59 protein-coding genes and 1 pseudogene (2 of these 60 running past the window's edge) are annotated in these 55,793 nt (G+C 61.9%); 37 read left to right on the forward strand and 23 right to left on the reverse strand.

The window, feature by feature from the left end; translation table 11 throughout:
- Positions 1-747 carry the 3' portion of a quinone oxidoreductase family protein gene (locus BM222_RS14250; protein ID WP_092228868.1) on the forward strand. 228 nt of this gene lie to the left of the window's left edge, so only the last 747 of its 975 coding nucleotides appear in the window; its start codon lies off the left edge, out of view; its stop codon occupies positions 745-747.
- 36 nt (positions 748-783) lie between these two features.
- Here the strand turns inward: BM222_RS14250 and BM222_RS14255 are convergent, their stop codons facing one another.
- Both BM222_RS14255 and BM222_RS14260 read right to left on the reverse strand, forming a co-directional pair.
- Positions 784-1,059, reverse strand: a complete 276-nt coding sequence (locus BM222_RS14255) for a hypothetical protein (protein ID WP_092228869.1) — start codon at positions 1,057-1,059, stop codon at positions 784-786.
- 99 nt (positions 1,060-1,158) lie between these two features.
- Positions 1,159-1,767: a S24 family peptidase gene (locus tag BM222_RS14260; protein WP_092228967.1), complete on the reverse strand. Its 609-nt coding sequence runs from the start codon at positions 1,765-1,767 to the stop codon at positions 1,159-1,161.
- A gap of 164 nt (positions 1,768-1,931) precedes the next feature.
- Here BM222_RS14260 and BM222_RS14265 point away from each other — a divergent pair, with 164 nt between their 5' ends.
- From BM222_RS14265 to BM222_RS14285, 5 genes are all read left to right on the forward strand, one after another.
- A complete protein-coding gene (locus tag BM222_RS14265; RefSeq protein WP_092228968.1) occupies positions 1,932-2,471 on the forward strand; it encodes a GcrA family cell cycle regulator in 540 nt (179 codons plus the stop codon).
- 46 nt (positions 2,472-2,517) lie between these two features.
- Positions 2,518-3,081, forward strand: a complete 564-nt coding sequence (locus tag BM222_RS14270; protein WP_092228870.1) for a hypothetical protein — start codon at positions 2,518-2,520, stop codon at positions 3,079-3,081.
- A gap of 307 nt (positions 3,082-3,388) precedes the next feature.
- Positions 3,389-3,550 carry a hypothetical protein gene (locus BM222_RS41055; protein WP_177243214.1) on the forward strand — a complete coding sequence of 54 codons (162 nt, stop codon included), beginning with the start codon at positions 3,389-3,391 and terminating at the stop codon, positions 3,548-3,550.
- A gap of 329 nt (positions 3,551-3,879) precedes the next feature.
- Complete coding sequence (locus BM222_RS14280; RefSeq protein ID WP_092228871.1) at positions 3,880-4,065, forward strand: hypothetical protein; 186 nt, start codon at positions 3,880-3,882, stop codon at positions 4,063-4,065.
- Between the two features lie 147 nt (positions 4,066-4,212).
- Positions 4,213-4,554, forward strand: a complete 342-nt coding sequence (locus tag BM222_RS14285) for a phasin (protein WP_092228872.1) — start codon at positions 4,213-4,215, stop codon at positions 4,552-4,554.
- Between the two features lie 179 nt (positions 4,555-4,733).
- Here the strand turns inward: BM222_RS14285 and BM222_RS14290 are convergent, their stop codons facing one another.
- Together BM222_RS14290 and BM222_RS14295 are read right to left on the reverse strand one after the other, a co-directional pair.
- The gene (locus BM222_RS14290; RefSeq protein ID WP_092228873.1) at positions 4,734-5,564 is read right to left on the reverse strand and encodes an alpha/beta fold hydrolase; all 831 of its coding nucleotides are present in this window, start codon (positions 5,562-5,564) and stop codon (positions 4,734-4,736) included.
- Between the two features lie 138 nt (positions 5,565-5,702).
- The gene (locus BM222_RS14295) at positions 5,703-7,493 is read right to left on the reverse strand and encodes a ShlB/FhaC/HecB family hemolysin secretion/activation protein (RefSeq protein WP_092228874.1); all 1,791 of its coding nucleotides are present in this window, start codon (positions 7,491-7,493) and stop codon (positions 5,703-5,705) included.
- Positions 7,494-7,623: 130 nt separating this feature from the next.
- Between BM222_RS14295 and BM222_RS14300 the strand changes: the two genes are divergently transcribed.
- Together BM222_RS14300 and BM222_RS14305 are read left to right on the forward strand one after the other, a co-directional pair.
- Positions 7,624-8,880 (forward strand): FecR family protein, encoded by a 1,257-nt coding sequence (locus BM222_RS14300; RefSeq protein ID WP_177243215.1) that lies wholly within the window; start codon positions 7,624-7,626, stop codon positions 8,878-8,880.
- A gap of 60 nt (positions 8,881-8,940) precedes the next feature.
- Positions 8,941-11,685 (forward strand): EAL domain-containing protein, encoded by a 2,745-nt coding sequence (locus BM222_RS14305; RefSeq protein ID WP_177243216.1) that lies wholly within the window; start codon positions 8,941-8,943, stop codon positions 11,683-11,685.
- Positions 11,686-11,698: 13 nt separating this feature from the next.
- Here BM222_RS14305 and BM222_RS14310 read toward each other — a convergent pair whose 3' ends face one another.
- Positions 11,699-11,953 carry a hypothetical protein gene (locus tag BM222_RS14310; RefSeq protein WP_177243217.1) on the reverse strand — a complete coding sequence of 85 codons (255 nt, stop codon included), beginning with the start codon at positions 11,951-11,953 and terminating at the stop codon, positions 11,699-11,701.
- Between the two features lie 252 nt (positions 11,954-12,205).
- Here BM222_RS14310 and rocF point away from each other — a divergent pair, with 252 nt between their 5' ends.
- Positions 12,206-13,183, forward strand: coding sequence for an arginase (gene rocF / locus BM222_RS14315; RefSeq protein ID WP_092228875.1), 978 nt, complete (start codon positions 12,206-12,208; stop codon positions 13,181-13,183).
- A gap of 189 nt (positions 13,184-13,372) precedes the next feature.
- Positions 13,373-13,657, forward strand: a complete 285-nt coding sequence (locus BM222_RS42060) for a hypothetical protein (RefSeq protein WP_092228876.1) — start codon at positions 13,373-13,375, stop codon at positions 13,655-13,657.
- A gap of 96 nt (positions 13,658-13,753) precedes the next feature.
- Here the strand turns inward: BM222_RS42060 and BM222_RS14325 are convergent, their stop codons facing one another.
- The 3 genes from BM222_RS14325 to BM222_RS42070 form a co-directional block, all read right to left on the reverse strand.
- Positions 13,754-15,001, reverse strand: a complete 1,248-nt coding sequence (locus BM222_RS14325) for an NRAMP family divalent metal transporter (protein WP_092228877.1) — start codon at positions 14,999-15,001, stop codon at positions 13,754-13,756.
- Positions 15,002-15,250: 249 nt separating this feature from the next.
- Complete coding sequence (locus BM222_RS42065) at positions 15,251-15,553, reverse strand: Crp/Fnr family transcriptional regulator (RefSeq protein ID WP_349509856.1); 303 nt, start codon at positions 15,551-15,553, stop codon at positions 15,251-15,253.
- Positions 15,554-15,982 carry a Crp/Fnr family transcriptional regulator gene (locus tag BM222_RS42070; RefSeq protein WP_244547128.1) on the reverse strand — a complete coding sequence of 143 codons (429 nt, stop codon included), beginning with the start codon at positions 15,980-15,982 and terminating at the stop codon, positions 15,554-15,556.
- Positions 15,983-16,215: 233 nt separating this feature from the next.
- On the opposite strand from BM222_RS42070, the gene BM222_RS14335 reads away from it, so the two are divergent.
- The gene (locus BM222_RS14335; protein WP_092228972.1) at positions 16,216-16,389 is read left to right on the forward strand and encodes a DUF3606 domain-containing protein; all 174 of its coding nucleotides are present in this window, start codon (positions 16,216-16,218) and stop codon (positions 16,387-16,389) included.
- A 15-nt stretch (positions 16,390-16,404) separates the two neighbouring features.
- Here BM222_RS14335 and BM222_RS14340 read toward each other — a convergent pair whose 3' ends face one another.
- Positions 16,405-16,590, reverse strand: coding sequence for a hypothetical protein (locus BM222_RS14340; protein ID WP_092228973.1), 186 nt, complete (start codon positions 16,588-16,590; stop codon positions 16,405-16,407).
- A gap of 366 nt (positions 16,591-16,956) precedes the next feature.
- On the opposite strand from BM222_RS14340, the gene BM222_RS14345 reads away from it, so the two are divergent.
- A complete protein-coding gene (locus BM222_RS14345; RefSeq protein WP_244547129.1) occupies positions 16,957-17,169 on the forward strand; it encodes a hypothetical protein in 213 nt (70 codons plus the stop codon).
- A 279-nt stretch (positions 17,170-17,448) separates the two neighbouring features.
- On the opposite strand, the gene BM222_RS14355 is transcribed toward BM222_RS14345, so the two are convergent.
- From BM222_RS14355 to BM222_RS14365, 3 genes are all read right to left on the reverse strand, one after another.
- The gene (locus BM222_RS14355) at positions 17,449-17,781 is read right to left on the reverse strand and encodes a hypothetical protein (protein WP_092228879.1); all 333 of its coding nucleotides are present in this window, start codon (positions 17,779-17,781) and stop codon (positions 17,449-17,451) included.
- Positions 17,778-17,978, reverse strand: a complete 201-nt coding sequence (locus BM222_RS14360; protein WP_092228880.1) for a hypothetical protein — start codon at positions 17,976-17,978, stop codon at positions 17,778-17,780. The genes BM222_RS14355 and BM222_RS14360 overlap by 4 nt, the downstream gene beginning before the upstream one ends.
- 693 nt (positions 17,979-18,671) lie before the next feature.
- Entirely contained in the window at positions 18,672-18,872 is a 201-nt protein-coding gene (locus BM222_RS14365; RefSeq protein WP_092228881.1) for a hypothetical protein, read from the reverse strand.
- Positions 18,873-19,232: 360 nt separating this feature from the next.
- On the opposite strand from BM222_RS14365, the gene BM222_RS14370 reads away from it, so the two are divergent.
- From BM222_RS14370 to BM222_RS14400, 6 genes are all read left to right on the forward strand, one after another.
- A complete protein-coding gene (locus tag BM222_RS14370) occupies positions 19,233-20,012 on the forward strand; it encodes a DUF4261 domain-containing protein (protein WP_092228882.1) in 780 nt (259 codons plus the stop codon).
- A 36-nt stretch (positions 20,013-20,048) separates the two neighbouring features.
- The gene (locus BM222_RS14375) at positions 20,049-20,669 is read left to right on the forward strand and encodes an imm11 family protein (RefSeq protein ID WP_092228883.1); all 621 of its coding nucleotides are present in this window, start codon (positions 20,049-20,051) and stop codon (positions 20,667-20,669) included.
- 84 nt (positions 20,670-20,753) lie between these two features.
- Entirely contained in the window at positions 20,754-20,987 is a 234-nt protein-coding gene (locus BM222_RS43310; RefSeq protein ID WP_502690892.1) for an imm11 family protein, read from the forward strand.
- Between the two features lie 358 nt (positions 20,988-21,345).
- Positions 21,346-22,974 carry a hypothetical protein gene (locus BM222_RS14385; RefSeq protein WP_143105958.1) on the forward strand — a complete coding sequence of 543 codons (1,629 nt, stop codon included), beginning with the start codon at positions 21,346-21,348 and terminating at the stop codon, positions 22,972-22,974.
- A gap of 156 nt (positions 22,975-23,130) precedes the next feature.
- Positions 23,131-23,526: a VOC family protein gene (locus BM222_RS14390; RefSeq protein WP_092228886.1), complete on the forward strand. Its 396-nt coding sequence runs from the start codon at positions 23,131-23,133 to the stop codon at positions 23,524-23,526.
- 649 nt (positions 23,527-24,175) lie between these two features.
- Positions 24,176-24,484, forward strand: coding sequence for a hypothetical protein (locus tag BM222_RS14400; protein ID WP_092228974.1), 309 nt, complete (start codon positions 24,176-24,178; stop codon positions 24,482-24,484).
- Between the two features lie 152 nt (positions 24,485-24,636).
- Here the strand turns inward: BM222_RS14400 and BM222_RS14405 are convergent, their stop codons facing one another.
- On the reverse strand, positions 24,637-25,608 hold the full coding sequence (locus BM222_RS14405) for a hypothetical protein (RefSeq protein WP_143105959.1): 972 nt from the start codon (positions 25,606-25,608) through the stop codon (positions 24,637-24,639).
- 159 nt (positions 25,609-25,767) lie between these two features.
- On the opposite strand from BM222_RS14405, the gene BM222_RS14410 reads away from it, so the two are divergent.
- The 6 genes and pseudogenes from BM222_RS14410 to BM222_RS14435 all read left to right on the forward strand — a co-directional run bounded on the left by BM222_RS14410 (position 25,768) and on the right by BM222_RS14435 (position 31,415).
- Complete coding sequence (locus BM222_RS14410; protein WP_177243218.1) at positions 25,768-26,475, forward strand: M23 family metallopeptidase; 708 nt, start codon at positions 25,768-25,770, stop codon at positions 26,473-26,475.
- A 121-nt stretch (positions 26,476-26,596) separates the two neighbouring features.
- Positions 26,597-27,211 (forward strand): annotated as a pseudogene (locus BM222_RS43025) (PBSX family phage terminase large subunit); the annotation flags it as partial.
- A 413-nt stretch (positions 27,212-27,624) separates the two neighbouring features.
- Positions 27,625-28,053 carry a GNAT family N-acetyltransferase gene (locus tag BM222_RS14420; protein ID WP_092228891.1) on the forward strand — a complete coding sequence of 143 codons (429 nt, stop codon included), beginning with the start codon at positions 27,625-27,627 and terminating at the stop codon, positions 28,051-28,053.
- 232 nt (positions 28,054-28,285) lie between these two features.
- On the forward strand, positions 28,286-29,554 hold the full coding sequence (locus BM222_RS14425; RefSeq protein WP_177243219.1) for a CaiB/BaiF CoA transferase family protein: 1,269 nt from the start codon (positions 28,286-28,288) through the stop codon (positions 29,552-29,554).
- A gap of 64 nt (positions 29,555-29,618) precedes the next feature.
- Positions 29,619-30,842 (forward strand): acyl-CoA dehydrogenase family protein, encoded by a 1,224-nt coding sequence (locus tag BM222_RS14430; RefSeq protein WP_092228893.1) that lies wholly within the window; start codon positions 29,619-29,621, stop codon positions 30,840-30,842.
- A gap of 9 nt (positions 30,843-30,851) precedes the next feature.
- Positions 30,852-31,415 carry a flavin reductase family protein gene (locus tag BM222_RS14435; protein ID WP_092228894.1) on the forward strand — a complete coding sequence of 188 codons (564 nt, stop codon included), beginning with the start codon at positions 30,852-30,854 and terminating at the stop codon, positions 31,413-31,415.
- A gap of 7 nt (positions 31,416-31,422) precedes the next feature.
- Here BM222_RS14435 and BM222_RS14440 read toward each other — a convergent pair whose 3' ends face one another.
- Positions 31,423-32,331 carry an NAD(P)-dependent oxidoreductase gene (locus BM222_RS14440; RefSeq protein ID WP_177243220.1) on the reverse strand — a complete coding sequence of 303 codons (909 nt, stop codon included), beginning with the start codon at positions 32,329-32,331 and terminating at the stop codon, positions 31,423-31,425.
- A 180-nt stretch (positions 32,332-32,511) separates the two neighbouring features.
- Here BM222_RS14440 and BM222_RS14445 point away from each other — a divergent pair, with 180 nt between their 5' ends.
- From BM222_RS14445 to BM222_RS14470, 6 genes are all read left to right on the forward strand, one after another.
- Complete coding sequence (locus tag BM222_RS14445; protein WP_092228975.1) at positions 32,512-33,495, forward strand: ABC transporter substrate-binding protein; 984 nt, start codon at positions 32,512-32,514, stop codon at positions 33,493-33,495.
- 72 nt (positions 33,496-33,567) lie between these two features.
- On the forward strand, positions 33,568-35,262 hold the full coding sequence (ilvD, locus tag BM222_RS14450; protein ID WP_092228976.1) for a dihydroxy-acid dehydratase: 1,695 nt from the start codon (positions 33,568-33,570) through the stop codon (positions 35,260-35,262).
- A 32-nt stretch (positions 35,263-35,294) separates the two neighbouring features.
- A complete protein-coding gene (locus tag BM222_RS14455; protein WP_092228896.1) occupies positions 35,295-36,134 on the forward strand; it encodes an ABC transporter ATP-binding protein in 840 nt (279 codons plus the stop codon).
- A complete protein-coding gene (locus BM222_RS14460; RefSeq protein ID WP_092228897.1) occupies positions 36,131-36,916 on the forward strand; it encodes an ABC transporter permease in 786 nt (261 codons plus the stop codon). Before BM222_RS14455 ends, BM222_RS14460 begins: the two co-directional genes overlap by 4 nt.
- Entirely contained in the window at positions 36,913-37,680 is a 768-nt protein-coding gene (locus BM222_RS14465; RefSeq protein ID WP_092228898.1) for an ABC transporter permease, read from the forward strand. Before BM222_RS14460 ends, BM222_RS14465 begins: the two co-directional genes overlap by 4 nt.
- Positions 37,681-37,714: 34 nt before the next feature.
- Positions 37,715-38,761, forward strand: a complete 1,047-nt coding sequence (locus BM222_RS14470) for a 2,5-dihydroxypyridine 5,6-dioxygenase NicX family protein (protein WP_092228899.1) — start codon at positions 37,715-37,717, stop codon at positions 38,759-38,761.
- Here the strand turns inward: BM222_RS14470 and BM222_RS14475 are convergent, their stop codons facing one another.
- From BM222_RS14475 to BM222_RS14495, 5 genes are read right to left on the reverse strand one after another with little or no spacing between them, the layout of a single operon-like run.
- Complete coding sequence (locus BM222_RS14475) at positions 38,762-39,754, reverse strand: 3-hydroxybutyryl-CoA dehydrogenase (protein WP_092228900.1); 993 nt, start codon at positions 39,752-39,754, stop codon at positions 38,762-38,764.
- A gap of 3 nt (positions 39,755-39,757) precedes the next feature.
- Positions 39,758-40,846, reverse strand: coding sequence for an NAD/NADP-dependent octopine/nopaline dehydrogenase family protein (locus BM222_RS14480; protein ID WP_092228901.1), 1,089 nt, complete (start codon positions 40,844-40,846; stop codon positions 39,758-39,760).
- Entirely contained in the window at positions 40,843-42,369 is a 1,527-nt protein-coding gene (locus BM222_RS14485) for a class I adenylate-forming enzyme family protein (RefSeq protein ID WP_092228902.1), read from the reverse strand. The genes BM222_RS14480 and BM222_RS14485 overlap by 4 nt, the downstream gene beginning before the upstream one ends.
- A gap of 2 nt (positions 42,370-42,371) precedes the next feature.
- Positions 42,372-43,661 carry an acyl-CoA dehydrogenase family protein gene (locus BM222_RS14490; RefSeq protein ID WP_092228903.1) on the reverse strand — a complete coding sequence of 430 codons (1,290 nt, stop codon included), beginning with the start codon at positions 43,659-43,661 and terminating at the stop codon, positions 42,372-42,374.
- 7 nt (positions 43,662-43,668) lie between these two features.
- Positions 43,669-44,487 carry an alpha/beta fold hydrolase gene (locus tag BM222_RS14495; RefSeq protein ID WP_092228904.1) on the reverse strand — a complete coding sequence of 273 codons (819 nt, stop codon included), beginning with the start codon at positions 44,485-44,487 and terminating at the stop codon, positions 43,669-43,671.
- 196 nt (positions 44,488-44,683) lie between these two features.
- On the opposite strand from BM222_RS14495, the gene BM222_RS14500 reads away from it, so the two are divergent.
- From BM222_RS14500 to BM222_RS14515, 4 genes are all read left to right on the forward strand, one after another.
- A complete protein-coding gene (locus tag BM222_RS14500; protein ID WP_092228977.1) occupies positions 44,684-45,445 on the forward strand; it encodes an SDR family NAD(P)-dependent oxidoreductase in 762 nt (253 codons plus the stop codon).
- Positions 45,446-45,486: 41 nt separating this feature from the next.
- Positions 45,487-46,323, forward strand: coding sequence for an enoyl-CoA hydratase family protein (locus BM222_RS14505; protein WP_092228905.1), 837 nt, complete (start codon positions 45,487-45,489; stop codon positions 46,321-46,323).
- Between the two features lie 94 nt (positions 46,324-46,417).
- Entirely contained in the window at positions 46,418-48,769 is a 2,352-nt protein-coding gene (locus tag BM222_RS14510; protein WP_092228906.1) for a bifunctional salicylyl-CoA 5-hydroxylase/oxidoreductase, read from the forward strand.
- Positions 48,770-48,822: 53 nt separating this feature from the next.
- Positions 48,823-50,073 carry a flavin-dependent oxidoreductase gene (locus tag BM222_RS14515; protein ID WP_092228907.1) on the forward strand — a complete coding sequence of 417 codons (1,251 nt, stop codon included), beginning with the start codon at positions 48,823-48,825 and terminating at the stop codon, positions 50,071-50,073.
- Positions 50,074-50,081: 8 nt separating this feature from the next.
- Here the strand turns inward: BM222_RS14515 and BM222_RS14520 are convergent, their stop codons facing one another.
- Positions 50,082-50,540: a cupin domain-containing protein gene (locus tag BM222_RS14520; RefSeq protein ID WP_092228908.1), complete on the reverse strand. Its 459-nt coding sequence runs from the start codon at positions 50,538-50,540 to the stop codon at positions 50,082-50,084.
- Between the two features lie 30 nt (positions 50,541-50,570).
- Entirely contained in the window at positions 50,571-51,743 is a 1,173-nt protein-coding gene (locus BM222_RS14525) for an ABC transporter substrate-binding protein (RefSeq protein WP_092228909.1), read from the reverse strand.
- 250 nt (positions 51,744-51,993) lie between these two features.
- On the opposite strand from BM222_RS14525, the gene BM222_RS14530 reads away from it, so the two are divergent.
- The 3 genes from BM222_RS14530 (at position 51,994) to BM222_RS14540 (ending at position 54,827) form a co-directional block, all read left to right on the forward strand.
- Positions 51,994-52,512, forward strand: coding sequence for a MarR family winged helix-turn-helix transcriptional regulator (locus tag BM222_RS14530; protein ID WP_177243221.1), 519 nt, complete (start codon positions 51,994-51,996; stop codon positions 52,510-52,512).
- A 143-nt stretch (positions 52,513-52,655) separates the two neighbouring features.
- Entirely contained in the window at positions 52,656-54,347 is a 1,692-nt protein-coding gene (locus BM222_RS14535; protein ID WP_092228911.1) for a benzoate-CoA ligase family protein, read from the forward strand.
- 21 nt (positions 54,348-54,368) lie between these two features.
- Positions 54,369-54,827 carry a RidA family protein gene (locus BM222_RS14540; protein WP_092228912.1) on the forward strand — a complete coding sequence of 153 codons (459 nt, stop codon included), beginning with the start codon at positions 54,369-54,371 and terminating at the stop codon, positions 54,825-54,827.
- A gap of 9 nt (positions 54,828-54,836) precedes the next feature.
- Here the strand turns inward: BM222_RS14540 and BM222_RS14545 are convergent, their stop codons facing one another.
- Positions 54,837-55,565: a CBS domain-containing protein gene (locus tag BM222_RS14545; protein WP_092228913.1), complete on the reverse strand. Its 729-nt coding sequence runs from the start codon at positions 55,563-55,565 to the stop codon at positions 54,837-54,839.
- Between the two features lie 97 nt (positions 55,566-55,662).
- Positions 55,663-55,793, reverse strand: the final stretch of a protein-coding gene (locus BM222_RS14550; protein WP_092228914.1) for a CHAD domain-containing protein. It continues 844 nt past the right edge of the window; only the last 131 of its 975 coding nucleotides appear in the window; its start codon lies beyond the right edge, outside the window; the stop codon is at positions 55,663-55,665.

Below are 55,793 nucleotides of genomic sequence, written 5' to 3' on the forward strand. Positions count from 1 at the left end.
GATCTGAAGCCGGGTGATCGTGTCGCTTACGGTGCTTCGCCGCTTGGCGCCTATTCCGAGGCGCGGCTGATCCCTGCCGATCGGCTTCTGAAGCTGCCTGACGGGGTCGACGACAAGACCGCGGCAGCAATGATGCTGAAGGGGCTGACGACGCAGTACCTGATCCGGCAGACCTATCGTGTGAAGGCTGGCGATACCATTCTGCTGCATGCTGCGGCGGGTGGCGTGGGCCTGATCCTGAGCCAATGGGCCAAGCATCTCGGCGCAACCGTGATCGGCACCGTCAGCAGCGATGCGAAGGCCAAGCTCGCCAAGGCGCATGGTTGCGATCACGTCATCATTTACTCGCGCGAAGATTTCGTGAAGCGCGTCGACGAGATCACTGGCGGCAAGAAGGTGCCGGTGGTGTATGATTCCGTCGGCAAGGACACGTTCCTGAGGTCGTTGGACTGTCTCGCGCCGCTGGGGGTCGCCGCGCTGTTCGGAGCGTCTTCCGGTGCAGTCGAGCCCCTCAATCTCGGACTGCTCGCGCAGAAGGGCTCGCTCTATGTCACCCGGCCGACGCTGTTCACCTACGCCGCCAAGCGCGAGAACCTGGTCGCGATGGCGAACGAACTATTCGATGTCGTGAAATCCGGCGCGGTCAAGATCGAGGTGCATCAGACCTATCCGCTGAAGGATGCGGCCAAGGCGCATGCCGATCTCGCCGCGCGCAAGACCACGGGATCGACCGTTCTCACGGTGTGATCTCGGATTGAGCAGTGGCTGTGGCCTCGGCCTGCGTCATACTTTGTCGCGCTTGTGCAAGTCGCGGACGTGATCGAGACGGTTCGCCTGGAGATCGATATCCTCGGACGGGATTTCGGGGAGGGCGGCCTCAGCCAGAATGGCTTCGGTCACGTCCTCGACGGAATCCCCCGCGATTTCGTGGACGAACGAGATGTTCTGGTATTCGCCGGAGCTGACTCGGGAGATGACTTCGCGCCTGGTGATTTCAGGGTCGACAATCGCCTCTCGACCGCGGCGCCCGTAATCGATCATCACGACGAAATACTGCATCAAACGATCCTGCCGCGCCCCGATGATCGGCGCGCGGCAGAGTATTTCTGAAAAGGAGAATTAAGTCAAGGCTGACTTCCAAAAATCGGAAATCACGCCTTACCGGCTCTTCTTGCGCGGGCGGGCGGACTTGGCGCGCAGCCGCTCGAGCTGGCCCTTGGGCATCGAGAGGCAGATCTCTCCGACCCAGTCGAGCTTGACGCCGACGATCGGCTTGGCGTTGAAGCTGGTGAGGTTGACGACGGAGGGTGATTTGCCCCGCTCGATGGTCTTCAGATAGCGCTCGCCGGTCTTGAGCCGGACCACGGCCTCTTCGCCGTAGAAGCTGGACAGCGGATGACGCTGGTCCTTGTAGACCACGATCACGTCTCCGCTCTCGTATTTGGGCAACATCGAATCGCCGACGATCTCGAACGCGACGGTTTCTTCCATGATCGGGAAGGGCAGCGTGACGTCGCCGAGCCCCTCCGGCGGAACCTGCTCGACGTCAGGCTCGATGACGGCGCCGGCGCCGACGCGGCCCATGATCGGCGCGAGGTTGAGCTCGAGATATTCCATGATCGGAATGATTTCCGAGGCCTTCACCAGGCGCTCGCCACCAAGGATTTCGGACACCGCTCCCGGACGCACGCCCATCGCCGCGGCCAGCCCGCCCTTGCTCTTGCCCGTCTTTTCCAGGCCCCGCTCGATCATTGCAGCGTCCAACATGATGTTTCCCTCGAATTGCCATGGCACATGGCTCTTGTAATCCGAAATTCGGAATTGATGCAATTATGAATATCAGAATTCCGGCTTGACTTCCTATTCGGAATAACGGAATGTATGTGTCCGCCGCCGGATCGAACGGTCGGGGCGCATCACAGGACAGCAGCATGGAACCGGGCCATTGGCCGTCGGAGCATTCCGACGCGCTTCGAGACTATTTTTTCAAGGGGTTGTCATACGCGCAGATCGGAAGAGAGATTAACGCAAGGTTTGGAACGGCTTACACGCGCAACGCGGTGGTCGGTCGGGCCAAGCGGCTGGGGCTCGGGCTTGCCGCGCCCGAACGGGTGATGAGTCCGTCGATCGTGCCGTCCTTGTCGGGCGAGCCCTCCCAGCTCGCGCCGAATCGTGCCGCGTCAGCCAGCCTGAACCTGCCGCCACCGTCGGCATTGAAGCCGGTCAGTCCGGTCAAATTGCGCTGCGTTGGTGTCCGGCCGCGCCTGATCGCGCTGGTCGAACTCGAGCAAGGCGACTGCCGCTACCCCTATGGAGGTGACAGGGAAGAAGAGGAGATCCGTTTCTGCGGCCATCCGCGTCAGCCTGGTTCGGGCTACTGCGCGCCGCATGCTCACCTGACTCGCGGTCCTGGAGCAGCGTCCGGCTGTGCGGCCGGTGCCGTCGTGCTGAGGCTGGTTTCCGCCGCCTGACCGGCGTCGCCGTCCCGTCTCATGTCAATTCGCAAGGAGCTTCCGAGTGGCACGTGCCAGACGCAATATGTCCTACAGGTTGACCGGACTTCACGACCGGCGGTCGCGCGATCTGTCGTTCAACGCCGAGGTGGTGGAGGTCGAGATCGATAATCCACTGGCGCTGGATAGGGACGAGAAGATCGTGGCGATGCGGTCGATCAGGAACGATCCGCTCGGCCGGCTGCACTCGCACCACCAGATCGACGAGGCGCAGTATCGAGGTGGTCGAGCCTATCAGAACGACTGGGAGAGGGCGGAGCGAGGCCCACAGGCCATGGATCCGACCCGCGAATATGTCGACGGCGCAGCCTTCCGCGAGCCCATGACCGACAGCCAGCGCCAGGCTGTGCTGCGGCTGAACCGGGTCGAGCACGAGCTCGGCACCGACGGTGCAGCTCTGGTCCACGACGTGCTGGTGCACGGCCTGACGATGGACCAGATCGGGCAGCGGCGCGCCGTCCGCACCCAGCGCTGGAACGACTATTTCGCCCGGCGATTTCGCGAATGCCTCGACCGGCTGGCCCTCGTCTACGGCTTTGCGACCGACACAACAGCCCGGCGCCGTTGAACGACAATGCCGGAGCCTTTCGCCGCCGGCACGTCGTCCGTTGTCACGGATGCGGCATGATCTGGTAGGGCGTCGTGTAGGGCTCGACCCGGAGCGAAGCGTTCGCCAGCAGGCCGGTCTTGGCGGTTGGCGCCTGCTGCATTTCACCGTTCTGTGGTCGCATCATCGTGAACGACCATGGCAGCATAGGGCGATGGTGGACTGTGACGCGCAGCGGCGAGTCCAAACCGGGAGATCAGGACTCAAGCGACAAAATCAAGGCGCGCCGTTTCGCTTGTTCGTCTGTCTCGGTCTCACCAGTCCCGCCATGGCCACCGATCCGTTTATCGTCGAAAGCTGGACATTGACGGCTGCCGTCCTGGCTCATGGGCTGATCCGCAGCGCGAAGCTGACGATGCGCAGCGCGCGGCCCCTGTGTTTGCCAGTTTCCGAGCATGCCGGAAGCAACCCGAAACGTTGGTCGAATTGACAGCGATCGGGGCCATGTGGTGACTGATGCTGCTTCTTGACGCAGGCGGGTGACGACGGCGCCTATTCCTGTTATTCGGAATTGCCGTGGCGCGATGTTGGCGAAGCATCGCTAAGTAGTACGGTTTGGCTTGCGCGATGGGTTGTTTCTTGTCATGATTGCAACTTCTCGGCTCGATCCGAATCTGTTGAATCTGCGGCTCAGCGTGATGGTCTGCTGGGATGCTCCGACCGAGAGTCGGTCGTCGCCATGGCGTTCGGTGACGGCATTTGGTCCTCTATGGGCTGCTGATGTACAACCCGAAGGGCCGATCCTGTCATAGGTGCGAGATGAAAAACTTCAATTTCGCGGCTGAACTGCATCTCAAGCTCGGTGCCCCCGCGAACGGTACGGTCGAGAGTCTCCGCCTGCTGCGCGCCTTTCTCAAGCTCGCTCCCCGCCAGCGTTTCGAGGTCATCAGGCTTGTCGAAGACCTCGTCACTGACGAAACACTCCCCGAACATCCCCTATCCTAGCAGGACCGGCCCCGCCCCGACGTTCCGCTTTGTCCATCTTCCCGCCCGGGCAGACCGCCAAGCTGCTGCCGTGGCGCGCGACTGACCGCTGGAATGCGGTGCCACTAATGTGATAATCAGTCAGGAAAAAGAGGGAGGAGTGCGACCATGATCGAACCGAAGCTCGAAGTTCCCGCTGAACTACGCGACTTGGCCGAGAAAACGATCGACCAGGCTGAGAAGGCATTCGGCATGTTTTTCGATGCCGCCACCAAGTCGATGACCTCCGTTCCGGGAGCGGGGGCGGACGTCTCCAAGCAGGCGCTTGCCTTTACTGAGCAGAACATGAAGGCAGCGTTCGAGCATGCTCGCAAGCTGGTTCACGCAACCGACCTCCAGGAGGCGATGCGGATCCAGTCCGAGTTCCTGCGCAGCCAGTTTACCAATGCCGGCGATCACATGCGCCAGATGACCGGCAACTTCATGCAGCCGGGCAAGGGCAAGTCCTGATCTGGCGCGTCGCTCGTTGATCTCGCGCAGCGGCGAATGCCAATTCCGCTGCGGGTCCATGACGGGCCACCCGATGCGCGTCGTCCGCCGTCCATCCTCACTTCTGCTGATCCCCGTCGGTTCAACCGGCAGGGATTTGCATTTTCAGGGCTCGTTCGCCCGGCCGCAAAGAGCCTTGGTCAGTAGTCGCCGGGATTCATGATCATCGGCGCGGTCGTATCGGCTGGAGCGAGTGCGCTGCTGGCGCTGTCGCGCAGGAAACGGTCAAGTGTCGCCTGAATCTTCTCCTTGACCGAGTCGGGTCCACGATCGCTCATCTCGGTATGTTGCGCGCCAGTGTGGATGATGTCGATACCACGCGCCTTGGCCTGTTCCGGCGTCGGCAGCACACCGGGATCGGTCACGAAGTGCGGATCCTTGGAGCGAAACGACAGAATCTTCATGTGGTCGTTGAGGACGAACGGCACCCTGAGATTGTCGAGCGTGATGACCTTCGACACGAGTTCGGGATGCTGCCGGGCGACATACATGGAGACGTCGCCGCCGTTGGAGTGACCGACCAGCGTGATGTGGTCGTAATCGGCATTTTGCTGCCGCCCCTTCAGCGTGTTCAGCACGAACAGGATGTTGGCCTCGCAACGCATATAGACCTCGCGCCGGCCGACATATGGCTGGCCGACACGGGTCATTAGGGGAGGGTCGCTCGGCAAATCCTGCTGGATGCTGGCGACGAGATAGCCACGCGCTGCCAGAACATTGGCGAGGAATGAATATTCGGTGGCCTTGACCGTGTTGCCATTGCTGATGATGGCGACTGGAAGCTTCCACAGGCCGAGATTGGCCTTCGTCTCGTAGTCGCGGCGCACCGCGATATCCACCGAGATCGGCCGCTGACGCGAGGCGTCGAACAAGGACAACGTCTCGTGCCGGATCGCGAGCTTGCTGACGACGACATACTCGCCGGCTGCAAGGACGCAGAGAAAAGCCAGAATTCCAAAAACCCTCTTCATGGTTCCGTCTCAATCACTTTTGACTGAACATGGCTATTGAAAACGGCTCGATCGAGCGACCGTGAGCACCTCACAGGATTAAATTTAGGCAAGTCTGCGAGTCTGGCCCCAAAAGAGCCGCGTCGCGGTCCCGCGGGGCTAGAGACAGCCGTTTCGTTCAGGGCGCAGGCGGAACGCGCTCGACAGCGTGAACAGGAAGCGCGGGCTGCGGCGCTCATTGCCCGGCGCCCGATAGCTCAAGGGCACGGCCACGCCAAAATCTGCCTGGAGATCGTGCGGCAGGAAGAACCGCACGCCGACCCCGGCCGATGTCAGCGAGAGGCCGTCGCTCAGCCGGTAACCGTCGTTCCAGACCGCACCGGCATCGCCGAACGCGTAGAGCTGGTAGCCGCTCCAGTAACGGAAATCGAGCTTCTGGTCGAAGCGCAGTTCGACGGAACCGGCAAGGCCGTTGTCGCCACTGATCTCGGCCGCACCATAACCGCGGCCGAATGCTGCGCCGCCGAGATAGAATTGCTGCGAGGTGAACAGCGGCCGTGACGCGGTCTGGCTCGCTGCAGACAGCTTGAGCGACCAGGCGTCGGTCAGTGACTGGTAGCGAGTGAACCAGAAGTTCAGCACCGAGAAATTCGAGGACGCACCGTCGCGCGACAACAGATCATCCTCGAAATGCGAGGCACCGAAGACATCGAGGCCCTGGCGAAAGGTCATCGTCGCAAAGTTGGTGCCGCCGAGGCCGTCTTGGAGCCGATAGTCGGCCGTGAGGCTCGCGGCCCTGATATGGTCATTGTACCAGGGGCCGTAGAGATCGTGCTCCGATACATTGCTGAAGGTCATGGCCGCAGTCAGGGTCAACGTGGAAGATCGCGATTGTAGCGCGACGACGCTGGCGCGCAGTTCGAACGCTTCGGTCGTGGTGATGTCGCTGGCGAGCCGACGCGCATCGCCCGGCCTGACCGCGCTGTACAGCACTGATCCGCCGAGCCGTACGCCGTCGACGCCGACTGGAGCATCATAGGACAGCCGCGAGAAGCCGAGCTCGCGCGGGTCGTTGGCGGCCGTCGACAGGTTGACCGCGAGGGTGTCCCCTGGCGTGAGGTAGGAGTTGAACGCCCCGGTCGCATAGGTCTGCCACGGGCCAACCGACGATGAGCCGAGATTGTCGAGCCCGAACGAGGTGAAGACGTGCCAAGTCTTCAAATAAACGGTGAGGCGGAAACGGCCGGTCGCGCCGCCGATCTCCTCCAGCGCGGTATCGGTGATCCGGACTCCCGGCCTGCCGTTGATGAGGTAGAGCTGACGTTCGAGTGTTGCCAGGCGCGACGGCCTCTCTGCCAGGATCGGCCCGAGCATCGGCCTGATCCCGAATTGCTCAGCGCCATCGCCTTTCAGCTCGGTTTCTACAATCGCGCCTTCGATCATTTGGATCTGGACACGGCCGTCGGCGATATCCTGCGCCGGCACGATTGCGCGGCTCAGATGGAAGCCCTGGGCACGGTAGAGATCGCTGATCGCGCCGGCGATCGCGACGAGGTCGGCTTGCGAGACGCTTTTGCCGAGATAAGGCTGGTAGGCCGCGGCGATGCGATCGGGGGAGATGGCCTGGGCGCCGCTGATATCGATTCCGCGCAGCACAAATTGCGCCTTGCTATCCCCCTCGGCATTGGATTGGCCAGCCGAAGGGAGCTTCAGCGCGGGCCGGCTCAGGGATTCCCGCTCGTTTTGGTTTTCAAAATATTTCTCCGGCTGCCTCGGGTCGAAGCCGGGGGTATGCGCCTGCTGCGCGAAGACCTGCGGAACTCCCGCGATCGTCGATGCCGCCAGCACCAACGCAGTGAGGAGATGGCGCTTCTCAATGCGCGCAACGAACAGTTCTCCGTAGTTTGACGGAGAAGTGCCCCTGAGCCGGTAAAATTTCGTTAGCTGCATGATTTTTCATAGTTTTTTATGGTCAATGAATCGTTAATGCGACCGCTCTGCTGACCTCGTCCCGCTAAGTCTATGTTGAATGATTTCGGATACGCCTCGCGGTTGGCTGTCATGCGGACCGAGGATCATCATGCTGGGTAGAGTTGGAATGCGGTGTGCCCTAATCGCCGCGTTGATGATGGGAGCCGCTTCCGGTGCATCCGCTGCGGATGACGGCGTCTGGTCGGTCAGCAAGTCAACGGGTGAGGTCTGGCTCTCCTCCAGTGGCGCCCAACAGGTCTCGTTAAACCAGGAAGAAACGCTGAAGCCGGGCGACACCATCCGAACCGGGCGGAACGGGCGCGTGCTGCTGGTTCGCGGCGAGGAGACGATTTTGATCTCGCCGAACTCGGTGGTCGGGGTCCCGGCCGAGAAGAAGGAGGGTCTTTCGACCACGATCATCCAGCAGGCGGGGTCGATCCTGCTCGAGGTCGAGAAGCGTAACGTCAAGCATTTCGAGGTCGAGACGCCCTATCTCGCCGCCGTGGTCAAGGGAACGCATTTCAGCGTTACAGTAGGCGCAGGCAGCACCAAGGTGGGCGTGCTCCGTGGCCAGGTCGAGGTCTCCGATTTCAAGACCGGGCAGATTGCCCAGGTCATGCCGGGACAGGTCGCCACCGCCTTCGAGCACGGCAAGCCCGGCCTCAGCCTGAGAGGCTCCGGTCCGCTCAATCCGATCGAGCAAGGCAAGCCGCGTGCCTCGACGATCGAACGCGTCCCAGTGCCGAAGTCAGGCCTCTCGGCGCCGCGCAACACCGGGAATGGTGGTGCGATCCACGCTCTTGGCACGTTCGACAAGAGCGCCAAGATGGCTGGCGGGCCGATGCACTCGCATCAGACAGCCAGCGCGCGCGCGCCCAAGATCGGCGCCGTGCACATCTCGGGCTCGCTGGGTGAGGTCAAGCTGAACTTCCACAAGGTCACGCACGGGCTCGCCCACAACACCATCGCACCAGGACAGGTGCGAAACGCAAACGCCAGCACCGACACGGTGTGGAGCGATGGCAAGTCGAGCACGACGACCACTGCGACCAACAGCTCCGCGATCACGGCGGTCACTGTCAGCGGCAGTGGGTCGAGTGCGTCGACATCGTCAAGTACAGGAGCAACCAATGTTGCGACCAGCGCCGGCTCGAGCAGCGACGCGGCCGCCGGACCGTCGGATGGCCACGGCAATATCGGCACCAGGAATGACGACCGCAAAACCGCCGGTAATGACAAAGGCGATCAAGGTTACGGTAGCGGCGGCGCCACCGGTAACGGCAAAGGCAACAACGGCAACGGCAACGGCAATGGTGGTGGTCACGGCAGTAACGGCAACGGGAATGGGAACGGCCATCACCACTAAGGCGATTTTCTAGAGGACGAGGGGGCGCGCCCGTTGCTGCAGGTGCGTGGGGAGGATCGGGTGAAACGCTATCGGCCGCATATCCTTGTCATGATCGCTCTGGGGGTCGTGCTGTCCACCGGATGGCATGGCCCGCTTCGCAACGTGCTCACGGATCTCCGTTTCGCCTGGCAATCGCGTTCCGCTACCGGCAACGTCGTCGTGGTCGCAATCGACGCCGCTTCGATCGATCAGATCGGCGTATGGCCCTGGCCACGCAGCCTGCACGCCGATCTCCTGCACCGGCTTGAGGCCGCCGGAGTGCAGGACGTGGCCTTCGACATCGATTTCAGCACACCGTCTGATCCGGCTGCCGACGAAGCCTTCCTCACCGCGCTTCGGGATGTGGGCGGCTCGACGATCCTGCCGTCGTTCAAGCAGCCGACGCCAAATGGGGGCGCAGCTCACATCAATCGCCCCCTGAAGCCGTTCGGCAACCAGTCGTGGCCGGCCGTCGTCAATGTCGCGGTTGAATCCGACGGGCTCGTTCGCCGCTATCCCGTCGCAGAGAAACTCGGCGATGCGCAGATTCCGTCGATGGCGGTGGTTTTGGCCGGACAGGACGTCAATCGACGGCCGCCTTTTCTGATCGACTTCAGCATTCGGGCGGCTTCCATTCCCGTCGTTTCCTATGTCGACGTGTTACGCGGCGATGCCACTGCGCTCGACAAACTGCGGGACAAGAAAGTCATTGTTGGTGCCACGGCACTCGAACTGGGCGACCGCTTCAGCGTTCCAAACGGCCGTATCCTCGCCGGACCCGTTCTGCAGGCGATGGCAGCGGAGTCGGTCCTTCAGAACCGGATGCTGCGCTGGACGTCCGGTGCCGGCACGATTCTGAGTCTCGGCCTGATCTGCCTGATGATGTTGTATTCCTGGCGCCGTGTCGCACCGGGGGTCCGCGTTGCGATCCTGGTCGCAGCGGGAGCAGGCATCGAACTCGCAGCCGTACTTGTCCAGGAACGCTGGCCGGTTGTCGTTGATACCTCGCTGTTCCACATCGCGATCGTCGCCTATCTCGCGGCGATCGCGCTGGACGAGATCGACTTCCGCAGCCTGCTGGGACGCATCTCGGAAAGCCGTTTTCACCGCATCGCGATGTCGCTCGGCGACGGTCTGGTCTGCACCGACGAAGATCATCGGATCACGGTCTGGAATCCTGGCGCGAGCGCGATCTTCGGCTATATGCCGACCGAGATGATCGGGCGCCCGTTTGAAACGCTTTGCGCTATCGCGGCCGATGGCGGCAGCGAGACTTTCGCCATGCGCGATGCAGCGCGCCAGGCACTGCTGGCTCCCGGCGGGGCCGTCGTCGTCGAGTTCGAGGGCCGACGCAAGAATGGCGAAACGTTCACCGTCGAGGCGAGCCTCTCGGGCTGGCAGGGAACGGACGGCTTCCAATATGGCGCGATCATGCGGGACATTTCCGTGCGCAAGCGCGCGGCTGAACGCGTCAGATATCTGGCCGAATATGATGCGCTGACGGGGCTCGCCAACCGCAACACGTTGCACGCGGGACTCATCGGCCTGATTGCTGCTGCGGACGGGCGGTCTTCGGAGGTCGCGTTGCTCGTGCTCGGGCTCGATGGCTTTCAGCAGATCAACGACATGCTCGGACACGCCGCCGGCGACCTCGTGCTGCGCGCGGTGGCTGAGCACCTGCGGACCCAAGTCGATAGCAAGGCACTCGTCGCCCGGCTCGGCGGCGACGAGTTTGCAATTGCGCTGGATTGCGCCGGCCTCGGCGAACCGATTGCTGCGTTCGCTGAGCGGATTGCGTGCTCGTTCGAGGCTCCGCTCGCAGCGGGTACGCGCCAGCATTGGGTTAGGATCAGCATGGGTGTCGCCGTCTATCCGGACGGTGGACAAAGCGCGGACGATCTCCTCAGCAATGGCCATCTTGCGCTGAGCAAGGCAAAGCTGACGCGACGCGGCAGCCATGTGATCTTCGAGAGTGCGATCAGGCAGGAGTTGGAAAACCGGCTGACGCTGGAGAGCGAACTGGCGCTTGCCGCAGACCGGGGCGAGTTCGAGCTTTTCTATCAGCCCCAGGTTCGCCTGGTCGATGGCAGCCTGGTCGGAGCCGAAGCGCTGATCCGCTGGCGGCATCCGGCGCGTGGCTACGTGTCGCCGGGCGAATTCATGCCGGTCGTCAATACCTCGGCACTGTCGGAGCGGATCGCGAACTGGGTCATGGAGACCGCGGTCCGGCAGGCGCGTGCCTGGGAATTGTCGGGCAATGCTGTCCGCCTCGCCATCAATCTCTCGCCCTCGCAGCTCCAATCCGGCGACCTCGCGCATTCGGTTGCGGAGTTGCTCAAAACTACGGGACTGAGCCCGTCGCTGCTCGAGATCGAAGTCACCGAGGACATCCTGCTGCACGACGAGGATCGGGTCCTCGACATGTTCAAGCGTATCCAGCAGCTCGGCGTCCGCATTTTGTTCGACGATTTCGGAACGGGCTATGCAAGCCTGAGCTATCTGAAGAAGTTTCCGCTCGACGGCCTCAAGATCGACCGCTCGTTCGTGCTCGACCTGCTTTCGGATTCCGACGATGCCGCGATCGTCGGCTCGACCATCGGTCTCAGCAAGCAGCTTGGCCTGACGGTCGTTGCGGAGGGTATCGAGAACCGCGCGACGGCCGACTTCCTGGTCAGTATGGGCTGCGAGGAAGGGCAGGGCTATTTCTTCGGCCGTCCGATGCCTGCCGACGCGTTCCGAGAGCAGTTCCTGGCGGCCGAGCCTGAAGCTGTCAGCGCGGCCTGAGCTGGCTCGATCGTTAGCGCCGGCGTGCAACCGCCACGCCAAACAGGAACGCGACGAAGAGGCTGGCCAGGGGTGCTTCGCGCGTGATCGCCGCGACTGTGGCGAGCGGCCGGCCCGGCTTTCGTGCTTCATCAATGGCGTAAGTGAGGCGATCGACGGCGGCACGCAGCCCACCCGCGACCTCGCCGAAGGTATGGGACACCTCGGTCGCTGCATCGATGGCGCGCTCGGCCATGCCGGGCTGGGGATTAGGCTGCTGTATGTCCATGCTCAAGCTCGCGACCTTCAGACCCGACGACACAACTGAGGCCGGCACCTTTGGCTATCCGCGCGTGCGCTCGTTTTGAACAGCGGGCCCGAAGGCCTTTGGCTATCCGCGACAGGCGCCGTCTTGAACGGCGGGTACCGGCCTTGCGGAGAAAATGCGGCGCGCGGGAATTTGTTCCGGCGGCCCCGTGAAACGACGGGTGCGAATCTCTGTTACGGTGGGTGCAACCTTGCTGATCTCAGGAGGATTGCCGTGACCGATCGAACCATCACGGATCGAGCCCGGCGCATCGCATTGCTCGGCGCACCGATCGATATGGGCGCTTCGCAGCGCGGTACCCTGATGGGCCCTGCGGCGCTGCGGACCGCCGGCCTTGCAACAGTGCTCGAAAGCTTGGATTTCGAAGTCGTCGATTTCGGCGATCTCTCGGCGGCCGAAGTCAAGGATCTCACCGACAGGCCGCCGCAGCAGGCCAATCATTACCGCGAAATCCAGCGCTGGACCCGCGTGCTCAGTCGCCGCGGCTATGAGGTCGCGCAAACCGGTGCCCTGCCGATCTTCCTTGGCGGCGATCACACGTTGTCCATGGGGTCCGTCAATGCGATGTCGCGCCATTGGCACGAGCGCGGCCGCGACCTGTTCGTGCTCTGGCTCGACGCGCATGCCGATTACAACACGCCGGAGACGACGATCACGGCCAATATGCACGGCATGTCGGCCGCGTTCCTTTGTGGCGAGGCCGGTCTGGACGGCCTGTTGGGAGATGTTCCACGCGTCTCGATCGATCCAGGCAGGCTCGATCTGTTCGGCGCGCGCTCAATCGACAAGCTCGAGAAGGAGCTGATGCGCGCGCGCCGGATCAGGGTCGTCGACATGCGGCAGATCGACGAGTTCGGCGTTGCTGTGCTGATCCGGCGCGTCATCGAGCGCGTCAAAGCGAGCAACGGCGTGCTGCATGTCAGCTTCGACGTCGATTTTCTCGACCCGTGCGTCGCGCCGGGCGTCGGCACCACGGTACCTGGAGGGGCGACCTATCGGGAGGCACATCTCGTCATGGAGTTGCTGCACGATTCCGGCGTGGTGGGATCGGTCGACATCGTCGAGCTCAATCCGTTCCTGGATGAGCGCGGCCGCACCGCGCGCGCCGCGGTCGAACTGATCGGCAGCCTGTTCGGTCAGCAGATCACCGATCGGCCCACGCCCAGCAACGCGATTGCGCCGGGCGAGTGACGCAACTCGATCGTGCGTTGCAAAGGAATGGAGGAGGCCGGCCTGAAGCCAGAGGCGGCCAAATGGATCATCGCCGAGGGCCCGATGCTGGTTCAAGTTCCCCGCATTGGTCGGGAACTCGCTTGAGCCAGAGCGGAACTCGCGGGCCGCGCTTGAATTAACCCACCAGAGGAAAAGTAGGGTCATTCGATGAGGACCGGCCGCTTCGCGAACTCCATCTTCTCAGCGCTTCGCCACCCCGGCGCGATCGCGCTGGTTGTGGCCGGCCTGACGATTGCTGCGATGCTGGTCGTGGATCACGGTCCCTGGAGCCGGGCCAAGACGCAGCCGGCTCATGTCGCAATGTATGCGACCACAGGCGAGGCCGCCCGAGCGGCGGGCGCCAAAGTGCTTCCGACTGACCCAAAATCTCCGATTGAGCCGGAGCGGCCCGGGCCAAAGACATCTCCGACCGTTAATCCGGTGACGCCGTAAGCTCTCGCGGCCGCAGCTGAGGAAGCGTTGTCGCCTTTGGCGGATGGGCACGAGGCCCTTTCTCGACCGGTCAGGTAACCACCTGTTGTCATCAGTTTAGCCGATCACGGACGAGCCGAGCATGGCGAGGACGGCCAGCGCCATCAGCGAGGTGCCGAGCCATCCCAGCACGACGAGCCACGACCGCGCCTTGAAGCGCCCCATGATCGCCTTGTTCGAGACGATGAGCATCATCATCGCCATGATCGGGACGGCCACGATACCGTTGAGAACGGCGCTCCACACCAGCATGTGAATCGAATCGATTCCCGTGAAACCGAGACAGAAGCCGATCACGGTCGCAGCTGCGATGATGGTGTAGAAGCCGACCGCCTTCTCCGGCTTTGCTTCCAGCGTCGCGCGCCAGCCGAAGATTTCAGCAACGCCATAAGCCGCCGAGCCCGCCAGCACCGGGATCGCCAAAAGACCCGTGCCGATGATGCCGAGTGCGAAGAGCGCGAAGGTGAAATCGCCGGCGAGCGGCCGTAGCGCCTCGGCCGCTTCGGTCGCGGAGTTGATGTTGGTGACGCCGTTTGCGTTCAGCACCGAGGCCGTGGTCAGGATGATGAAGAACGCGATGCAATTCGACAGCAGCATGCCAACGGAGGTGTCGGCCCTGATGCGTGCGATTTCGGGATCGCCGCCGCTCGGCAGATCGCGCAACGGCTTGTCGCGCTGGCCCTGGTTCATCTCCTCGACCTCCTGGGAAGCCTGCCAGAAGAACAGATAGGGGCTGATCGTGGTGCCGAGCACCGCGACGACCATCATGAAATAGTCGCTGTTGACCGTCGCCTTCGGCCATACTGTGGCCAGGAGCGCCGTAGCCCAGGGGATCTTCACCGTGAAGGCGGTGGCGACATAGGCGAACAGCGCCAACGTTAGGAATTTCAGCACCGGCGAGTACCGGCGATAGGGCACGAAGACCTGGAGGAGGGTCGAGCCCGCCGCGAAGATCAGCGCGTGCTCGTGGTTGAGCCCGCCGATGACCAGCGAGAGCGCTTCGGCCATCGCAGCGATGTCGGCGGCGATATTGAAGGTGTTGGCCACGACAAGTAGCGTCACGAGCCCCATCACGATCCAGCGTGGCGCGAGCTGCAGGACGTTGGCCGCTAGCCCCTTGCCCGTGACCCGGCCGATCCGCGCGCTGACGAGCTGGATCGCGATCATGAACGGCAGGGTCAGAAATACCGTCCAGAGCAGCCCGTAGCCGAATTGCGCGCCCGCTTGCGAATAGGTGGCGATGCCCGACGGGTCGTCGTCGGCGGCGCCCGTGATCAGGCCGGGTCCGAGCCGCCGCAGCAGCATCGGTGGCGACTTTGTCGGCGCGACGACGCTGTCGCGTTTGGAAGCTGTACGTTTGGACCGGTTCGACAGGGCTCACCTTCCGGAATTGCGAATTCAGCTATCAAGCGCGATCATAGCCGCAAAGTTCCATCGTCGCACGGCTTCCGAGACGGTGCGTTGCGTGATTCCCTTGCTGAAAACACGTTGAGACTTGGGGCGGTACGCCTGCGCATGGACACGAGCGAGGTGTTCGTTTCCTGAGCGACCCGCTCAGGACGATGGCGACAAATGCAGATAGCGGCCGTCGAACTGGGCGAGCTCCTGGAGCTTGTATTCGTTGAGTATCTTCACGGTGCCGCGCTGAAGCTCGAGAACGCCGTCGACGCGCAGCTCGCGCAGGATGCGGTTGGTATGAACGCTGGTCACGCCCATGGCTTCGCCAAACTGCTCTTGCGTCAGCGGAACTTCAAACGTGTTGTCGATCACGCGGCCGATCGGGCGCAGCCGCTCGCGCAACTCCACGATCAGATGCGCAAGCCGGTTGTAGGCCGAGCGCTGGCCGACATTGACGATCTATTCCCGGGAAATAGCGGCATCCACTAGCGTGTCGCGCCAGAACATGTCGCCGACACCAGGCTGCTGGCGGATGAGGTCGTTGAGCGCCCTGTTGGCGATGAAGGCCAGCGTGCAGTCGGACAGCGCGATCAGGTCATGGTCGACGGTCGCGAAATGCAGGTTTTGCAGATTGGGCAGATCGCCGGGAATGTGAATCGAGAGGATCTGGCGCCTGCCGTCCGCGATCGTCTTCGAGCGGACGCAGAAGCCGTCCACGATCAGGCAACATTCGCTCGGCTGCTCGCCGTCGCGCAGCACGGTCTGGTTTTCGCGAAAGTTGCGGAGCGTGAACGGCAGCGCCGCGAGAGCTCGGAGGTCCCTGTCATCGGCACCGGTCGTCGTCTTCAGGCGCTGAAACAGCGGCGCCCAGATCATGTCGCTTGTCACGTCTCTCATTCCCCCACGCGCCTTAACGCGTGAGGCCAAAAAGCACAGACCCCGGCTCGCTGCGGACAACAAAGGTTAAGTGACGCGCGGCCGGCTTCTCAACATTGTGGACGATGGGTTAGCGAATGAGCCAAATACAACAAATGTTAAGTGACGCGGGTCTCAGTAGGCCGCCGGTTCGCTGTCGGAACCGCCGGTGCATGGTGACGTTCTTTTGGGAGGAGGACGTCGGGATGGACCATCTGACGAAACGCGAACAGCCGGATCGCAGCAAGATCAACATGCACGAGGCCTGGGAGGTCAAGTACTGGACCCATGCACTCGGCGTCTCCAGGGAAGAGCTGCAACGGGCTGTCGACAAGGTCGGCAATTCGGCGGCGGCCGTTCGCAAGGAGCTGGCGCTGTGAGCCGGCCCGCGCGATCTACTTGACGCTGACGAACATGCCCCAGGCGGCCGCGAGCGCCGCGCCGGTGAAGACCACCAGCGGGCTGTCGCAGAACGCCCCGCCGTAGCTGCAAACGTCAGCGCCGAACGAACCAAGTTCGTGGCGGCCCGCCGAATAGAACAATCCCGAAAGTGCAAGCAACACGCCGGCGACGTAGTACATCGGCTCTCTCCTGAGCACGGACATGTGCCAGCGTGACGCGAACAGATTTCCTTCCGCCGAATCCGGCCGGGTGCATTCGATTAAAGCTTGACCGATCGGGAAGATGCAGGGCCTGCACCAGCGACGAAACCGTTTTGAAACACAGCTGAAACCAGATCGTCCTGAACTCCGCCGGTGCTGGCCCCGACCAACGGAGCGCAAAGGAGATCACGATGATCCAGATTGGTTCGAAGGAAGAAGTCGCCTTGCTGCTCGCGCTGTTCGGGACGCATGCCCAGCCCGTCAGGAAGCCCAGGCCACCGAAGTCGCTGCAAGGCTGAGATGTGAAGCGATGCCGGGTCTGGCCGATAGCCTGAGCTTTTGCGTTTGCTGATTGCCAGGGGGGACCCGAAAGGCATTCCGCTGGCGATGGGCACGATCGACGACTATCTGGCGATGGCGCCGGTCAGCGCACGCAGACGCGGCCTGCGCGTGCTGCAGCAGGATGCGATCGAGCTGCATGTCACGTCGGTCGGCGTGCAGCGCTCATTCGCGGAGACAGTGGACGCCTATATCGAGCGGAAGCTGGCGGAGGAGTGAGGCCTTCGGGTTTGCTGCTTCGGATTCCTCCGGAAGAGCTGGCATGTCTCTTGCTGCATGCGTCTCAATACCGGCCCGGCCAGTCGGGCCGTTTCAGATTGAGGCGAACACATGCAAGCAACGTCCCGTTTCGAAGCGACCGCGTCCCTGCAGCTCCACGCTCTAATCTCCGACCTGCACTGGCGGGTTCGGATGCTTGAGGGCGACATTGACGAGGAGGAGCGCAACGCAGGGACCACCGATCCCGGCAGTCCGACCTATTCGATGCTTGCCCAAGCGTTACGCGCCCGCCGCGACAATTTGCGGATCTCGATCGCCCTGCTGGAGGCGCGGATCGAACGGACGACGGAGCTTCAGCGAGCCGCCTAGCGCAGAGTTCTGTGTTCCCGGATCCTGTGTCCAGGGGCCTGCGACAAGGTTCTTCGCCTCGGGTGGAGACGGTCCTTTCAGGAAGCCGATCTTGCGGCCGAGTTGCCAGACCTCGACATCGCCGCGGCGCGCAAACCGCTGCGCATAAGCCAGCGCGGATGTATCGGACGGAGCCTCGAATGCCTCCACGCTGCGGAAGACGCCGTCTTCGCCGACGAGATAGGCACGATACTGCGCGCTCATGACGGCGTCCTCAGGCCGGGTGAATGCAGCCAGGCGTCGATCTGCATGGCCGTCTCGTCTTGCCGTGCGCGGCGCAACAGCGTCTCCCGGCGGCGTCCCGGCGCAAGCGTGCGGGCTTCCTCGCGCAATTGCGCCGCTTCCTCTGCGAGCCTCTCGTGAAGTGTCTTGGTTTGCTTGAAACGACGCCGCTTCAACATAGCGCTGCTCCCAAGTTCGAGGGAGACGGAGCGCGACCGGACGCTCTCGTCCCGATGAACGTAAGTGGCCTTGTGGTGATGGTTAACTGTACGGCGCGTACTGAAGAGAGTCCGTATCATTTGATAAAGGGCCGAAAAAATCCGTGATGATTTGATGGTGCAGTTTCGGCGTTTTCACCTGCTCACTCATACCGCGCCTTTGCGGGTCTAAAGTTCACTATTGAACAAAGCTAGCCTCGGGTCGTTTGCTCGGTATCGCCGGCCGAGGCTCTGCCAGTAGGCGTCGGTGGCTAAGAGACCGGGCGTGCTCCCGCCAGCCAAGCCAGGAGCATCGCCATGCCGGACGATCGCTCGCCGAGCCACCGCGTCCAGAACGAAGCGTCCGCAATCTCGGCGCAGAACGCGCGCATGCGCGAGGAGATCGCAAAGCCGCTCGAGGTCTTGAACAGGCCATGCCAGATACGTTCCTTGGCCGCAGGGCGCGCGATCCATTTCGAAGTGAGGACGGCGAGGGACAGCAGCGCTGCGGTGCCGCTTGCGCCATTTAGGAACTTCCGCTTTCCGGCCGGACTTTGTTACGCGGCCGGTCTGCCGCCGATTGACCGGTCTGGAATGGCGGCTCCGGCGCCCAAGCCCCCGTCAGCGCCGGGGCCGTCCTCCGTCGCGCAACGAGCTGCGAGATGCGCGGCCGCGCTAATCGTCGCGCGAGAGATCGCCGGGCTTCGTCGGAATGCCGATGGTGCCGCCATCGCCGTGAACGAGATCGCGGTTGTTGTCGTCTGCCTTCGGTGCATCTTCGATCGCAGCCTCTCGGGTGTCGCGTGTCCTGTCGATGTGCGGCTCCGGAGTGTGCCGCGAAATTGGCGATGTTGTCGAACCGATCTTCGATGTCATGGCCGATCCTCCTGATCGACCAACGCGCGGGCGCGCCCGTTCGTTCGTTTGACACGTCGGGCAAAACACTGGCATGATGGCACCATAGAGAAAGTTTGCTTTAGCCCGCGCGGAGGAATCCGTAGCGGGCTTTTTCGTTCTCGAATGGAGTTGCTCATCTCCCGTGTGGATCGCAAAGCAGGTCGTCAGCGGAGCTTGCACAATGAACTTCCTGGTTCGCTCCCGTTATAGCGGTTCGCAAAAGCCTAAGTGCCCGAAATTTCGACCTAGACAATGTTCCTGATTTGTTCTAAATCAATTCCCCTCAACCTGTGAGCGAGCGTCGATCGACGTTGGCCCTTTCGCTCTTGCGAGGCGACGATGAGCAATTCATTTCTTGCGTTTGTATTGACGGAACGCCCAGCAGCGCCTGACATGGCGGCGCTTGCCGCTGCGCTTCGCACCAGGCACCCGGAGCTGGCCACGGAGATGCATGCAAGCGATGCGGGTATCCGCCAGGGTTCGGCGGGTGCGTCTGTCCTCCGCTGTGGCGATCAACTCATTACGGTGATGTCGATGCCGACGCCCATTCCAGGGGATCCCGGGCTATGGTCGCGCGCGACTACGGCCTGGCCGGAGGCGAGCACCGTCGCGGCGCGGCACAGCGGTCATTTGATGGTCTCGGTGCTCGGACGAAACCAACAATTGTTGCCCAGGGCTCGTCTGATGACAGCTGCCATTGGCGCGTTGATAGCAACCATGCCGGAATGCTGTGCTGTGGTCTGGGATGGCAAGGTCGCACGACCTGCTGATGTTTGGCTGCATCTTTCCAAGCAATCCTATGCGCCGTTCCCTGACTATCCGTTCCAACTCTGGGTCGATGTTCTGCCTTTCCGCTCGCAGAAAGGCATTGGTTCAGTGACGATGGGACTGACCGCTTTTGCCGGCCGTGAGGTTGAGTTCGAGACGTCCAGGCTGGAGCTTGGGGCCTTGATCGAAAAGGTGGCAGGCCTCGTTGTCTATCTCATCGAACACGGACAAGTGCTCAGAGACGGCGACACATTCGGGGGCGATGCGAAGGAGCGTATCGCCGTTCGTTACAAGAATTCTGATCACTTCAATGGCATGCCCGTGTTTCACTGTACTGATGGCTGGTTGTAGTCGTGCCACACGGGATGCCCCAGAGAACACCAAGTCATGACTGCATCGTCTAGCGAGAAGCGTTTGCGCAAGCCAAAGCCGAAAAAATTCTATCACGTCGGGCCCGATTTCAGGTTTCAGACGACACCAGGATGGCAGATGGAAAACATCCCTGTTCTGAATGGGCGGCGCGTTCTGATGTCGCCGCGGCACAGACGAAGCTTTCCGGCACTCTCCGAGCCGCTGCGGCTGCTCATTGACCGGTCTCTCGGTCGCGCCCCCGTCGACTGGGAGCGTTTCCACGACTTCTGGCTCGTTTCCGATCGAATGAAGGGCGTTCTCGAAGCCGTCGATCGAGAAGGCGTGGCGTTCCTGAAATGTGAAACGCGGTCTCTGAGTCGGAAGGCCGCCCCGGATTACTGGCTCTGCGATGTCGTTCGTGAACTCGATGCCATCGACGAGGAAAAATCGCAAGGTGCAATGATGAATGTTGGAAGTGAATACAGGCGATATGATCCGACGGCGCGACCCAGATTCGTCTTTAAGGAAGAGATCGTTGGGTCGGCCCATATCTTCAGGCCGCGACTTTGGAGATCCATCATCTGTGATCAGGTCATGAAGGATGCCTGCAAGACCGCGGGCATGAGGGGTACAGGCTTCAAAGATGCCGGCGAGTGATCGCGGGCTCGAACGAGTACGAAAAACGAATTCAAAGTCGAGCATGAGGCGAGCAGCTGCGAGCCGGAGAACCAGGAAGATCTCATTGGCAACACCCACGTGTTTCGTATGGCGCATTTTGAAAGCTGCGTGATATGCGACCAGGAGATGAAGAGCGCCTGTAAGTCGGCAGGGCTGAGGGGGCTCCTGTTGAGGACGTCCAGAATCTTCGCTAACGCGGGCCAAGACGATATTCGACGCGGTCTCCTGGAAATTCAGGGGCTGCTGAAAAGCATTCACCGTCGCGATTCGTGGGCAGGTCCGCGGCGAACGGCCTAAGCTTCTAGGTTTATCATTTCACCGCTCGTCGCTGCCGATGCGCCTCTGGCGCCGGCGAACCCATTTTGCCCGACTGTTAAGTCTCTCCGAAATAGAAATCCGAGATTGGCACGATCAGGGCAGGTCGCTGCGATCTGCTGGAGACAACCGGCTGCCTTAGTTCGTCGACCGAGTTTCCAGGGAAGACGCGCTGGCCGGCGTGCATCGATATCGGCCAGTGCGGCTGCATCGAGACGCGGCGCGCAAAATCTAGAGCCAGCTCCCGTCGCTGGCCGCCTCATAAATCATTTCCGATCAAAATGCCGACCGAGCTTACGATCAGCTCGTATGCCGGCGTGCGCCAGAAAGTAACGGTCGCATGTTTCCGATCCATCATGTCTTGCCTCAACATCTTGCGGGTCACATGGTCCTTAGTTTTCTCGGCAAACGGTTCGACGTTGACGGGATCAGGAATCGTATCGCCCTACCTGCAACGCCCGGGCTTGCCGACGATCTCAAGTCGAGCCCGCACTCCGGAGGTCATCTTCGATCGTATTATGACGGGTTCTCCGAATACCTTGATCGCCTCGAGCGCTCAGACGAGTTCGAGGCGGGTGTGGCCGGCCGTGCATGGAAGTTCGACGAGATTGCTTCTGATCTGAACAAGCTTCTGGCCGCGGCCAAATACGCGCAAGCAAATGGCCATCTGTTTCCGAACACTCCGACGGGCATGACACGCGAGCAGGCAAACGAGGCCAACACGAAATGGTTCTCAAATTGGAGACAGTATGCCGATGACAACGATGATCAGATTCAGGAGATGCTGGATACGATCAATCAACTGAGCGCCTCCGGGCAATGGAACGGAGCTCTTCATTGGCCCATACTGTCTCCGACCAGCACGCTTAGCCTTGAAGACCGTATCAAGATCAGGAGTCAATTTCCTGACGGCTCGCCTATCTCCCGACAGTTTACTGCTATTGGTCCGGTGCCGGCGCTTCCAGGCCTGGTGCCATCGTTCGTCAACACCCGGCTGCCCGGCTTCATTCCCGTGTCGCCCGGCGACGTGAAGCAGCCGGAAGGATTTACACCGAGCAATCCCTCTCTGACTTATGGGCTGCGCGGCTTTCCGGCGGCCAATCCGGATTGGCAACCGTTCGGACAGCTGCCTCCAAGCACTGCCGCACCATCGATGCCTCAGGTTTTCCAATTCAATCCGGAGACTGGTCAGCAGATGTTCATGTCCGACGGATCGCCCATGTTGGGGCCCAATCCGTATGAGATGCCTCATAACCCGGACGATCTGTCTCCGCTTCTTGGGCTAGGAATATTCGCGGCTGCGATGGCCGCGCCCGTGCTGTGGCCCGCGTGGGCGTCGGGATTGGGCGCTTTGGGCATAGCAGGTGCGGCAGCGGGCTCATCGGCCGGTGCGGAGCCTGTCCATAAATCCGGCGGAGTTTTGGCCAGTGGTGCGGCTCCCTACAATCCGTTCAGCAGTGGCGTCGCATCGGACGCGTACAGCAACGCTAGCCAGCCACTCGGAACTCAATCAAGCGCACAGCGGCTGACGGGCAACACACTCGATCGGGAGCGCTCTGGCACTTTCGAAGACCGTTTTGGTAACTGGCCAGGAGTTGCGGCCGTAGTCGCGCCGCGACAGCCATCGAGCAATCCGGAAGTGCCAGTTGCTCCCTCCGCTGGAGCGACTGCGCCCGAAGAAGTCCGGCGCCTCACCCGAGTGAACGCCTCGAACGCTGGCAGCGTGTTCAACTCTGGCAGCGCGCCGGTGCCATATCCGCCTTCTTCTGAATTCGATGATCGATTTGGCAATTGGCGAGTGGAGGAAGGGCGGGCACAGCAGGTGAACAGGCCAGTCGGCGCATTCGCGGATGAGCCGAGCTATGTCATTCCGCCGCCGATCTGGGGAGTGGAAACCTCGGCCAATCCGCGAAATGATGCCGAAGACTGGTTCTCCCGCTGGATACAGCCACTGCTTCGCCAGGATTGAAGGTTCGTTGCGATTTCTCGACTCGGCACAATGTCCTTTGACACGTCGGGCAAAACACTGGCATGATGGCATCATCGAGAAAGAGATTGGTTCAGCCCGCGCGGGAAGTATCCGCCGCGGGCTTTTTCACGCAGTCATCATTGTTGGAGTGCATTAATGACCCCTTCCGGAGCTTTGATCGCGATCCTGCCATGCAATGACCTCGATGCGTCTGAGCGGTTCTACAGCAGGTTGGGCTTTGCGCGCCCGGACAGCGAGAGGCCTGCTCCAGGAGAGCCAGACACCTATCGCATGCTGTCGAACGGGCAGGGCGGCTATCTGCATCTGACCGATGCGGTCGCGGGCTGGCTGATGCCGGGCAGAAACCCCTTCGGGCTCTATCTCTACCTCGAGAATGTCGACGCTGCGGCGCGCGAATTTCAGCAATCGCCCGAGGACAAGCCATGGGGGATGCACGAATTCGCAGTCTCTGATCCGGACGAAACGCTGGTGCGCGTTGGTTGGCCAAGTCGTCTACGGGCTGGAGGTAATCGTTCGTCAGCAAGCGGCTGAGACCGGTCTCCAGTCAGTCCGCCGAGCGTGCCAAGTCTGATCGTTTGACACGTCGGGCAAAACACTGGCATGATGGCATCATCGACAGAGTTTGGTTCAGCCCGCGCGGAGCAATCCGGAGCGGGTTTTTTCATCGCATTGCGCTCGCCGCGAGATTGCAGCGTCGCGATTGCGACGAGCGCGATGCTAATGCAACGCGAGATTTGACACGTCGGGCAAAACACCGGCATAATGGCATCATCGAAACGAGTTTCTGAGGCCCGCGCGGAAAGCATCCGCTGCGGGCTTTTTCGTTTGGATTTCGAGATCGGACGGCGTCCCGCGCATCGCGGCCTCGCCTCGTTGAAACGCGTTCATGGAGCGCCGATCAGCGCGCCGCCGTCCGAACCGGTTTATTGGCCGTGCACGCGCGAACGTGCCGGCCCGCGGCGCGAGCCTTTGCTTGCGCCGCCGCGGCCCCGCAAGGCGGGGATAAGGTTCGCGCCGAAACGATCGCGCCTCGTGCCGCGATCTGCCGCACTGTTGTTTCTCGTGTTCGTCTTGGAGAAGCGATGACGATCTATCTGATATCGCTCGCGCTTGCGGGCCTGGTCGCAATTGTCGTGTGGGAGATTTTTGCTTGAGTGACGGTCTTGAATACGAGCCAAAAATCGCGGACGTTTACCGGCCTGTCGCGAAGAAGCCATCGAAGGCGCGAACGCTGACGGAGATCCGATCGATCGCGCGCAGTCACACCAGGACGGCGGTCAACGTGCTCGTCGGCATCATGCGCAGCAGCGATGCGACCCCGGCCGCCCGCGTCTCCGCCGCCAACGCGATCCTCGATCGCGGCTGGGGCAAGGTGGCGCAGCAGATCGAGAATGGCGAGGACGGCGTGCTCGAATTGATCCACCGGATCGAACGCATCATCGTGCATCCGGAACCTGCCGTCGCGCCTGAGAGCGGCGCGGACGTTTGACGCGTCAGAAATCCGAACTTGAAATCCGCTCGATTGATCGTTTGACACGTCGGGCAAAACATTGGCAGAATGGCATCATCGAAACATGTGGTTCAACCCGCGCCGGAAATCGGGCGCGGGTTTTTCTTTTCGATGATGCTTCCAGGACCTTACTAGTTCCTGGTCTGCTTGCTGGCCTTGCGCTGCGCAGCATAGGCGCGCTGAACCTGGTCGCTGCAATAGGACAGCTTTCGGCCATCGCCGGTGAAATGTCCGTTGTTGATGATCCAGAGTAAGACGGACTTGTCGTCGATTTTCTTGAACATCAGGTTTTCGCGATCCTGAATGGTGTTCGGGTCTTGCACGCTGACGGTTTCAGGGCCTGAGGCTGCTTGCAATGTGCAGCTAGCGTCGATCCTGACGGTGTCGGGAAGTTGAACTCGCGTGTTGTGGATCTTGCAGATGTTCGAGGCTGTCGTGACCGACTTTTCGGAGAACGCAATGATGGTGTCGTTGAACTTCGCGCAGCGATCCTCGAAGGTGGCGCCCGCCACAGCGTAAACGCCGTCGCGGGGGTGGGCCTCTTTAAGGGCTCGGTCCTGTTCGGCTTTCTGCTTGTCCTGTTCAGCCTTCTGCTTGGCCTCCACCTTCGCCTGAAGCGTGGCTTCGGCAAGTGCGCGCTGCGTCTTGAGTGGACAGTAAGCCGCTCGCCAGGGAGGGTCCTTGAGCTTCCCGTTCAAGCTCTTCTGAACCGAGATCGTGACGCCATCGATCCGTTTGATGAACATCACCTCGTTGAATTCCCTGTCCCAGTTGGAATCGCGAGGATTGAGGTTCTGCGCGAGATTGTAATCGCTACAGACCATTTCGACCTTCAGCGAACCCGGGCCAAGATCGGTGATTCTCTTGAAGTCACAGCTCCATTCGGGACCGCTGACCGACTTTTCGCCAATCTCCATGTCGTTGCCTTCATCGCAGGACGATTCGAAATTCTTGCCAGGTTCAGCATAGGCGCCGGCCTTCGGACGCCATCTGTCGAATGCCGGCGCGGGCCGCTCTTGCGCCATCGCGTCGGAGGCGAATGCGGTCAGCATCAGCACCAACATCGCATGATTCAGAATCCTGAAGACCGGTAACATTCTCACGCGAGTCTCCGGTGTCGATCAGATCGAGTGGTCGCGCTCGGCGTCCCCTGCGGGCAACGTAGTTAGACAATTATCAATGGTTGAGCAAGTCCGCCGAGGCGGCGCCATCCCGGCTGCGGGCGGCGTGTGCAGGGCCGCCTCTTTCGAATGGAGTTGGAGATGTCCAGGGAAGATATGATGCGGAGGATCTTGCAGCCTATCGGGCGAGTGCCGCCCCATGTCACGAGTCCATACGGCGCGGTAAGCGGCAGGCCACGCGGATCGAGTAACCCCCATCGAGGCATCGACTTCAATTACGTCGGTGGTCAACAGGCTCCTCTGAACAAGAGCCATCCGGAATTGCGGTCTCCCGTGAATGGCGTCGTTGAACGCGCCGGCGATGATCAGTGGGGAACAATCTCGATCAGAGACAACAACGGATTGCGACACCAGATTCTGCATACCAATTCGCGGAACGTTAAGGTCGGCGATGTCGTCGCGGCAGGTCAAGTGGTCGGCACGATGGGGAATACTGGCCTTTTTGATAAGAATGGCAGGCCAGGACAACAGCATGTCCATTATCAAATCAAAGATCCCGCGGGCAACGTTCTCGATCCTGGTGAGTTTGCCGATGCACAAGGACCGTTCGATCCGATTCCCGCGCCGGCCTACATCCCCGAGTATCGACAATATCTGCGGAATGCCCGCGCAGTGCCTGCGACGTCGCCTGAAGACGTACGGGTCCTGACGAGAATGCCTACGACAGGATCGCGGGGATCGGCATTCGATTCTGACCCGGTACCAGTCCCAAACGTTGGCCCTGCTTCTACGCTTCCTCCAGCCGTGCAGAAACATTTCGGGGGGCTTTTCGGGCTTTTGCCGCCATAACGTGGCCTCTCCTGACCCGAGCCAAGCTCAGCAGGGACAACCCGACACCTCAGACAACGAAGACTGGTCCGCGATGTGGCGCAGGCGCACCGGCCTGCCCTAGGACGAGCGAGCGCATCCATTGTCGATCCTCAAAATTCCGACCGCCAGGATATTCGAGTCGCTGCTCAAGCCCGCACGCTACAAGGGCGTCTACGGCGGGCGCGGCTCGGGCAAATCGCATTTCTTCGGCGAGCTCATGGTCGAGACCTGCCAGGCCGAGCGCGGCACGCTCGCGGTCTGCATTCGCGAGGCGCAGCGGACGCTGGCGCAATCGTCCAAGCGGCTGATCGAGGGCAAGATCGCGAGCCTCGGGCTCGGTCATGGTTTCAAGCTCTTCAGCGACAAGATCGAGACGCCCGGCGACGGGCTGATCATCTTTCGCGGACTTCAGGATCACACAGCCGACTCGATAAAGTCCCTTGAGGGATTCCGCATCGCCTGGATCGACGAAGCGCAGTCGCTCAGCGCGCGCAGCCTGGCGCTGCTGCGGCCGACGATCCGCGCCGACAAGTCCGAGCTGTGGGCGAGCTGGAATCCGCGCCGCAAGAGCGATGCGATCGACGATTTCTTGCGTGGGCGCCGACCGGAGGGAGCGTTGTTGGTGAAGGCCAACTGGCGCGACAATCCCTGGTTTCCTGATGTGCTGGAGGAGGAACGCCTGCTCGACCAAAGACTCTATCCGGAGCGTTACGATCACATCTGGGAAGGCGACTATGCGCGCGCTTTCGAGGGCGCCTATTTCGCCTCGCTGTTGTCTGATGCACGGACGCAAGGGCGCATCGGCAAAGTGTCTGCCGATCCGCTGCTGCCGCTGCGCGCCTTCATCGATATTGGCGGCGCCGGCGCTGCGGCGGATGCCTTCACGATCTGGGTGGTGCAGTGGGTGGGTAACGAAATCAGGGCGGACTTCCAGCACCTTCGGCGGTGGCGAAAGAGCGTGGAGCAGGCGCAGAGCTATACTTTCAAGGCTGTTATTTCTGTGATTGCCACCGGCCTGATGGGGGCCGTCTGGCTCGGCGTGAAGGTCGTGCTGAGCAAGTGAGCTCCTCGCGGCGATGACCTCGCCGCGAAGCCAATCAAGGTGGTTCTGTTGGATTGGGTCATGCTATGTACAAGATTGGAATGGTGGAGGGGTCCGACGACGACGTTGCCGAGACCTTGGCTGATCTGCATCGGCTGACGTTCTTCGATGCCGCGGCCGTCCCGGATTTCGATATCGGGGTGTGGTGGCTTGCCTATTGCGGTGATGATCCTGTCGCCTTCGCAGGCGTCGTGCCGTCCACCCGGGCGCGAAACAGCGGCTACCTCTCGAGAGTCGGTGTCCTGCAGCGGCATTGGGGAAGGGGACTTCAGCTGAGGTTGATGCGGGCCGTCGAAGCACGGGGCCGTCGCATCGGATGGGACAGTATCGTTTCGGATACAACCGACAATCGTTTTTCCGCGAACAACTTCATCAAGGCGGGTTACCGTCTCTTTGAACCTGAGATGCCCTGGGCTTGGTCCCATACGCTCTATTGGCAAAGGTCGCTTCGCTGAGTCGGGTTTCCGTGATACGGAACGGAGCCTGGCAACCTGAATTGGCGTGCGCCTGCGCAGGCACGGCCTTGTTTACCCGGAATGCCTGAGGACCCGGCAGCCCAACCGCTGCCGGGTCCTTTTGCGTCTTTGAAGCGTTGTGGCTGAAGCACTTGCGAAGTCGGCTCCGCCGAGCTTTAAGTGCGCTTGCAGGAATTCGGCGAGCACAAGCCGATGTAAGGGAGCGCCAAGGATGTCCACCAAGCCTCAATTGCCGGAACGTCCATTGCGGGCAGTGGGAGGACCAACTGCACTTGATGGTCTGCTGGTCATTGATTTCACGCGCGTGGTCGCTGGTCCCGCCTGCACACAGACGCTCGCTGATTTCGGTGCGCGCGTCATCAAGATCGAAAATCCCGAGGGTGGCGACGATACGCGTGCCTATGAGCATGCCGAGATCGGCGGGGAGAGTGCGGCCTATCTCAGCCTGAACCGCAACAAAAGCGGGATTGCACTCGATCTCTCGGTGCCCGAGGCGCGCGAGGTCGCGCTGGATCTGATCCGCAACGCGGACGTGGTGGTGGAGAATTTTTCCAGTGGGATCATGAAGAAGTTCGGCCTCGACTACGAGGCCGTCGCGCCACTCAACCCGCGGCTGATCTATTGCTCGATTTCGGCTTACGGACGTACCGGACCATTCGCTTCGCGCCCGGGTTTTGATCCTATCACGCAGGCCGAGAGCGGCTTCATGTCGCTCAACGGATTTGCGGATGGTCCGGCGGTTCGCACTGGACCGCCTGTTGTCGACATGGCGACGGGAATGTCCGCCTGCAATGCTATCCTGCTGGCGCTGTTGGCCCGGGATCGACTTGGCCGCGGCCAGCAAGTCGAGGTCGCGTTGTTCGACGTCGCCATGGGCATGACCGGCTTCTACGGAATGGCCTATCTGATCAACGGTGAGAATCCCGGCCGGTTTGGCAATTCGCCGAGCGGGTCTCCCACCGTCGGCGTCTACGAAGCCTCCGATGGTCCGCTTTACATGGCTTGCGCCAATGATCGGTTGTATCGTCGGCTTGTCGTGGAGGTACTGAACCGCCCGGATCTCATCAACGATCCCCAATTTGCTACGCGGAAGGCGCGCTCCGAGAACAAGGAGTTGCTGCGCACTGCCATCGGGGAAGTGTTCGCGAGCGACACACTCGAAAACTGGATGGCGAAGATGAAGCTGGCCAATATCCCGGTTGGCTATCTCCGGACTGTCGAGGAGGGATTCAATGCGCCCGAGGCGCGCGAGCGCGCGCGCCTGAGCCGGATCCCGCATCGCACGGCGCGGTGGGTACCGAATATCGAGCCGCCGATCAGCATGAGCCTCACAGCGCCAGTTGATCCAGTGGCCGCGCCGCTGTTAGGTGAGCATACCGAGGAGGTTATGCGCGAGACGCTTGGTTACGATGCCGACCGGATTGCCACTTTGGCCCAAAAAGGGGCATTTGGCCTGCGCAAGCCTGCGACCTCGGATTGAGCACTGCGCCAGCTTGATTTGACAGGGTTCCCGCCGCATAAATGGATGAGAGCGAGGGACGCGAATGGTGCCTGGTCAAGACCCGAGCATGAGGCAGTCGGTAGACGCCGGCGAAAGAGCCTATGGAACGATGATTGCCAAGGCCCGCTCGCTCGTGCCGCAATTGCGTGAACGCGCAGCTCGCACCGAGGAACTGCGGCATCTGCCACCGGAAACCGAACAGGACCTGCATGATGCCGGCCTGTTCCGGATGCTTCAGCCGCAGCGCGTCGGCGGCGCCGAGCTCGACTATGTCGCCCTGATCGATTGCGCGGAGTTGCTCGGACAAGCCGATGCATCGGTGGCCTGGAACCTTGCCAATCTGGCAAGCCATCATTGGATGCTCGGCATGTTCGAAGAACGTGCGCAGGATCTGGTCTGGGGCAAGACCCCGGACGTGCTGATCGCATCATCGTTCATTTTCCCCGCCGGCCGCGCCAGCAAGGTTGGGGGCGGATACCGGCTGCGCGGAAGCTGGCCGTTCTCGTCGGGCGTCGGGTCTTGCGCGTGGAACATGCTCGCAAGCGTCGTCGCATCCGACGACGAGGCCGATGGCATTGAATATCGCATCTTTCTGCTGCCGAAGGCCGACTACAAGATACTCGACACCTGGAACGTCGCGGGACTGCGCGGGACCGGGTCGTCGGATGTCGAAGTCAGGGATGCCTTTGTACCCGATTATATGACGGTCGCGGTGGGTGACCTTGCGGGAGGTCCGACGCCCGGAAGCAAGGTGAACCCCAGTCCGCTGTATGCGCTGCCGGTGTTCTCGTTGTTTCCCTATGTTCTTTCCGGCGTCGCGCTCGGGAATGCACAGGCGTGTCTGGACGATTATGCAGAGGTCGCGCGTCGCCGCCTTTCGACCTACAACCGCGCCAAGCTGAGCGATTTCCAGAGCACGCAAATCAAGATCGCTGAAGCTTCCGCCAAGATCGATGCTGCGCGCCTCATCATGCGCTCCGCCTGCACCGAGGCGATGGAGAACGCACGGCGCAGGCGCACGCCCGATATGGTCACCAAGACCAGATATCGGCGTGACGGGGCGTTCTCGGTCAATCTGTGTACGGACGCCGTCTCGATGCTGTTTGCCGCGAGCGGCGCGCGCGGCCTGTTCACGACGGGGGTGTTGCAGCGGCAATTTCGCGATGCGCATGCGATCAATTCGCACCTCGCATTCAATTTCGATGCGGCTGGAACCAATTATGGACGCGTGGCCCTCGGCCTGCCGTCCGAGAATCTCACCTTGTGAGGCCGGCCGATGAATGATCTGCCGAAGCAGCCGGCCGCTCCTGATCCAGCCAACGAGTTCGCGAGCGACAACTCGCAGATTGATCCACGTGATTTTCGCAACGCTCTCGGCACTTACGGAACTGGGGTAACGATCATCACGGCTACGGCTTCCGATGGAAAGCCCTATGGCATCACCTGCAATTCGTTTGCGTCGGTTTCCTTGAACCCCCCGTTGGTTCTATGGAGCCTCGGAGTTTACTCATCGAGCCTGACCGTGTTTCAGAATGCCACCCACTTCACGGTCCACGTGCTGGACACCTCGCAGCAGGCGCTCGCGAACAAATTCGCAAAGTCGTCCGAAGACAAGTTTGCCGGCGTGGACTGGGCGCCTGGCCTCGGCAATGCGCCGGTGCTTGCAGCGAGTGTGGCGAATTTTCAGTGCAGATCCGTCAATCGCTATTATGGCGGCGATCACGTGATCTTTCTCGGCGCGGTCGAGGCCTATGCCTATAGTGCGAAAGAGCCGCTGCTGTTTGCGCGGGGGACGTATGGCCGGTTTCTGGCCGACGATGAGCGCAAGAAGTCTCCTTAAGAGCGATTCAGCGGTCTGTGGCGGAGAGCTTGTAGATTTCCAGAGCGTCCGCGTCTGCGCCACGTGCGGCCTTGGCCAGCCTGAAGATCTGGCCCGCGAGGGTCGCCATCGGCACCGGCGTTGATGTCGCCTGGGCCACATCGGCGACCGTATCGAGGTCCTTGAGCATTGTCGCGATGTGCCCGAGCGGCGGCGAGTGGATGCCCTGGACCATGCGAGGCACGAACAGCTGAAGCGGGATCGAGTCCGCAAAGCCGCCGGCGAGCGCTTCGGGCAGACGGCTTGCGTCAATTCCAGCGTTCGAGGCGAGTCGCGTTGCCTCCGCAAGGACAGCCATTGCGCATCCGACGATCACCTGATTGCAGAGTTTGGTGGTCTGGCCAGCCCCAGTCGGACCCATGTGGGTGAACCTGCGTGCCATAGCCAACACGTAAGGCCGCACTTTCTCAATATCGTCAGCCGCTCCGCCAGCCATGATGGCGAGTGTGCCTTCTTCAGCCCCCTTGGTGCCGCCGGACACCGGAGCATCGATCAAGCCGGCGCCGTTCGCAGTTTTCAATCGCGCTGCGAGTTCGCGCGCAGCGTCGGGATGAATCGATGAGAAATCGACCACGAGCTTTCCTGTGCCGGGAGCTGCCGCAAGGCCCTTCGGCCCGAAGATAACCCCTTCGACGGCGGCTGCATCTGTCACGCACATGAAGACGATATCGGAGTTCGCCAGCAGGTCACGAGGTGTGCCCGCGCGCTTGGCGCCGGCGGCGACAAGCGGAGCTACTTTACTCTCCGAACGGTTCCAGACACTGACGTCATGGCCCGCCTTGAGCAGGCGTCGGGTCATGGGCGTCCCCATCAGTCCAAGGCCGAGATAACCAAGCCTCTCGGCGCCTTGCGGGTTTGCCTTGCTCGCATCAGCCACAGGTTGCCTCCTTCTGTCGCAGCGCAACGGTGCGCAACCGCCGCCGCAACATACATAACGCACCCGGCAGCGAAACCGGACCGGTATGCATGGCTTGCCTGACTGTTTGAACCATGAAACATTTGGGGTTGGTCGGGTTTGGGTGGCGTCGGTCGGCGCCGGAGCAGCGGAGTGGGCACGATGCGGGCAGTTTCGAAGTGGATCCTGGCAACCGGGGCTGTGGCGGCCATGATCGCGGTCGCAAGCCCTTCACGCGCGCAGCAGACGATCCGCGTGGGCTGGACCATCCCGGCCGAGGAATCCAAATACTGGATGATGCGCAGGCCTGCCGAGTTTCCCGATATCGGCAAGACCTACAACATCGAGTGGACCCAGTTTCAAGGCACTGCGCCGATGACGCAGGCATTAGCGGCCGGCGCTCTAGATTGCGCGACGCAGGCGCCGCTGTCGCTTGCCAACGGTGTGGTCGGTGGCAATCTCAAGGCCTACATCGTGGCGCAGCACGTCTTCGAGAAGCCCGGCGGTTTCTCGGTCTATTGGGCGGTCAAGGACGACTCGCCGATCAAGACGATCGCCGATCTCAAGGGCAAGACCGTTGGCATTTCGGTGATCGGCGGCGGGACGCAGGGTCCGTTCAATCTGCTTTTGAAGCAGAACGGTGTCGATCCCGCCAAGGACATAAAGCTGGTCGAAGTCGGTTTTGCAGTGTCTGAGGATGCGCTGCGCCAGGGGCGGATCGATGCGGTGAACATGAACCAGCCGTTTGCGGCACGCGCGGAGGCGAAGGGCGGCATCAGAAAACTGTTCTCGCTGTCGCAGGCCATGCCGAACATCGTGCACATTCTGGAAGCCTGCCGTGCCGATTTCGTCGACAAGAACCCGGACCTGGTCAAGGCCTATGTTCGCGACATCACGTCGGGCATGAAGAAGGCACTCGCAAACCGCGAAGAGACCCTGAAGGTGGTGTCCGAGGTGCTGAAGGCGCCCGTTCCGGTGCTCGATACCTATCTGCTCAAGGACAATGATTTCGGTCGCGATCCCGGTGCGGCGCCGAATTTCCCTGCAATCCAGAAGATGCTCGACATCTATGCGGACACGGGGATGCTGCCGAAGCTGGACGTCGCCCAGTTCAAGCATCCGACAATCGTGGCACCGCTGCAATAGCGACGGCGGTACCCGGATCAACGAGATCGCAATGTCCCCGTGAGCGGGACGTTGCATGAAGATGATGCAGGCATGAAGAAGCTGCGATCACGGATCACAACTGACGGCCTCGACCGGGCCCCCCATCGCGCTTTCATGCGCGCGATGGGCCTGGACGACGCCGCGATCGCCAAGCCGATGGTGGGCATCGTCAGCATGAAGGGCGAGCAGACGCCCTGCAACATGACCCATGATTTCCAGGTGGCTGCCGCCAAGCTCGGAATCGAGGAAGCCGGCGGAACGCCCCGGGAGTTCTCGACCATTTCTGTGTCCGACGGCATCAGCATGAATCATGAGGGAATGAAGTTCTCCCTGTTTTCGCGTGAGCTGATCGCCGACTCCATCGAGGCCGTCGTTCATGGTCTCGCCTATGATGCGCTGATCGGGTACGGCGGATGCGACAAGACGCTCCCGGGCGTGATGATGGGCATGGTTCGCTGCAACGTGCCTTCCATCTTCATCTATGGCGGGAGCTCGCTCCCCGGCGGCGTGGATGGACGGACGCTGACCGTTCTCGATTCCTACGAGGCCGTCGGCAGCTTCATGACCGGAGAGATCGACGCTGCGGCGCTCGAGCGGATCGAGCGTGCCTGCTTGCCGACCGTGGGTGCCTGCGCCGGCCAATTCACCGCGAACACGATGGGGATGGTATCGGAGGCGATGGGACTGACGATTGCCAACGTCTCGATGGTGCCCGGAGTCTATGCCGAGCGCGCGCAGATCTCGCGCCGAGCCGGGCGTCTGATCATGGAGATGCTCGAGCGAGGCGGGCCGCTGCCGCGCGACATCGTGACTCGGAAATCCCTGGAAAACGGCGCGGCGATCGTTGCCGCGACGGGCGGATCGACGAATGCCGCACTGCATCTGCCGGCGATCGCGAACGAGGCGGGCATTGCATTCACGATCGATGACGTCGGCGAAGTCTTTGCCAGAACGCCGCTGATCGGGAACCTGCGGCCGGGCGGGAAGTACACGGCGAAGGATGTCTACGACATCGGCGGCGCTGCCGTTGTGATCCGCGAGTTGATCCAAAGCGGCCATATCGATGGCAGCTGCCTGACCATCACCGGCCGCACGCTGGAGCAAGAATACGGCGCCGCCAATGCGCCCGATGGTGAAGTGGTTTACGCCGCCCGCGCGCCGATCATGCCCGACGGAGGTGTTGCTGTGCTGAAGGGCAATCTCTGTCCCGACGGCGCGGTCATCAAGGTTGCGGGTTTGAAGAGCCTGCTCTTCGAGGGTGTGGCGCGAGTCTTCGAGGATGAGGAGGCCTGTGTGGCGGCTGTTCGGGACCGCAGCTACAGGGCCGGCGAAGTGCTGGTGATCCGCAATGAAGGTCCGGTCGGTGGTCCCGGTATGCGTGAGATGCTCGGCGTCACCGCGCTCATTTACGGTCAAGGCATGGGTGAGAAGGTTGCCCTCATCACTGACGGCCGGTTCTCAGGCGCCACCCGCGGTATGTGTATCGGCTACGTATCGCCGGAAGCATTTGTCGGCGGTCCGCTGGCGCTCGTCCGCGACGGCGACAGAATCCGGATCGATGCTGCCGGTCGCCGCATGGACCTGCTGGTCGATGAGCAGGAACTCGCTGGACGCCGACGCGATTGGAAGCAACGCCCGCCGCGTCATCGTGCAGGTGCGCTCGCAAAGTATGCGCGTCTGGTCGGTCAGGCACCCGGCGGAGCGGTCACGCACGAGGGGCCGGCCCAGTGGCCGTGGTTCGATTGAGCGTTGCGCGCGTGAGTGAATCGAGAGGCGGGATGAAGATAATGCCTTCGAGCGAATGGGTGAGACCGCTGACGTCACAAAAGCCGGCTTCTGCGATCCTCGAGATCGACCGCGTCTCGCAGGTTTTCCAGACCTCGGCGCGCAAGGAGCATTTGGCTCTATCGGAGATCTCCCTGACGATCGAGGAGGGCGCGTTCGTTTCCATTCTCGGTCCGTCCGGCTGTGGCAAGTCGACATTGCTTTACATCGTCGGTGGCTTTGTCAGTCCAACCAGAGGCGCGGCAAAGATGAAGGGGCAGGCGATCACCGGCCCTGGTCCGGATCGTGGACCGGTATTCCAGGAGTTCGCGCTGTTTCCGTGGAAGACCGTGCTGGGCAACGTCATGTATGGCCCGCGCCAGCGGGGTGTGCGGGCCACCGAAGCAGAAGCGCAGAGCCGTGCGCTGATCGAGATGGTCGGCCTCAAGGGTTATGAGAACTTCTATCCGAAGGAGCTGTCGGGGGGCATGAAGCAGCGCGTTGCGCTGGCCAGGACGCTGGCCTACCACCCCCAAGTCTTGTTGATGGACGAGCCCTTCGGTGCACTCGATGCTCACACCCGGACGCGTCTCCAGAACGATCTCTTGAATATCTGGGAGCGTGACCGCAAGACGGTTCTGTTCGTCACCCATTCGGTCGATGAAGCCGTCTTCCTTTCAGACAAGGTCGTGATGATGTCGAACTCTCCCGGCCGTATCAGGGAGGTCATCGCTATCGACCTGCCGCGACCGCGGCGCCGCAACGAGCTGTTGCTCGATCCGCGCTACCAGAAATACGTCGTCGACATCGAGCGCATGTTCGACGAAAGCGAGGAAGCCGGGGCGCCCTTATGATCTCGCCGGCTGCCCTGGTGAAGCGAACTGCTCCCGTGCTGGCCTGCATCGGATTGCTGGCAATTTGGCAGGTTGCGTCGCTTGGGCTGAAGAGCGACAGCTTTCCAACTGCGACCGATGCGGTCCGCGCAATCCCGGATATCCTTGGGGACAAGGAATCGTTGATCAACATCCTCGCTTCGCTCCGCCGCATGGCGGTCGGGTTCGGTATAGCGGTGCTGCTCTCGATTCCGCTGGGCTTGTTGATGGGTCGTAGCCGCGCGGTCTCGGCCTTCTTCAACCCTCTTCTGATGGTGATCTATCCGGTGCCAAAAGCGGCGTTGATGCCGATCATCATGCTGTGGCTCGGTGTCGGTGACATCACAAAGACGCTGGTGATCTTCCTGGGCGTCAGTCTGCCCGTGATCTATCACAGTTTCGAGGGCGCCAAAGCCGTCGAAGAGAAGATGCTGTGGTCAGGCGCGGCGATGGGACTCTCGCCCCTGCAATGCCTGGTCAGGATCGTGCTGCCTGCGGCGCTTCCGGAGATCCTGACCGGTTGCCGCACTGGCTTGGTGCTGGCGCTGATCACCATGATCACGAGCGAAATGATCGCACGCCAATCAGGGGCAGGGAACATCCTGTTCAACGCGCTTGATATGGGCCAATACGACACGGTCTACGCGATGATTATCATCGTCGGTGCGATGGGCATCTGCCTCGATGCGGTTTTCGAACGCGTCCGCACGAGGCTCGTGCGCTGGTCCGAGCCTCAGTTCGACATGCCGCTGAGCTTCTCATGATGCCCCGTTATCTCTCAGCAAACGTCATCTTTGGACTGACCCCGATCGTGCTGGTGATTGCGCTGTGGCAAGGCTTGGTGTCGTTCGGTGTCGCGCCGACGGTTTTGCTGCCTCCGCCGGGCCTCGTCTTCAGCCGGCTGCTGCAGCAACTCCTGACATGGACGTTTCAGGAGGAAATCGTAGCCACGCTGATCCGGCTATTTGCCGGTTTTGCAATCGCAGTCATCGTTGGTGTCAGCATCGGCGTTGCGGCTGCAGCCAGTCCCGTAATCAATGCGGTGGTCCGGCCGATCGTCCGTGTGCTGGCACCATTACCGAAGGTCGCGCTCTATCCGGCACTCTTGCTGTTGCTTGGATTCGGCCACGGATCGAAGATCACGCTGGTGGCCGCGGACGCGCTCTTTCCCATTTTGTTATCCACTTATTACGGGGCCTCGACGGTGGAGCAAAAGCTGGTCTGGTCTGCCATGGCAGCGGGAACGCCGCGCTATGAGATCTTGTTCAAGGTTGTATTGCCGGCGGCGATGCCGTCGATCCTGACCGGTTGCCGGATTGGCCTTGTCATTTCCTGCATCGTGGTATTTCTGGCCGAGATGATCACGTCGACGGACGGGTTGGGGCATGCTCTGGTAACAGCGGCTCGGACCTTCCAGGCCGTCGATATGTTCGTGCCTCTGATTGCGATCTCGTTGCTGGGGTTGATTCTGAATGGCCTGTTGGGCGCCGTGCGGTCGTACCTGCTGCGAGGTTTCCCGGACGCGTGATCTGAACAAGAAACCAGAAGACCAGGAGTGAACTATGCTGGCTGACCGCATCGAGGCAAAATGGATCGACGCCTTTTGCGAGATCTTTGAGCGTTGCGCCGTCAGGGCCGGCGATATCGCGGCGATCCTCTCAGAGACGCAGTCGAGGGCATTGAACGTGCATCTGGCGGAACTCGCGCTGTTGCGGATGGGGGCGCGGCCGTTTCACGTCGTCATGCCGACGCCGCGCAATCGAAATATCGTTCCGGTTCGCTCGACGGGAGCGAGTGAGGCGATTCAGAAGCTTGGCCCGGTCGTCACAGCGCTCCAGCAGGCCGGCTTCGTGGTGGATTGCACCATCGAAGGTCTGATGCACGCGGCGGAGACGCCCGAGATATTGAAGGCCGGTGCGCGCATCCTCGTGATCTCCAACGAGCATCCAGAAGCGCTGGAGCGAATGGTGCCGGATCCCGCACTCGAGAAGCGCGTTCGCGCGGCCGCGAAGATGCTGCGCGGGACGAAGCGGATGCGGGTCACCTCGAAAGCCGGCACGGCGCTCGATGTCGACATGGTCGGCGCTTCGACGGTCGGCGTGTGGGGATGGACGGACAAGCCGGGCACGCTGGCGCATTGGCCGGGCGGCATCGTCGTGAGCTTCCCCAAGAGCGGGACGATCAACGGCACGCTGGTGATGGCGCCCGGCGATATCAATCTTACCTTCAAGCGCTATCTGACCTCAGCGGTAAAGATGACCTTGAAGAATGATTATGTTGTCGAGCTCGAAGGCGAGGGGACGGATGCGGCGATGATGCGCGCTTATCTCGCCGCCTGGGGCGATCGAGAGGCCTATGCCGTTTCACATGTCGGCTTTGGCATGAATCCGGGCGCGCGCTACGAGGCGTTGTCGATGTACGACCAGCGCGACACCAACGGCACAGAGATCCGAGCCGTCTCCGGCAACTTCCTGTTCTCGACTGGCGCCAACGAATTCGCTGGCCGCTATACAGCCGGCCATTTCGATCTGCCGATGATGGGGACAACCATCGAGCTCGATGGCGCTGCCGTGGTTCGGGACGGTGTGCTCCAGGATGTTTTCGGCTAGCTAGTTCCGGTCGAGCACCGGCGGACGAGCGAGGTCGAAGTGCCGAAGAAGGTCGACCATGGCCTGGAGGCGCTTTGCACGATAGGCGTCGACGTCGAGGCCTGAATAGTCGAGAAAGCCGGCCCCCGTGCGCAGGCCGATCCGGCCTTCCTGCATGTTGCGGGAGATCACCTCCGGCGCGCGATAGCGGTCGCTCCCGAGTGCGCTCTCCAGATACCGACTAGCGTAGTAGAGGATATCCCCGCCGCCCCAATCGATGAACTCGAGCAGCCCCAGCACGGCATAGCGGAACCCGAAGCCGAGGCGGATCGCCTTGTCGATCTCTTCCGCACTGGCGACACCTTCCTCGACCATGCGCGCGGCTTCGTTCATCGCCAGCGCCTGGATGCGTGGAACGATGAAGCCGGGCGTTGCCGCGCAGACCACCGGCACCTTGCCGATGCCTTCGAGCAGCGCCTTGACCTCGTCGACGATGACAGGGTCGGTGAGCTTGCCGGGCGACACCTCCACGAGCGGGATCAGATAGGCCGGGTTGAGCCAGTGCACATTGAGGAAGCGGCGAGGGTTTACGATCGCGCCGGAAAGATCGTCGACGAGGATGGTCGACGTGGTCGATGCAATGATCGTGTCGGGGCCGATCTGTGCAGAAGCCGCCCCAAGCACCTCGCGCTTGAGTTCAACCACCTCAGGAACGCCCTCGAAGACTATTCCAGCTTCGGACAGGGCAGCGCCGCTTTGGCTGGCCGAAACCACCGAAACCCGCGCGATCAGGGGATCAACATCGGTCGCGCTCAGCAGTCCCAGCTTGGACAGGCTGGCGAAGGTCCTTCCGACTTCGCCGAGTGCGTCAGCTTCCAGCCTTGCAAAATCCTCTGCTGAACGGGGCTTGATATCAATCATGGTGACCGCGTGCCCTGCATAGGCGAACGCCACGGCGATGCCGCGGCCCATGCGACCGGCCCCGAGACAGGCGATGTTGGCGCGGCGGGGCATCGATCAGAATCCCACCCGAAGCAGCGTCTGCAATTCGGCCTTTTGAAGCTTGCCAAGCCCCAGCGTCTCCAAGGTGCGGCCACCTTGCGCAAAATCATCGCCGCAGATTGCACCACCGATGGCCAGGAAAGCATTGGCCAGCGGGGTGGCCACGCCCGCTAGCCTGGCGACGGACACCAGCAGCGACAACCCAAGTCGCAGATCCTCGCGCATGTAGCGGTGCTCGGTCAGCACGATTCGCTCACGCCAGTCGCCGGAATCGGTCAGGCGGTCGTGCGAGCCGCGACCATACATCCAGATCTCGCCTTCCTTCGCGTAGTGGTGCGCGAGCGGGAAATGCGGTGCGCCATAGCCAAGCGCCTCGCGCACCGCGATCCGTTCAGCGTCGAGGGCGTCGGTCACCCGGCGGATCGCAGCTTGGGTGCCTTCCTTGTGAATGTCCCACCGCTCGAAATGTTCGATCGGGCCAGCGTTCATCACGATTAGCGGCGGATGAATGATGCAGCCCGCGTTCATCAGCGCGCCGGACAAGGCGTCGCCGCAGGGCTCGATCACATGAGGGAAGGCGCGTCCAATCGCCTCGAGGGCATGTGGCGCCTGGTCGAGCGGGAACACGCCGACCGGTAGTCGCTTGGCGCGGATGGTGATCGCGACCTCGAACGGCCCGTGCTTGCGGGTGAGCCAGGGCAGCGTGCCGGTTTCAGCGAAGCTCACTTTTGCGCGATTGCCGGCGTCCCGCGCGGCTTGCGCGAAGATCATCGAGCCGAATGTGGCCGGCGACAGGAAAACGACCTGTCCGTCCTGCAGATGGGGGGCGAGGAGGCGGCCGATGTCCGATTGGGCGAACGCGGGCGCCGGGCACAAGATGATTTCGACCCCGCTGACCGCTTTCGCGATGTCGGTTGTCACCATCCTCAGCTTCACGTCGTGGCGACCATTGTGATCCTTCACCGAGATGCGCGAGCCGGCGGCACGGTGTGCTTCGACCTGCTCAGCGTCACGGCGCCAAAGTCGGACTTCATGCCCTGACAGCGCAAAATCGCCCGCCGCCGCGAATGACCCGTTTCCCCCACCCAGGACCGCAATCTTCAAGATGCTTCTCCTTGCGCGCGCGATTGCGCGTCAAGTTGCTTCAGCAGGAAATGCTGGACCTTGCCCAGCGCAGTGCGTGGCAGGTCGGTGACGAAGATGATATCGCGTGGAATCTTGTAGCGGGCGAGCTGCGCCTGAACGTGCGCTCTCAGTTCGTCAGCTTCGAGACGGCAGCCGGATCGCCGGATGACATAGGCGATCGGGACCTCGTCCCAGCGCGGGTCAGGCCGGCCGATGACGGCGCATTCGCTGACGTCGGGATGCTCGAGCAGGACGCGCTCGACCTCGGCCGGATAGACGTTCTCGCCGCCGGAAATGATCATATTCTTCTTGCGGTCACGGACCCAGAAATAGCCATCCGCGTCGCACAGGCCGATGTCACCGGTGCGATACCAGCCGTCGTGCAGCGCATCGCGCGTTGCATCCGCGTTGCCCCAATATTCGAAGAAGACATTGGGCCCTCGCACTGCAATCTCGCCGGGCGTGCCCGCCGGCAGTTCGTTGCCCTCCTGATCGATCACCCTCGCTTCGCAGCAGAGACCGGCAAGTCCGGTCGATCCCGACGGTGAGAGGTCGGTGCCGAGGCGAGTATAGATCGCGATCGGGCAGGTTTCCGTCGAGCCATAAACCTGCAACACCGGCACGTCGCGCGCGACGAAACGGTCGATAAGGTGCGGCGGTACGATGGTCGAACCGGTGGTAACCGCTTTCAGCGAGGAGAGATCCGTCGTTGTCCAGGCGGGATGCTCGCTGAGGGCCTGGATCATCGCCGGCACCATGACTGTCAAGGTTGGCCGTTCCCGCTCGATGGCGGCGAGCGCCGTATCAGGCGCAAAGCGGGCGTGGATCGTGACGGTCGCGCCAAGCTGAAGTGCCGCGGTCGTCTGGATGTTGAGCCCGCCGACATGGAAGAACGGCAACACCGTCAGCACATGATCGTCGGACGTCATGTTGTGCATGTGCTGGCTCATGACGCCGTTCCAGAACAGCGCCTCCTGGCGCAGGACCGCGCCTTTCGGCCGTCCCGTCGTGCCGGACGTGTAGACGATCAGCAGCGGACAGGCGAGATCGGTGTGCGGATTGCGTCCGCTGCTTCCCTTGCACGCCAGCAAGTCTTCGAAGGCTGTGCCGCGGGATGGTGCAAAATCGAGGCCGACGACGGCAATCCCTGGCGCGAGTTCGGGAAGAATTCCCTCAAAGGCCTGCTCCAGCAGCAGCACCTTGGCGCCGGCATCAGTGAGGATGAATAGCTGCTCGGCCACCGCCAGCCGCCAATTCAATGGCACCAGCATCGCGCCGAGCCGCGCACACGCGTAGAGCAGGACCAGGTAGTCCGGCCGATTCAGGCTCAGGATCGCGACGCGGTCACCGCGTCCGACACCAAACTCCTGCTTCAAGGCTGTTGCAGCGCGTTTGATGCGATCGGCGAACGCTGCGTAGCTCAGCCGCTCCCTCTCGAAGGCAACGGCCGTCTTGTCTGGCGCGAACGCCGCGTTACGATCGATCAGACTGCAGAGATCCACCGTCAGTCGTCCGTTTCGCCGGCCTCGTACAGCGCCTCGCGACCGATGCGGTCGAGGCAGAGCTCGGCCGTCCAGGGCAGCATCAGCGAGCCACAGCGGCTGTCGCGATAGATGCGTTCCAGCGGCAGCGACCGCAGCATGGCTTGCCCCCCGCAGGTGCGGATCGCAAGCGCGGCAAGCTCGTTGGCACCCTCCATCACCGAATATTGCACGGCATAGGCGCGGAGCACCTGCTCCTTGCTTGGATTAGCCCGCGCCTCCGTGACCGCCTGGAACCAGATCGCCTTGATTTGCTCAAGCTTGACCTGCATCTGGGCGACCGCGATCTGCTTGGTTGGGTACATCCGGCGCTTGACCGGCGGCATGCCCGGCACCTCGCCACGCAGATAGCTTACCGTGAAATCGTAAGCGGCTTGCGCTAGCCCCATATAGGTGGGCGACAGCGTCAGGAACATATGCGGCCAGCGCATCGCCGCCTGAAAGTAAACGCCGCGCGGCATCAGCGCAGAATCATCCGGAACGAACACATCCTTGAACAGCAGCGTGCGTGAGACTGTTCCGCGCATGCCTAGCGGGTCCCAGTCGCCGACGACCGAGACGCCCTGCGACTTCGCGGGAATGGCGAGGTAAAGCGTGTTGCGCCGCGAGGCTTTCTCGCCCTCCTCGATCTCCGTGCAGAGCACGCCGTAGTAATCTGCGTGGCCGGAGAGTGACGCAAAAATTTTCTTGCCGCTGACGACCCAGCCGCCTTCGACGGGTTTTGCTTCCGTGCCGAAGGCAACGCCGCCTGCGGCTGCCGCACCGCCCTCGGAAAACGGCTGCGAGTAGATCGCGCCGTCCTCGACGATACGCCTGTAATGGACGGCCCGCCGCTTTTCGTGTTCCGCGCGTGTCTCCGCGTCCATGTCGAGATCATCAGCCAAAGGCCCCGACCACAGTGTCGAGCAGACATGCATGTTCCAGGTCAGCGCAGTCGCGCCGCAATAACGGCCGATCTCCGCAGCTGCGAGAGCGTAGGTCTGGTAGTTCGCTCCCAATCCACCGTGCTTTTTGGGTATGGCGATGCCGAGCAGGCCCACGCGATGCAGGTCGCAATAATTCTCGGTCGGAAAGATAGCCTCGCGATCGTATATCGCAGCGCGGCCGGCGAACACGCGTTGGCCGATCTCGCGCGCTCGCGCGATGATGCCGGCTTGCTCGTGGTTCAGGCGAAACGCCACGGGATCGAAGATCGGCGCATCAAGCGCGACCTTGTCGGCTGCGCCGATGTTCTTGCTGAGTTGCATAGTCATGGCGCAGTCACCCGTGGTTTGTAGCGACAGAGTCCAAGAACCCATCGAGAGCTCGGCCGAAGGCATCAGGCCGCTCTAAATTGGCAAGATGACCGACGCCGGGGAGTTCCACATATTCGGCCGCTGGAATGTAAGTCGCGGTCTTTGCCATCATCGACGCAGGCGCATTGTTGTCCTTCGAGCCGGACAGCAGCAGCGTCGGGACGGAAATATCCTTGAGCGTGCTGCGCTGATCGAACCCGATCAGGGCGAGCACCATGGCGCGATAACTGGCTTCGGGCACGCTTTCCATGCACGCGCGTGCAAGCTCCATCCCCTTTGGGTCTGGATCGTCACCGACAAGCTCTTTCACAAGCGACGGAGCCAGCGACTTCATGGTCTCGCCGCGATCGAGCGGGCCTAGCCGCGCCGCGATGAACGATTTCTGCCAGTCGCCGTCGGCCTTGCCGAAGGCGGGGCTGGTCTGTGCGAGGACGATCGCGCGCGCCAGCTTTGGTGATTGCACCAGCCATTTCTGGACGATCATGCCGCCGATCGAATGACCGACCAGAATGGGTTTCGTCGCGCCGATCTGTGCGATGAATTGCTGAAGTGCATCAGCCAGGGCAGCGATGCTGACGCTGGCGAGCGGTGCCGAACCGCCATAGCCAGGCATGTCCCACGCGATGGTGCGGAAGCGGTTGCCGAACGTGGCAAGCTGCTCCCGCCAGGCCCGCGCCGCGCCGCCGATGCCATGCAGAAAAATCAGGGGCGTTCCGCCTGGATCGCCAGCGGCTTCATAGGTGAAACGTCCATCCCTTGTTATCATTGGCGCAGGCTGCGACACGCGACATCCTTTTGCTTAGCCTGGGGATGCTAACAGGCCTGTGGGGGATGGGAAGGGATAATTTTATACTTAAAGCAATCTTTGGGGCCGCTCCGCACTCGAACGCGCTCGCGGCGTCGATCTGCGCTTCCGTTGCAAAAGCTTGAAGGTTAAAATATATCGGAACGACGATCAGCAGATCACAGGGAGCAAGCGCATGTCCGGATTGCCGCTTTCGCCGCACGCGTTGGTGACCGGTGGCGGTCGCGGCATCGGCCGCGCGATTGCTGCGGCTCTCGTCGGCGCCGGCGCTACCGTCACGGTGCTCGGCCGGAATGCCGCTACGCTCGAAGAGGGGGTGAGCGCAGGCGCTGCGCATTTTTCGGCCATCGCCGACGTCTCGGACGAAGCTGCGCTAAAGGCGGCGATCGCCGCCGCGCATGCGCGAAAGCCGATCGATATCCTGATCGCCAACGCGGGCAGTGCGGAATCTGCGCCGTTCGCGAAATCGGACAGTGCTCTTTTCGCACGCATGATGGACGTCAATTTCATGGGAGTGGTCCATGCCGTCCAGGCGGTGCTACCAGGGATGAAGGATCGACCCTATGGGCGCGTCATTGCGGTTGCATCGACGGCCGGGCTCAAGGGTTATGCCTATGTGAGCGCGTATGCGGCGGCGAAGCACGCCGTTGTCGGTCTGGTGCGTTCGCTTGCCCTGGAGTTGGCTGGCAGCAACGTGACCGTCAACGCGGTGTGTCCCGGCTTCACCGACACCGACCTGGTTGCCGGTAGCATCGACCACATCATGAAGAAGACCGGGCGAACCCGGGAACAGGCGATCGCCGAGCTCGCCAAGCACAATCCGCAGGGGCGCCTGATTGCGCCACGGGAAGTCGCGAATGCCGTTCTTTGGTTGTGTAGTGAGAACGCCAGTGCGATCACAGGGCAGGCGATTGCGGTCGCCGGTGGCGAAATCTAGCGTGCGTGGCGCAGGCGGAACAAGGAAGCTAAGGAGATCGCATGAGTAGACCAGCCAATCCCGTGACCGTGCCGCTCGCGGACTATTCCCCACAGCACTTCCTGCTGGCCGTGGTCGGCGGCGTTGCCACCGTGACGCTCAATCGTCCGGAACGGAAGAATCCGCTGACGTTCGAGAGCTATCGCGAACTGACGGATTTCTTTCGCGCTTGTGCGTTCGACGACGCGGTCAAATCGATCGTCGTCACCGGGGCCGGCGGCAATTTCTCGTCCGGCGGTGACGTGTTCGAGATCATCGGCCCGCTGGTGAAGATGGACACCAAAGGGTTGACGGCGTTCACGCGGATGACGGGTGACCTCGTAAAAGCGATGCGGGCCTGCCCTCAGCCGATCGTGGCTGCAGTCGAGGGCATCTGCGCCGGCGCCGGCGCGATCATCGCCATGGCATCCGACATGCGGCTTGCGGCGCCCGGCGCTAAGGTGGCGTTCCTGTTCAACAAGGTGGGTCTTGGCGGCTGTGATATGGGCGCCTGCGCGATCCTGCCGCGGATCATCGGTCAGTCCCGTGCCTCCGAGCTTCTTTACACCGGCCGGTTCATGACCGCGGAGGAGGGCGAGCGCTGGGGCTTCTTCAGCCGGATCGTCACACCGGAGCAGGTGCTGCCCCAGGCGCAGCTGCTGGCCAAGCAGGTCGCGGAGGGCCCGACCTTCGGCAATACCATGACGAAGCGGATGCTGGCGATGGAATGGGCGATGTCGGTGGAAGAGGCGATCGAAGCGGAGGCCGTTGCTCAGGCCCTGTGCATGACGACGGCCGATTTCGCGCGCGCTTTCGAGGCTTTCGCCAACAAGGTCAAGCCGGTCTTCAGGGGCGACTGAGCGGCTTTCCTACGGAAGGCCCCGAACGGGGACTTGCCAGAATTTATTTTAGGCTTAAAATAGTTTCGTGGCCGGTTGAATTGGCGAGGCTCCCATGAAAGTCGCGATCATCGGTGGCGGACCTGCGGGTCTCTATGCTGCGATCCTGCTGAAGAAGCAGCGCCCGAGCGCCGACATCACAGTATATGAGCGCAATCGCGCCGACGACACGTTCGGCTTCGGCGTGGTGTTCTCGGATGCCACGTTGGACAACTTTGAACGGCACGATCTTCCGAGCTATCGCCGCATCACCCAGGAGTTCGCCTATTGGGATGATATCGCCGTGCATTTTCGCGGCACGGTGCATCGGGTCGGCGGCAACGGTTTTTGCGGTTGCTCGCGGCAAAAACTGCTGCTGATCCTGCAGGAGCGAGCCCGCGAGCTCGGTGTCGTCTTGCATTTCGAAGTGGATATCGACGACGAATCGCGCTTTGCCGATGCCGATCTCATCCTGCTGGCCGATGGCGTCAACAGCCGATTCCGCGAGAAGCATGCTGACCAGTTTCAGCCGGAGGTCGACCTTCGGACCAACAAGTTCGCATGGATGGGCTCGACCAGGCCACTCGATGCCTTCACCTTCATCTTCCAGGAGACGGAGTGGGGGCCATTCATCGCCCACGCCTATCAGTATGAAGCCGGTCACTCGACCTGGATCTTCGAGACCGATCCGGAGACGTTCGAGCGCGCGGGGCTGACGGGCCTGAACGAAACCCAGTCCGCGGCGCGGATGGCCGATATCTTCGGCTGGTTCCTCGATGGGCATAAGCTGCTCACCAATCGCTCGATGTGGCGCAACTTCCCCATGATCCGCAGCAAACGCTGGGTCAAGGACAACATGGTGCTGCTCGGTGACGCCAAGGCGAGCGCGCATTTCTCGATCGGTTCGGGTACCAAGCTGGCAATGGAAGATGCGATTGCACTGGCTGAGGCCATGGCGAAGGCGCCCAACGTCAAGGCCGCGCTGGATGTTTATGAGCACGGCCGCCGCGAGGAGGTCGAGAAGACGCAGCACGCCGCCGACGTCTCGCTGGTCTGGTTCGAGCATGTCGATCGCTTCTGGGATTTCGATCCCGTGCAATTCGCTTTCGGCGTGATGACGCGCTCGAAGGCGATCACCTATGACAATCTAAAACTCCGCGCGCCCGATTTCGTGGCCGAAGTCGAGAAATCCTTCGCCGAGCAGGTGCGCAGCAAGGGCTTCGATGTCAGCATCGACAAGCCCATGGTGCCGCTGTTCCAGCCGTTTCGCTTGCGCGAAATGGAGATCGTCAACCGCGCTGTGATGTCGCCGATGTGCATGTATTCGGCGAAGGAGGGCGTCCCGGGTGATTTTCACCTCGTGCACTACGGTTCGCGCGCGATCGGCGGCGCCGGCTTGATCTTCACGGAGATGACCTGCGTCAACCGCGAGGCCCGTATCACGCCCGGCTGCGCCGGCCTCTGGAATGACGAGCAGGAGACCGCTTGGCGGCGCATCGTTGATTTCGTTCATGACAACTCAGCCGCAAGAATTTGCCTGCAGCTCGGTCACGCCGGCCGCAAGGGCGCGACCAAGCTGATGTGGGACGGTATCGACCGCCCACTGGACGAAGGTGGCTGGGACGTGGTTTCGGCATCGCCGCTGCCCTATTTCCCCGACAGCCAGGTCCCCCGTGAGCTCGATCGCGCGGGTATGAATGCGGTGAGGGAGTCGTTCGTCTCTGCTGCCGCGCGCGGCGAGCGTTGCGGCTTTGACATGCTCGAGCTGCACTGCGCCCATGGCTATCTGCTCGCGAGCTTTATCTCGCCGCTGACAAACACTCGTACCGACGAATATGGCGGCTCGCTTCAAAATCGCCTGCGCTTCCCGCTCGAGATCTTTGAAGCACTGCGGGCCGCCTGGCCGAAGCACAAGCCGATGTCCGTGCGTATTTCCGCGACTGACTGGGCGGATGGCGGCATTACCGGCGACGATGCGGTGGTCATCGCGCGGGCCTTCGCCGAGGCCGGTGTCGACCTGATCGACGTCTCGACGGGCCAGACGGCTCGCGAAGGCCAGCCGGTCTACGGCCGCATGTTCCAGACGCCATTCTCTGACCAGGTCCGCAACGAAGCGCGCGTGGCCACCATGTGCGTCGGCAACATCACGACGGCGGACCAGGCCAACACCATTTTGGCCGCCGGCCGGGCGGACCTTGTCGCGCTCGGGCGGCCGCATCTGGTCGACCCCTTCTTCACCATGAAGGCGGCCGCTTGGTATGGCGCAACCGACGCGTTCTGCCCGCCGCAATATCTACCTGGGAAGGACCAGATTTTCCGCAATAGTGTGCGCGATCGGCAGGATCTCGAGGAGCTTCGAATTAAGGCTAAGCCCAAGACCCGGGCCGAGCTCAAAGCGGAGGCGACAAAGCCGCTTGCGGCGGAGTGAGCGCCCGTGCGACGTTAACCCCGCTGCCTGTGTATTGAGTGGAGTTGAGGGCGATGAAGGCGATTATCGTCGGTGGCGGTATCGGTGGTCTCACCACGGCGTTGATGCTGCGGGCCCGCGGGATCGGCTGCGAGATCTTCGAGCAGTCGGATACGATCCGCGAGCTTGGCGTCGGTATCAACACGCTGCCGCACGCCATGCGCGAGCTTGCCAGTCTTGGTCTGCTGCAACAACTCGACGACGTCGCTATCCGCACCGATCAGCTCTACTATCTCAATCGCCATGGCCAGGAGGTCTGGCGCGAAGCCCGCGGCGTGGACGCCGGCCATGACGTGCCGCAATTCTCGATTCACCGCGGCCGTCTTCAGGGTGTCATCCATCGCGCGGTCGAGGAGCGGCTCGGCGCGGATGCCATCCACACGGGCTGCCGGCTCGGCGCGTTCACGCAGGACGAAGCCGGTGTCACGGCCTATTTCTTCGATCGCGCCGGCTCGCACATCCACACTGCGCGCGGCGATATCCTGATCGGGGCGGACGGCATCCACTCACGCGTCCGCGACGCGCTGTTCCCAAATGAGGGGCCGCCCTGCTGGAACGGCCTCATGCTGTGGCGCGGTGCGCGCGACTGGCCGATGTTCCTGACCGGCAAGTCGATGATCGTCGCCGGTGGTCTCAATGCCAAGGTGGTGGTCTATCCGATCGCGGAAGGATCGAGCCCGGCGAGCCGTCTGACCAATTGGGCGGTGCTGGTGAAGGTGGGCGAGGGCAATGCCCCGCCGCCACGTAAGGAAGATTGGTCGCGGCCCGGCCGGCGCGAGGAGCTGATGCCGCATGTCGCCCGCTTCTCGGTGCCCTACATCGATGTAAGAAGCCTGATCTCGGCAACGCCCGAGTTTTATGAATATCCGACCTGCGACCGCGACCCCTTGCCTTATTGGTCGTCCGGCCGCGTTACGCTGCTTGGCGATGCCGCACATCCCATGTATCCGGTCGGCTCCAACGGCGCCTCCCAGGCGATCCTCGATGCGCGCTGCCTTGGGGATGCGCTGGCGCGTGCCGAGCATCCGCGGCAGGCCTTGGTCGAGTATGAGAAGAAGCGCCTGCCGATGACAGCGGATATCGTCCGTTCCAACCGCCGTGGCGGCCCCGAAGGTGTCATTGACGCCGTCGAGCAGCTGGCGCCCGACGGCTTTGACAACATCGACAACGTCTTGAGCTATTCCCAGCGCGAGGCGATCGTGCGTGGCTATGCCACGAAGGCGGGGTTCGCTGCGGTGCCGGGCCTAGCCGCGGTGCGGGCCTAAAGCATCCGCTAGCCGGCGCCGGGAGGCGGCGGCAGGAAGTGGATGTTGAACTCGGCGGCCATCGCCACGACGTCCTCCGGCTTCTGCTCCTTCATGTTGTGAAGGCCCCAGAACAGGTCGAACAGTTTTTTGGTCGGCGATACCCAGAACAGCACTTTCGCGGTCTGGTCTGATTTGTTGAAGATGCCGTGCGGCACGCCCATGCCGAGCCGGATCAAATCGCCAGGCGTTGCCTGCGCCTCGGAATTGCCGAGCACGAAGTCGAGCTTGCCCTCCAGCATGTAGAGATATTCGTCCTGGTCGGGATGGATGTGCGGCGGCACGAACGTGCCCGGCGGAAATGTCGCGTGCCAGGAGAAGCTGTTCTCGGTGTTGCTCTTCGGCACATAAGTCTGGCCGAGAATGTTCCACGAAATGCCCTGGATTCCCTCATTGGCCCGGGTGATGCCGGTGATCTCGCTCTTCATTGCAGTCCTCCCTTGATGCGACGCGCAGCGTTAGTTTGCCTTGCAGTCCTTGGCATAGCGGTCGCCGTAGTTCTCGAAGACTTTTTGTACGATCTCGGTCTGGAATTTGCCATCCGGACGCTTGGCGACCTTGGTCAGGTAGAAATCCTGGATCGGATAGCCGTTGGCGTTGAACTTGAACGACCCGCGCAGCGATGTGAAGTCCGCCTTCTTCAGGGCGGCCGCAACGGCGTCCTTGTTGGAGAAGTCGCCCTTCACAGCCCTGACCGCGCTGTCGATCAGCATCGCGGCGTCATAGGCCTGGAACGCGTAGGTGCCGGGCACACTGTTGTAGGCGGCCTCGTAGGCGGCGACGAACTTCTTGTTCTGGGGATTGTCGAGGTTGGGCGCCCAGTTCGCGCCGCCGAACATCCCAACGGCGGCATCCTGCTGCGCGGGTAGGGTCGATTCATCCACGGTGAAAGCCGAAAGCACCGGAATGCGGTCGGCAAGGCCAGCCTGCTTGTATTGCTTGACGAGGTTGACGCCGAGACCACCCGGCATGAACGTGAACAGCGCATCGGGCTTCTGCGCGGCGATCTTCGACAGCTCCGGTTGGAAATCCAGCGTGTTCAGCGGCATATAGGATTCTTCGACGATCTCACCCTTGTAGTCGAGCTTGAAGCCGGCTACCGAATCCTTGCCGGCCTGGTAGTTCGGCACCATCAGGTACATCCGCTTGTAGCCGCGATCCTGCGCCACTTTGCCAAGGATCTCGTGCACCTGATCGTTCTGGTACGACGTCACATAGAAGAACGGGTTGCAGTCCTTGCCGGCATAGGTCGACGGGCCGGCATTGGGGCTGATCAGAAAGGTCTTCGCTTCGGTCACGGGCCGGTGGATGGCCTGAAGGATGTTGGAGAAGACTGGTCCGACCACGAAGTCGACCTTGTCGCGTTCGAGCAGACCCTTGACCTTGGTTACCGCCGCGTCGGGCTTCAACTCGTCGTCGACCACGACGACCTCGACATCGCGACCATCCATCTTATTGCCGAGATCCTTCACCGCGAGCGCAAAGCCGTCGCGAACCTGCTGGCCGAGCGCGGCGGCTGGCCCCGAAAGGGTCACGATCACGCCCAGCTTGATCTTTTCCTGCGCGAGGGCAGGGCCCATCGCCGCACCGAGCAGCAAGGCGGCTGCAGCCAAGGTCCGTTGCATTTTCATGATTGTCTCCCGTGGCACCAGAGCTTGCGTTGCAAGCCGCGTACTCCGATCGAAGATTATGCCGATGACGGCGCACGCGGCAAGCCAAGCTCACGGCGTCACCTTGATGCGGCAGCGTAGCATGCAAGCGGCGCGCCAATTGCTTGAAGCTTAAAGAGATCAGTGTGCGATCGATTGTTACAGCTTTAGGCTTGCGGCCGGCGCGGATTTACTTGAAGCTCAAAACATTAGGGAATCCGGGGCGGCGCCAATGCCGGCCGTGAGTGATTGCACCAACATGCTCGATTCCGAGACCAAGGCCGTCGAAACGCCCGAGGACCACGCCGAAGAACTTCGGCTGTGGTTGCGCCTGCTCACCTGCACGACCCTGATCGAGGGTGAGGTTCGCGGTCGCCTGCGGCAGCGCTTTGACGTCACCCTCCCTCGTTTCGACCTGATGGCGCAGCTCGACAAGGCGCCCGACGGCATGACGCTATCGGATGTCTCCAAGCGCATGATGGTGTCCAACGGCAACGTCACCGGCCTCGTCGAGCGCCTGGTGGAATCCGGCCATCTCGACCGTCGTACCTCGGAGACCGACCGTCGGGTCCAGGTGATCCGCCTCACAAAGCTCGGCCGCGCCGAGTTCCGCCGAATGGCCGCAGAGCACGAGACCTGGATCGCCGATCTCTTCGCCGATTTGACGCCGAAGGACGTGCGCGAGCTGATGCGGCTCCTTGCCAAGACCAAGGGGTCTGCGCAGAAATCGGCCGCGCGGCGCCGCCCCTGAGTTGCGGGTTCCCGGGCCGCCACCAATTCGCCGGACGAAAATGCATGGGATGCCCAACTCCGCTATTGCGCCGAATTGTTTTAAGCCTAAAATGTTTTCCGTTGAGTGCTGCCGGGTGCTTTCCATGCTGAAAGGAGCGTGCGATGGCCAACGCTGCCAAGGTTCAAGTCTCGGGCTCGCATGACGGCAACGCCGCGACGGCCCACGTCGATACATTTGCGCGGCAACATCTGCCGCCACCCGAGCTCTGGCCGGAGTTCATCTTCACGCGGCCGGAACTCCGCTATCCGTCGCGACTGAACTGTGTGACCTATTTCCTCGACCGTTGGATCGAGCAGGGCCACGGCGACGCGCCTTGCGTCATCAGTCCCGCCGTGAGCTACACCTATCGCGAACTACAAGAGCTCGTGAATCGCATTGCCAATGTGCTCGTTGGCAAGCTCGGTCTCGTCACGGGTGGACGCGTGATGCTGCGCTCCGCCAATAGCGCCATGATGGTTGCGACCTATCTCGCGGTGATCAAGGCCGGTGGTATCTGCGTGGCGACGATGCCGCTGCTGCGCGCCAAGGAGCTGTCCTATCCCATTCAGAAGGCGGAGATCACGCTCGCGCTCTGCGACGGGAAACTCTCCGATGAGATGGAAAGGGCGAAGCTGGTGGCGCCCGGTCTCAAGCACGTGGTCTATTGGGGCAATGGCGCTTCCGATTCGCTCGAGGCGCTGATCGCGGATGCAAGTCCGGAGTTTAGGGCTGTCGATACCGCCGCGGACGATATCTGCCTCATCGCGTTTACGTCGGGCACGACGGGCGATCCGAAGGGCACCATGCATTTCCACCGGGACATGCTGGCGGTGTGCGATGGTTATGCGCGCAATATCTTGCGAGCCGAGCAGAAGGATCGATTCATTGGCTCCGCGCCCCTGGCCTTCACCTTCGGCTTTGGCGGCGTGCTGTTTCCGATGCACATCGGCGCTTCCTTCGTCGTGCTCGAGAAGACGACGCCGGACGACATGCTATCGGCGATCGAGCAATACAGGACCACAGTCTGCTTCACGGCACCGACTGCATATCGCGCGATGATAAGTAAACTCGCGGGCCGCGACATCTCCTCGCTTCGCAAATGCGTATCCGCGGGCGAGACGTTGCCTAAGCCGACATTCGATGCCTGGCTGAAGGCAACCGGCATCAAGTTGATGGACGGGATCGGCTCGACAGAGTTGTTGCACATCTTCATCAGCGCGACGGACGACGACATTCGTCCGGGCGCGACCGGAAAGCCGGTGCCCGGCTATGAGGCGAAGATCGTCGATGATGACGGCAATGATTTGCCGGCGGGGACGATGGGGAAGCTCGCGGTGCGCGGGCCGACTGGCTGCCGCTATCTCGCCGACGAACGGCAGCGGAAGTATGTTCAGAACGGCTGGAACATCACCGGCGACACCTATCTGATGGATAGCGATGGCTATTTCTGGTACCAGTCGCGCTCTGACGACATGATTGTGTCGTCCGGATACAATATCGCGGGCACGGATGTGGAAGCAGCCCTGCTCACGCATCCGTCGGTCGCCGAGTGCGGCGTCGTCGGTGCGCCCGACGAGGCGCGCGGGATGATTGTGAAGGCTTACGTCGTCGTCGCCGCCGGCGTGATGCCGGACGCAAAGCTCGCAGCCGAGTTGCAAGAGCACGTCAAACGTGAGATTGCGCCGTACAAATATCCGCGCGCGATCGAGTTCGTGACGCAGCTGCCGAAGACCGAGACCGGAAAATTGAAGCGCTTCGCCTTGCGGCAACTGGCGCAGGCGGCTGCGACGTCCTCGGGCGTCGCGGCGGAATGAGATGAGGATCAAGAATTGTCCGTGACAACGCCGAAAGCCCCACAGCTTGCCGTGCTGCAGACCCCTGCCGAGGACGACGCCGGCCCCAGGGCGCAAGTGCTCCAGCCTTCGGGTTGGCCGATGCCGAAGGGCTATGCCAATGGAATGGCTGCCGAAGGTCGCATTGTCGTCACCGGTGGCGTGATCGGCTGGGATGCCCGGGAACATCTTGCGGACGGTTTTGTCGCGCAGGTGCGTCAGGCCTTGAGCAATATCGCGGAAATCCTGGCCGAGGCCGGTGCGCGGCCCGAGCATCTCGTGCGGCTGACCTGGTATGTCGTGGACGTGGAGGAGTACCTGGCGAACCTGAAGGAGCTCGGCAAGATTTATCGCGTCGTCTTCGGTACGCACTATCCCGCGATGGCGCTGGTCCAGGTCGTCCGTCTCGTTGAGAAAGCGGCGCGCGTCGAGATCGAGGCCACTGCGGTCATTCCCCGCTAGGCCGCGCGCTCAGCTCGCCTTGGAGAGATTCTCGTCTTCGGGTGAGTTCAGATAGACGCCCGACATCGTGTCGACCCAGCACAGATGGTCGTGCACCTTCTTGACACCTTCGACGTTCTCCGCCGCGACGATCGCCGCCTGCCGCGCCCGTTCCTCGGTGATGATACCGCTCAAATGAACGATGCCGTCGCGCACGATCACGTTCAGGCCGAACGGGCACCAGTCGTATTTCTCCATGGCATTGATGATGCGGCCGCGGATGTGATCGTCGTCGGCCGTTGGATCCGGCACGTCGCGGGCGAGGCCCGCCACCGCCTGGAGCAGGTTGGCGCGCGACACGATGCCAACGACCTTGTCGCCGCGAACCACCGGAAGGCGCTTTACGTTGTTCCGCTCCATGAGATCGACGATCTCGGCGAGCGCGGTATCCTCGGTGATGGTCACAGGTGAGACGGTCATGACTTCCGCGACTTTGCGGCCATGCTCGTGGACGAAATCGCTGGCTGACTTGCCGGAGCCGAGAATGAAGCGCAGCCAGCGGCCGCGCTTGCGACCGGTGCCGATTTCGCTGCGGCGGATGAAGTCGCCCTCGGAGACCACGCCAACCAGCTTGCCGCTATTGTCGACAACAGTGAGGCCACTGATATGACGCGTCAGCATGATGTTCGCAGCCTCGATGATGCTGATGTCGGGGGTGACCGAGATGACCGATCGGGTCATGATCTGGTGGGCGCGCATCGGAGAACTCCGCAAGATCGGATCAATATCGATGTGCGAAGTCTAGATCAGCGGCAAAGGTAGGAATTGACCCAAGTCAAGCAGCGCTTGCGAATGCCTAATCCTCTGGTTGCGCACCGGGCTTCAGGTCGGAGGCGCGAAATGGCTTGCTCTTGTCGAGCTTGCGATAGGCCGTCGAAGCCGTCCGCAGCAATTTCTTTTCCCTCTTGCGGTCGAGAAAGCGAATGC

This window comes from Bradyrhizobium sp. Gha (assembly GCF_900113735.1).
GTDB lineage: Bacteria > Pseudomonadota > Alphaproteobacteria > Rhizobiales > Xanthobacteraceae > Bradyrhizobium.

What these genes read in the sequence shown, in the direction of transcription:
- BM222_RS14460 (WP_092228897.1), top strand. Translation starts at nt 36,131, where the DNA reads ATGATCTCGCCGGCTGCCCTGGTGAAGCGAACTGCTCCCGTGCTGGCC.
- BM222_RS14325 (WP_092228877.1), bottom strand. Translation starts at nt 15,001, where the DNA reads ATGCTGCTGCGGCGGCTCGGACCCGGCCTGATCACGGGCGCCGCCGAC.
- BM222_RS14295 (WP_092228874.1), bottom strand. Translation starts at nt 7,493, where the DNA reads ATGCAGCTAACGAAATTTTACCGGCTCAGGGGCACTTCTCCGTCAAAC.
- BM222_RS14455 (WP_092228896.1), top strand. Translation starts at nt 35,295, where the DNA reads ATGAAGATAATGCCTTCGAGCGAATGGGTGAGACCGCTGACGTCACAA.
- BM222_RS14390 (WP_092228886.1), top strand. Translation starts at nt 23,131, where the DNA reads ATGACCCCTTCCGGAGCTTTGATCGCGATCCTGCCATGCAATGACCTC.
- BM222_RS14290 (WP_092228873.1), bottom strand. Translation starts at nt 5,564, where the DNA reads ATGAAGAGGGTTTTTGGAATTCTGGCTTTTCTCTGCGTCCTTGCAGCC.
- BM222_RS14360 (WP_092228880.1), bottom strand. Translation starts at nt 17,978, where the DNA reads ATGTTGAAGCGGCGTCGTTTCAAGCAAACCAAGACACTTCACGAGAGG.
- BM222_RS14265 (WP_092228968.1), top strand. Translation starts at nt 1,932, where the DNA reads ATGGAACCGGGCCATTGGCCGTCGGAGCATTCCGACGCGCTTCGAGAC.
- BM222_RS14300 (WP_177243215.1), top strand. Translation starts at nt 7,624, where the DNA reads ATGCTGGGTAGAGTTGGAATGCGGTGTGCCCTAATCGCCGCGTTGATG.
- BM222_RS14410 (WP_177243218.1), top strand. Translation starts at nt 25,768, where the DNA reads ATGTCCAGGGAAGATATGATGCGGAGGATCTTGCAGCCTATCGGGCGA.
- BM222_RS14385 (WP_143105958.1), top strand. Translation starts at nt 21,346, where the DNA reads ATGTTTCCGATCCATCATGTCTTGCCTCAACATCTTGCGGGTCACATG.
- BM222_RS14365 (WP_092228881.1), bottom strand. Translation starts at nt 18,872, where the DNA reads ATGACATCGAAGATCGGTTCGACAACATCGCCAATTTCGCGGCACACT.
- BM222_RS14430 (WP_092228893.1), top strand. Translation starts at nt 29,619, where the DNA reads ATGGTGCCTGGTCAAGACCCGAGCATGAGGCAGTCGGTAGACGCCGGC.
- BM222_RS14355 (WP_092228879.1), bottom strand. Translation starts at nt 17,781, where the DNA reads ATGAGCGCGCAGTATCGTGCCTATCTCGTCGGCGAAGACGGCGTCTTC.
- BM222_RS14535 (WP_092228911.1), top strand. Translation starts at nt 52,656, where the DNA reads ATGGCCAACGCTGCCAAGGTTCAAGTCTCGGGCTCGCATGACGGCAAC.
- BM222_RS14340 (WP_092228973.1), bottom strand. Translation starts at nt 16,590, where the DNA reads ATGTACTACGTCGCCGGCGTGTTGCTTGCACTTTCGGGATTGTTCTAT.
- BM222_RS14445 (WP_092228975.1), top strand. Translation starts at nt 32,512, where the DNA reads ATGCGGGCAGTTTCGAAGTGGATCCTGGCAACCGGGGCTGTGGCGGCC.
- BM222_RS14425 (WP_177243219.1), top strand. Translation starts at nt 28,286, where the DNA reads ATGTCCACCAAGCCTCAATTGCCGGAACGTCCATTGCGGGCAGTGGGA.
- BM222_RS42060 (WP_092228876.1), top strand. Translation starts at nt 13,373, where the DNA reads ATGAGGACCGGCCGCTTCGCGAACTCCATCTTCTCAGCGCTTCGCCAC.
- BM222_RS14465 (WP_092228898.1), top strand. Translation starts at nt 36,913, where the DNA reads ATGATGCCCCGTTATCTCTCAGCAAACGTCATCTTTGGACTGACCCCG.
- BM222_RS14255 (WP_092228869.1), bottom strand. Translation starts at nt 1,059, where the DNA reads ATGCAGTATTTCGTCGTGATGATCGATTACGGGCGCCGCGGTCGAGAG.
- BM222_RS14435 (WP_092228894.1), top strand. Translation starts at nt 30,852, where the DNA reads ATGAATGATCTGCCGAAGCAGCCGGCCGCTCCTGATCCAGCCAACGAG.
- BM222_RS14335 (WP_092228972.1), top strand. Translation starts at nt 16,216, where the DNA reads ATGGACCATCTGACGAAACGCGAACAGCCGGATCGCAGCAAGATCAAC.
- BM222_RS14310 (WP_177243217.1), bottom strand. Translation starts at nt 11,953, where the DNA reads ATGGACATACAGCAGCCTAATCCCCAGCCCGGCATGGCCGAGCGCGCC.
- ilvD (WP_092228976.1), top strand. Translation starts at nt 33,568, where the DNA reads ATGAAGAAGCTGCGATCACGGATCACAACTGACGGCCTCGACCGGGCC.
- BM222_RS14500 (WP_092228977.1), top strand. Translation starts at nt 44,684, where the DNA reads ATGTCCGGATTGCCGCTTTCGCCGCACGCGTTGGTGACCGGTGGCGGT.
- BM222_RS14470 (WP_092228899.1), top strand. Translation starts at nt 37,715, where the DNA reads ATGCTGGCTGACCGCATCGAGGCAAAATGGATCGACGCCTTTTGCGAG.
- BM222_RS14370 (WP_092228882.1), top strand. Translation starts at nt 19,233, where the DNA reads ATGAGCAATTCATTTCTTGCGTTTGTATTGACGGAACGCCCAGCAGCG.
- BM222_RS14530 (WP_177243221.1), top strand. Translation starts at nt 51,994, where the DNA reads ATGCCGGCCGTGAGTGATTGCACCAACATGCTCGATTCCGAGACCAAG.
- BM222_RS14475 (WP_092228900.1), bottom strand. Translation starts at nt 39,754, where the DNA reads ATGCCCCGCCGCGCCAACATCGCCTGTCTCGGGGCCGGTCGCATGGGC.
- BM222_RS14490 (WP_092228903.1), bottom strand. Translation starts at nt 43,661, where the DNA reads ATGACTATGCAACTCAGCAAGAACATCGGCGCAGCCGACAAGGTCGCG.
- BM222_RS14545 (WP_092228913.1), bottom strand. Translation starts at nt 55,565, where the DNA reads ATGCGCGCCCACCAGATCATGACCCGATCGGTCATCTCGGTCACCCCC.
- BM222_RS14285 (WP_092228872.1), top strand. Translation starts at nt 4,213, where the DNA reads ATGATCGAACCGAAGCTCGAAGTTCCCGCTGAACTACGCGACTTGGCC.
- BM222_RS14280 (WP_092228871.1), top strand. Translation starts at nt 3,880, where the DNA reads ATGAAAAACTTCAATTTCGCGGCTGAACTGCATCTCAAGCTCGGTGCC.
- BM222_RS41055 (WP_177243214.1), top strand. Translation starts at nt 3,389, where the DNA reads ATGGCCACCGATCCGTTTATCGTCGAAAGCTGGACATTGACGGCTGCC.
- BM222_RS14420 (WP_092228891.1), top strand. Translation starts at nt 27,625, where the DNA reads ATGTACAAGATTGGAATGGTGGAGGGGTCCGACGACGACGTTGCCGAG.
- BM222_RS14260 (WP_092228967.1), bottom strand. Translation starts at nt 1,767, where the DNA reads ATGTTGGACGCTGCAATGATCGAGCGGGGCCTGGAAAAGACGGGCAAG.
- BM222_RS14515 (WP_092228907.1), top strand. Translation starts at nt 48,823, where the DNA reads ATGAAGGCGATTATCGTCGGTGGCGGTATCGGTGGTCTCACCACGGCG.
- BM222_RS14510 (WP_092228906.1), top strand. Translation starts at nt 46,418, where the DNA reads ATGAAAGTCGCGATCATCGGTGGCGGACCTGCGGGTCTCTATGCTGCG.
- BM222_RS14375 (WP_092228883.1), top strand. Translation starts at nt 20,049, where the DNA reads ATGACTGCATCGTCTAGCGAGAAGCGTTTGCGCAAGCCAAAGCCGAAA.
- BM222_RS14520 (WP_092228908.1), bottom strand. Translation starts at nt 50,540, where the DNA reads ATGAAGAGCGAGATCACCGGCATCACCCGGGCCAATGAGGGAATCCAG.
- BM222_RS14505 (WP_092228905.1), top strand. Translation starts at nt 45,487, where the DNA reads ATGAGTAGACCAGCCAATCCCGTGACCGTGCCGCTCGCGGACTATTCC.
- BM222_RS14525 (WP_092228909.1), bottom strand. Translation starts at nt 51,743, where the DNA reads ATGAAAATGCAACGGACCTTGGCTGCAGCCGCCTTGCTGCTCGGTGCG.